The organism is Chryseobacterium sp. CH21 (genome assembly GCF_004119445.1).
Lineage (GTDB): Bacteria > Bacteroidota > Bacteroidia > Flavobacteriales > Weeksellaceae > Chryseobacterium.
This window is the reverse complement of the sequence record NZ_QICI01000039.1, coordinates 1-44,723: the sequence shown is the minus strand read 5'-3', so window position 1 is coordinate 44,723 and position 44,723 is coordinate 1. Positions and strand designations below refer to the sequence as shown.

At 36.5% G+C, this 44,723-nt stretch carries 40 protein-coding genes and 2 pseudogenes; 29 read left to right on the top strand and 13 right to left on the bottom strand.

Annotated features, from left to right (window positions below; translation table 11 throughout):
* Nucleotides 1-86 precede the first annotated feature (86 nt).
* Genes BOQ62_RS06985 through BOQ62_RS06970 form a run of 4 tightly spaced genes read left to right on the top strand, consistent with a single transcriptional unit; the run spans nt 87 to nt 4,643 of the window.
* A complete protein-coding gene (locus BOQ62_RS06985) occupies nt 87-806 on the top strand; it encodes a DUF5977 domain-containing protein (protein ID WP_129038226.1) in 720 nt (239 codons plus the stop codon).
* Between the two features lie 42 nt (nt 807-848).
* Nucleotides 849-2,531, top strand: coding sequence for a DUF6443 domain-containing protein (locus BOQ62_RS06980; protein WP_129038224.1), 1,683 nt, complete (start codon nt 849-851; stop codon nt 2,529-2,531).
* Nucleotides 2,528-4,225: an RHS repeat-associated core domain-containing protein gene (locus tag BOQ62_RS06975; RefSeq protein ID WP_129038222.1), complete on the top strand. Its 1,698-nt coding sequence runs from the start codon at nt 2,528-2,530 to the stop codon at nt 4,223-4,225. Before BOQ62_RS06980 ends, BOQ62_RS06975 begins: the two co-directional genes overlap by 4 nt.
* Nucleotides 4,226-4,229: 4 nt before the next feature.
* Nucleotides 4,230-4,643, top strand: coding sequence for a hypothetical protein (locus BOQ62_RS06970; RefSeq protein WP_129038220.1), 414 nt, complete (start codon nt 4,230-4,232; stop codon nt 4,641-4,643).
* 129 nt (nt 4,644-4,772) lie between these two features.
* Here BOQ62_RS06970 and katG read toward each other — a convergent pair whose 3' ends face one another.
* Entirely contained in the window at nt 4,773-7,052 is a 2,280-nt protein-coding gene (katG, locus tag BOQ62_RS06965; RefSeq protein WP_129038218.1) for a catalase/peroxidase HPI, read from the bottom strand.
* Between the two features lie 450 nt (nt 7,053-7,502).
* Between katG and BOQ62_RS06960 the strand changes: the two genes are divergently transcribed.
* Both BOQ62_RS06960 and BOQ62_RS06955 read left to right on the top strand, forming a co-directional pair.
* Nucleotides 7,503-7,970, top strand: coding sequence for a heme-binding domain-containing protein (locus BOQ62_RS06960; protein ID WP_129038216.1), 468 nt, complete (start codon nt 7,503-7,505; stop codon nt 7,968-7,970).
* A gap of 4 nt (nt 7,971-7,974) precedes the next feature.
* The gene (locus tag BOQ62_RS06955) at nt 7,975-8,385 is read left to right on the top strand and encodes a thiol-disulfide oxidoreductase DCC family protein (RefSeq protein ID WP_129038214.1); all 411 of its coding nucleotides are present in this window, start codon (nt 7,975-7,977) and stop codon (nt 8,383-8,385) included.
* A 231-nt stretch (nt 8,386-8,616) separates the two neighbouring features.
* Here BOQ62_RS06955 and BOQ62_RS06950 read toward each other — a convergent pair whose 3' ends face one another.
* Entirely contained in the window at nt 8,617-10,056 is a 1,440-nt protein-coding gene (locus BOQ62_RS06950; RefSeq protein WP_129038212.1) for an alpha-amylase, read from the bottom strand.
* 187 nt (nt 10,057-10,243) lie between these two features.
* Between BOQ62_RS06950 and BOQ62_RS06945 the strand changes: the two genes are divergently transcribed.
* Nucleotides 10,244-10,915 carry a DUF4290 domain-containing protein gene (locus BOQ62_RS06945; RefSeq protein WP_129038210.1) on the top strand — a complete coding sequence of 224 codons (672 nt, stop codon included), beginning with the start codon at nt 10,244-10,246 and terminating at the stop codon, nt 10,913-10,915.
* Nucleotides 10,915-12,221, top strand: a pseudogene (murA, locus tag BOQ62_RS06940) (UDP-N-acetylglucosamine 1-carboxyvinyltransferase). The gene BOQ62_RS06945 and the pseudogene murA overlap by 1 nt, the downstream one beginning before the upstream one ends.
* A 376-nt stretch (nt 12,222-12,597) precedes the next feature.
* Here the strand turns inward: murA and BOQ62_RS06935 are convergent.
* Together BOQ62_RS06935 and BOQ62_RS06930 are read right to left on the bottom strand one after the other, a co-directional pair.
* On the bottom strand, nt 12,598-12,909 hold the full coding sequence (locus tag BOQ62_RS06935; protein ID WP_105701870.1) for an NIL domain-containing protein: 312 nt from the start codon (nt 12,907-12,909) through the stop codon (nt 12,598-12,600).
* Nucleotides 12,910-13,069: 160 nt separating this feature from the next.
* Entirely contained in the window at nt 13,070-13,741 is a 672-nt protein-coding gene (locus tag BOQ62_RS06930; RefSeq protein ID WP_129038208.1) for a YiiX/YebB-like N1pC/P60 family cysteine hydrolase, read from the bottom strand.
* A 100-nt stretch (nt 13,742-13,841) separates the two neighbouring features.
* Here BOQ62_RS06930 and BOQ62_RS06925 point away from each other — a divergent pair, with 100 nt between their 5' ends.
* Complete coding sequence (locus tag BOQ62_RS06925; RefSeq protein WP_129038207.1) at nt 13,842-14,543, top strand: response regulator transcription factor; 702 nt, start codon at nt 13,842-13,844, stop codon at nt 14,541-14,543.
* A 31-nt stretch (nt 14,544-14,574) separates the two neighbouring features.
* A complete protein-coding gene (locus BOQ62_RS06920; protein ID WP_129038205.1) occupies nt 14,575-15,936 on the top strand; it encodes an ATP-binding protein in 1,362 nt (453 codons plus the stop codon).
* A 72-nt stretch (nt 15,937-16,008) separates the two neighbouring features.
* Here BOQ62_RS06920 and BOQ62_RS06915 read toward each other — a convergent pair whose 3' ends face one another.
* A complete protein-coding gene (locus tag BOQ62_RS06915; protein WP_129038203.1) occupies nt 16,009-16,860 on the bottom strand; it encodes an EamA family transporter in 852 nt (283 codons plus the stop codon).
* 362 nt (nt 16,861-17,222) lie between these two features.
* Here BOQ62_RS06915 and BOQ62_RS06910 point away from each other — a divergent pair, with 362 nt between their 5' ends.
* The 4 genes from BOQ62_RS06910 to BOQ62_RS06895 are packed head-to-tail and all read left to right on the top strand — an operon-like array spanning nt 17,223 to nt 23,176.
* The gene (locus BOQ62_RS06910; protein WP_129038201.1) at nt 17,223-17,705 is read left to right on the top strand and encodes an MgtC/SapB family protein; all 483 of its coding nucleotides are present in this window, start codon (nt 17,223-17,225) and stop codon (nt 17,703-17,705) included.
* A 4-nt stretch (nt 17,706-17,709) separates the two neighbouring features.
* A complete protein-coding gene (locus BOQ62_RS06905) occupies nt 17,710-18,810 on the top strand; it encodes an efflux RND transporter periplasmic adaptor subunit (protein ID WP_129038199.1) in 1,101 nt (366 codons plus the stop codon).
* A gap of 15 nt (nt 18,811-18,825) precedes the next feature.
* The gene (locus BOQ62_RS06900; RefSeq protein WP_129038197.1) at nt 18,826-21,921 is read left to right on the top strand and encodes an efflux RND transporter permease subunit; all 3,096 of its coding nucleotides are present in this window, start codon (nt 18,826-18,828) and stop codon (nt 21,919-21,921) included.
* Nucleotides 21,911-23,176 carry a TolC family protein gene (locus BOQ62_RS06895; protein WP_129038195.1) on the top strand — a complete coding sequence of 422 codons (1,266 nt, stop codon included), beginning with the start codon at nt 21,911-21,913 and terminating at the stop codon, nt 23,174-23,176. Before BOQ62_RS06900 ends, BOQ62_RS06895 begins: the two co-directional genes overlap by 11 nt.
* Before the next feature lie 304 nt (nt 23,177-23,480).
* Here the strand turns inward: BOQ62_RS06895 and BOQ62_RS06890 are convergent, their stop codons facing one another.
* The 5 genes from BOQ62_RS06890 to BOQ62_RS06870 all read right to left on the bottom strand — a co-directional run bounded on the left by BOQ62_RS06890 (nt 23,481) and on the right by BOQ62_RS06870 (nt 29,290).
* A complete protein-coding gene (locus BOQ62_RS06890; protein WP_129038193.1) occupies nt 23,481-23,936 on the bottom strand; it encodes a DUF1801 domain-containing protein in 456 nt (151 codons plus the stop codon).
* Nucleotides 23,937-23,960: 24 nt separating this feature from the next.
* A complete protein-coding gene (locus tag BOQ62_RS06885) occupies nt 23,961-25,382 on the bottom strand; it encodes a hypothetical protein (RefSeq protein WP_129038191.1) in 1,422 nt (473 codons plus the stop codon).
* Nucleotides 25,383-25,392: 10 nt separating this feature from the next.
* The gene (locus BOQ62_RS06880) at nt 25,393-26,358 is read right to left on the bottom strand and encodes a hypothetical protein (protein ID WP_129038188.1); all 966 of its coding nucleotides are present in this window, start codon (nt 26,356-26,358) and stop codon (nt 25,393-25,395) included.
* Nucleotides 26,301-26,576 (bottom strand): hypothetical protein, encoded by a 276-nt coding sequence (locus BOQ62_RS06875; RefSeq protein ID WP_129038187.1) that lies wholly within the window; start codon nt 26,574-26,576, stop codon nt 26,301-26,303. The genes BOQ62_RS06880 and BOQ62_RS06875 overlap by 58 nt, the downstream gene beginning before the upstream one ends.
* Nucleotides 26,577-26,719: 143 nt before the next feature.
* On the bottom strand, nt 26,720-29,290 hold the full coding sequence (locus BOQ62_RS06870; RefSeq protein ID WP_129038185.1) for a fibronectin type III domain-containing protein: 2,571 nt from the start codon (nt 29,288-29,290) through the stop codon (nt 26,720-26,722).
* A 225-nt stretch (nt 29,291-29,515) separates the two neighbouring features.
* On the opposite strand from BOQ62_RS06870, the gene BOQ62_RS06865 reads away from it, so the two are divergent.
* The 4 genes from BOQ62_RS06865 to proC all read left to right on the top strand — a co-directional run bounded on the left by BOQ62_RS06865 (nt 29,516) and on the right by proC (nt 33,480).
* The gene (locus BOQ62_RS06865) at nt 29,516-30,721 is read left to right on the top strand and encodes a pyridoxal phosphate-dependent aminotransferase (RefSeq protein WP_105701883.1); all 1,206 of its coding nucleotides are present in this window, start codon (nt 29,516-29,518) and stop codon (nt 30,719-30,721) included.
* A 222-nt stretch (nt 30,722-30,943) separates the two neighbouring features.
* Nucleotides 30,944-31,216: a hypothetical protein gene (locus BOQ62_RS06860; RefSeq protein ID WP_129038183.1), complete on the top strand. Its 273-nt coding sequence runs from the start codon at nt 30,944-30,946 to the stop codon at nt 31,214-31,216.
* A gap of 3 nt (nt 31,217-31,219) precedes the next feature.
* Nucleotides 31,220-32,233 (top strand): UDP-N-acetylmuramate dehydrogenase, encoded by a 1,014-nt coding sequence (gene murB, locus BOQ62_RS06855; protein WP_129038181.1) that lies wholly within the window; start codon nt 31,220-31,222, stop codon nt 32,231-32,233.
* Nucleotides 32,234-32,676: 443 nt separating this feature from the next.
* Nucleotides 32,677-33,480 (top strand): pyrroline-5-carboxylate reductase, encoded by an 804-nt coding sequence (gene proC / locus BOQ62_RS06850; RefSeq protein ID WP_129038179.1) that lies wholly within the window; start codon nt 32,677-32,679, stop codon nt 33,478-33,480.
* On the opposite strand, the gene BOQ62_RS06845 is transcribed toward proC, so the two are convergent.
* Complete coding sequence (locus BOQ62_RS06845) at nt 33,461-33,853, bottom strand: VanZ family protein (RefSeq protein ID WP_317127360.1); 393 nt, start codon at nt 33,851-33,853, stop codon at nt 33,461-33,463. The two genes, proC and BOQ62_RS06845, sit on opposite strands and share 20 nt — an antisense overlap.
* 86 nt (nt 33,854-33,939) lie before the next feature.
* On the opposite strand from BOQ62_RS06845, the gene lnt reads away from it, so the two are divergent.
* Both lnt and BOQ62_RS23030 read left to right on the top strand, forming a co-directional pair.
* Nucleotides 33,940-35,574, top strand: a complete 1,635-nt coding sequence (gene lnt, locus BOQ62_RS06840) for an apolipoprotein N-acyltransferase (protein WP_129038175.1) — start codon at nt 33,940-33,942, stop codon at nt 35,572-35,574.
* A 223-nt stretch (nt 35,575-35,797) separates the two neighbouring features.
* The gene (locus tag BOQ62_RS23030; RefSeq protein WP_228413791.1) at nt 35,798-36,085 is read left to right on the top strand and encodes a hypothetical protein; all 288 of its coding nucleotides are present in this window, start codon (nt 35,798-35,800) and stop codon (nt 36,083-36,085) included.
* Between the two features lie 83 nt (nt 36,086-36,168).
* On the opposite strand, the gene BOQ62_RS06830 is transcribed toward BOQ62_RS23030, so the two are convergent.
* Entirely contained in the window at nt 36,169-37,878 is a 1,710-nt protein-coding gene (locus BOQ62_RS06830) for a T9SS type A sorting domain-containing protein (protein ID WP_228413789.1), read from the bottom strand.
* 242 nt (nt 37,879-38,120) lie between these two features.
* Between BOQ62_RS06830 and rpmB the strand changes: the two genes are divergently transcribed.
* The 6 genes from rpmB (at nt 38,121) to BOQ62_RS06800 (ending at nt 40,580) form a co-directional block, all read left to right on the top strand.
* Nucleotides 38,121-38,363, top strand: a complete 243-nt coding sequence (gene rpmB, locus BOQ62_RS06825) for a 50S ribosomal protein L28 (RefSeq protein ID WP_002976757.1) — start codon at nt 38,121-38,123, stop codon at nt 38,361-38,363.
* Nucleotides 38,364-38,369: 6 nt separating this feature from the next.
* Nucleotides 38,370-38,552: a 50S ribosomal protein L33 gene (gene rpmG / locus BOQ62_RS06820; RefSeq protein ID WP_027373683.1), complete on the top strand. Its 183-nt coding sequence runs from the start codon at nt 38,370-38,372 to the stop codon at nt 38,550-38,552.
* 20 nt (nt 38,553-38,572) lie between these two features.
* A complete protein-coding gene (locus tag BOQ62_RS06815; RefSeq protein ID WP_065722020.1) occupies nt 38,573-38,722 on the top strand; it encodes a DUF4295 family protein in 150 nt (49 codons plus the stop codon).
* A gap of 88 nt (nt 38,723-38,810) precedes the next feature.
* Nucleotides 38,811-39,278, top strand: a complete 468-nt coding sequence (locus tag BOQ62_RS06810) for a RidA family protein (RefSeq protein WP_129038173.1) — start codon at nt 38,811-38,813, stop codon at nt 39,276-39,278.
* 15 nt (nt 39,279-39,293) lie between these two features.
* Nucleotides 39,294-40,247: a signal recognition particle-docking protein FtsY gene (ftsY, locus tag BOQ62_RS06805; protein WP_129038171.1), complete on the top strand. Its 954-nt coding sequence runs from the start codon at nt 39,294-39,296 to the stop codon at nt 40,245-40,247.
* A 72-nt stretch (nt 40,248-40,319) separates the two neighbouring features.
* Nucleotides 40,320-40,580, top strand: a complete 261-nt coding sequence (locus BOQ62_RS06800; protein ID WP_105701894.1) for a GlsB/YeaQ/YmgE family stress response membrane protein — start codon at nt 40,320-40,322, stop codon at nt 40,578-40,580.
* A gap of 74 nt (nt 40,581-40,654) precedes the next feature.
* Here the strand turns inward: BOQ62_RS06800 and sppA are convergent, their stop codons facing one another.
* The gene (gene sppA / locus BOQ62_RS06795) at nt 40,655-42,412 is read right to left on the bottom strand and encodes a signal peptide peptidase SppA (protein ID WP_129038169.1); all 1,758 of its coding nucleotides are present in this window, start codon (nt 42,410-42,412) and stop codon (nt 40,655-40,657) included.
* A 78-nt stretch (nt 42,413-42,490) separates the two neighbouring features.
* Here sppA and folK point away from each other — a divergent pair, with 78 nt between their 5' ends.
* The 3 genes and pseudogenes from folK to BOQ62_RS06780 form a co-directional block, all read left to right on the top strand.
* Entirely contained in the window at nt 42,491-42,847 is a 357-nt protein-coding gene (folK, locus tag BOQ62_RS06790) for a 2-amino-4-hydroxy-6-hydroxymethyldihydropteridine diphosphokinase (protein WP_317127361.1), read from the top strand.
* Between the two features lie 17 nt (nt 42,848-42,864).
* Nucleotides 42,865-43,980: an OmpA family protein gene (locus tag BOQ62_RS06785; RefSeq protein WP_129038167.1), complete on the top strand. Its 1,116-nt coding sequence runs from the start codon at nt 42,865-42,867 to the stop codon at nt 43,978-43,980.
* A 51-nt stretch (nt 43,981-44,031) separates the two neighbouring features.
* Nucleotides 44,032-44,723: pseudogene (locus tag BOQ62_RS06780) on the top strand (OmpA family protein); the annotation flags it as partial.

The following is a 44,723-nucleotide window of genomic DNA, read 5'->3' as shown; positions in this document are numbered from 1 at the left end:
AAGACAAATATATAACCAACAAAAATTAGTAAATTTATAAACCGAAAATCCTCCTTAAGGATTTAAACCAAAATGTCTAAGTTGGTTTGAAGACGTACAATTTCAGAAAAAACTCCAGTCTAGTCAATTATGAAATTACAACTTACACTCATGATCCACTAATTGGAATAACAAGTCTTACATCTCCATCAGGAATAAAAGAAACGTATAAGTATAATTCCTTTCACAGACTTAATAAAACATTAGATTCTGAGGGGAAGATTAAGAAAGAATATAACTACAATTATTCGCAGGCTCTATTGTTCTACAACACTCAGAAAAGCCAAGACTTCAATAAAACAGATTGTACAGTTGGTTATTCACCAGCTTCTTATACATACACAGTTCCACCAGGAATATATTCTTCTTCTATCAGCCAGCCTGATGCAGATCAGAAAGCAATAATGGATATCAATACAAACGGACAGCTTATAGCTAATCAAAACCTAACATGCGCCCCAACATGTCCTATAAACCTTTATAATGCAATATCTGCAAGCTATATGAATATTTATTCTGCTGGCAATAAAGTTAATTTCCAATTAAAATTTAATTCAGGAAATGTAGTACAGTGGAGTAATGGAGCAAGTATAGGAACTATACAAGGTGATTGCAAACCTGGACAATGGAGAACAATACATTACAATGAACCTAATTCAAATAGTGTCTGGGAAATAAAAATTGACCCAATAGGAAATGTACAGGCAAAACTATTATCTGGATTTGTTCCTAATACTATCAATTTTCAATTTGAATTTTATAAATAACTAATTATCGTGAGAAAAAAAATAATATATATAATATCTTTTTTGTTTATAGTTTTCTGCCATTCACAAGTTACGAATACTGAAAACTATGTTCAGGAGAAAACTTATCTGGAGCCGGTAGAGGTCTCAAGTTCTAATGCTAAACAAATAAATATTGTTAAATACCTTGATGGTTTAGGACGAGCCAAACAAACTGTCATGACAAAAGCTTCACCATTAGGAAATGATATTATAACCCATTTTGAATATGATACATATGGGAGACAGGCTAAAAATTATTTACCTATACCTCAAATAGAAACTAAGAATGGAGGTTATTATGAAGCACCTCTTAACAATGTTAATTCTGTCTATGGAGCCGAAAAGATTTACGAAGAAAAGATATTTGATATTTCTCCCTTAAACAGAGTAGCTGGTATTACACCAGTGGGCAATGATTGGATGTATAAACCTGCTGCCAAAATGTACAGTCTTAATAAAAATAATGAAGTAAAAAAATACACTGCTACTTTTAATTATACAACATTTCAAGCGAGCATCAGTTTATCTGGTTTTTACGAGGCTAAACAACTTTATAAAAACTCTACAACAGACGAAGATGGAAATGAAATAATTGAGTTTAAAAATCAAGAAGGGCAAATCATATTAGCACGAAAGACACTGAGTACTTCACAGAATGTAGATACCTATTACGTTTATAATGATTACAACCAACTTGCCTTTGTTATTACTCCATTAGCCTCAGTTTCTACTCAGATTAATAAAGACATACTGGATAACACATGCTACCAGTATAAATATGATAACCGAAACAGGCTTGTGGAAAAAAAGGTCCCAGGAAAGGGCTGGGAATACATGGTGTATGATAAACAAGATAGAATTGTATTAGCTCAGGATACCTTATTGGGAAGTACAACTAATAATTTTACAAAAAAAGGCTGGATATTCACCAAATATGATTTGCTAGGGAGAATCGTGTATACAGGTTTTTTTGCCAATACAGCAACAAGAGCTGCCATGCAAACAGCTGTAAATAATATGACAGCAAATCCTGAAAATAACGAAATCAGAAGTACTACTCCATTTTCTCAAAACGGGCTGGATATATATTATACAAAAAGTGCATTCCCTACAGGAAGTATGACTATCCTAAGTGTAAATTATTATGACACTTATCCAATAGGATCTCCTATGATACCTGCAAATATTTTAGGCCAAAATGTGATCGCCGGTATACAAAACGCTTCTGTAAATACTAAATCTATGGCAGTTGCCTCTTACACAAAAAACATAGATGATGACAACTGGACAAAAAGCTATACTTGGTATGATTCGAAAGGAAGAATTATAGGGTCTCATTCAATAAATCACTTAGGAGGAACTACCAGAGGGGAATCATTATTGGATTTTGCAGGTATTGTTAAAGAATCATACGTTTATCACAAAAGAACAGCAAATGACCCGGAGGTTAAAGTAAAAGAAACTTTTGAATATGACCACCAGAACAGATTGATTTCGCACAAGCATAAAGTCAATAACTATATTGAAGAGCCATTAGCAATACAGAATTATAATGAATTAGGACAATTGGTCAACAAAAAAACAGGACGACAAGATACAGACAACTATGAGCCTTTACAGTCTATTGATTATAAATATAATATCAGAGGCTGGTTGACCGACATTAATGATCCTGATAATTTGGGAGATGATTTTTTGCAATGAGATTAAAGTATCAGAATCCACAAGATACTCAGTATGGAATCGCAAAATACAATGGCAGCATATCAGAAATCGATTGGAAAACAGTAAGTGACAAAATACATAGAAGATATGCCTATAGCTATGATAACTTGAGCAGGCTTACAAAAGGGACCTATTTAACTCCTTACTTAGCTTCAAATGCACAAAACCATTTTTACGATGAAGAGGTAAGCTATGACCTTAATGGGAATATTAAAACTTTAAACAGATTTCAATCACCCCCTCCAGGATCTTCAACAGCCATGCATATTGACGAACTTGTTTACGACTACGAGATTCCCAATATGTCAAATAAGCTAACGAAAATTACAGATAACAGGAATAACCCTTCAGGATATCCAATTGGAAGTAATACTATCGATTATGACTTAAACGGCAATATGACAAGCCAAAAAGATAAAGGAATTTCATCTATAACATACAACTATTTGAATTTACCTAAACAGATTTTGGCTGCCCAAGGAAATACTTCTTATCTTTATCGAGCAGATGGTACAAAGCTAAAAAAGACTTTTGGAAATAAAACCACAGAATATCTGGACGGCTTTCAATACGAAAATGGTGTTTTGAAATTAATTCCAACAACAGAAGGAACTTATGACCTACAACAAACTCAATACATCTATGATCATAAAGATCATTTAGGAAATATAAGATTTTCCTACGGTGTTGCTGATGGAGGAGGTTGGTTCTATTTAAAAGAAAATAATTATTATCCATTCGGGTTAGCTCACCAGGGATATAATGATTATAATAATTTAAAAGAATTCAACATTCCTTATAATGATAAGTATAATGGAAAAGAATTAGAGGAAGAAACAGGAATGTATGATTATGGAGCAAGGTTTTACATGCCTGATGTTGGAAGATGGGGAACAATAGACCCTTTAAGTGAATTGCAATTTGCATATAATCCTTACTCGTATGTATATGGAAACCCTATTAACTTCAATGATCCGACAGGAATGATAGGTGAAGATCCACCAACAAGAGGATTATCTCCATTAAATCCAATTGAAATAGACAATATTGTACTCACCGGAACCCGAGGAAACCCAACCCTTTCCTATATGGGAATTCAGAATTTATATGCGTATCATGCATCACAAGATAGATTAGCAGCAGCTATCAGAGGAAGTAAAGCAGCACTTGCCACTGAAAAATTTGAGAGAAATCTAGCTTTTGCTATGGGAACTTTTGGAACTGGGGGAAGTAATCTTCTTGCCTCTGCTGGTTGGGTTACGCTAGATACATGGCTAAGTTATCAGGATGAAGATACTCAAGAAACTGTTGAAGTTGTACAGTTAGCGGCAATTGCTCTCCAATTAAAAAAAGGAAATATTTCTGCAGTTAATAAGCTAAAAAAAGTAGGGGATGATATTATAGATTATCATATGGCACGTAAGGAAGCTTTTCAATGGTTGGAAAATAGAGGATTTAAAGCAGAAAAAGTTGTATTAGGAAAATTTGGAACATCAAAAGGGAAACCTGTTGGGATGAGTACTGCTGATGGAAAAACCGGATTTAGAGTTGAAATTGACGATCGTCATGGAGCACATATAAATGTATGGTTTGGTAAAGAAAAAGGACCACACTTTACATTTGATGCTACAGAAAAAACAATAAATAATATAATTAAAAGATTTTCGAGATAAGAATATGGAAAATACAGAATTTGATTTAGAAATAATAACTATTTTCAATAAAGAATTTGAAAATAAAACGATTACTATAAAAGAAGATACCAGTAATTATATAGATGAAATGGAATGTTACTATCCTTTCGGATATAGTGGTATTAACTGGAAAAAAAAAGATAATGTACTCTCATTAGATCTTAAAAACATAATAGAAAATAAGGATAAACAAATTGATAATTTTTTTAACCTAATCTTAAAAAAACATCCAGTTTTAATAGATGAAGAAGTAATTATAATAGGTGACGGGGCATTAAACAATGGTTATTTAATTAAGTTTAATAATTTTATAAAATTATCTTATCATTTTTTGAACTTCCACAAGATACTTATGTTTGGTTTTTACATTCAAAAAAATAATCAATTATACATTTGAGGATGAACTCTTTTTTGATAATCTATTTTTTAATAAAATCAAAAAAGTGCATTCCAAAAAAAAGATATAAATCAAGAGGCTGTCTCAATTTTTTGAAACAGCCTCTTTTATTATTTTAAATACTTCTTATTAAACCAGATCAAACCTGTCCAGATTCATCACTTTCGTCCATGCTTTTGCAAAATCATTTACAAATTTACCTTGTGCATCAGCACTTCCGTATACCTCAGCGATTGCTCTCAATTCAGAATTGGATCCGAAAACAAGATCTGCTCGCGTTGCTGTCCATTTTGGTTGACCGCTTAAACGATCAGTTCCTATATACAATTGTTTGTCGTCTGACATTGCTTTCCATTGCGTTCCCATATCCAAAAGATTCACAAAGAAATCATTGGTAAGGGCTCCCGGACGGCTGGTGAACACTCCATGTTTTGAACCGTCAAAGTTGGTATCCAAAGCACGCATCCCTCCTATCAATACTGTTAATTCAGGGGCAGTAAGGGTTAACAACTGTGCTTTATCAATCAATAAAGATTCTGTAGATACCGTGTATTTTCTTTTCAGATAATTACGGAATCCATCAGCTGCAGGCTCAAGATATCCCATAGATTCCACATCAGTCTGTTCCTGAGAAGCATCCATTCTACCTGGTGCAAAAGGAACTTTCATATCCTGACCTGCATTTCTTGCAGCAGATTCTACAGCAGCGTTACCAGCCAACACAATTAAGTCTGCCAATGATATTTTCTTACCTCCGCTTTGAGAATCATTGAATTCTTTTTGAATTCCTTCTAAAACTCCCAATACTTTGTTGAGCTGTGAAGGATTATTTACTTCCCAGTTTCTTTGAGGCTCCAGTCTTATTCTGGCACCGTTAGCACCACCACGCTTATCACTTCCTCTGAAAGTAGAAGCAGACGCCCAAGCTGTAGAAATTAATTCAGCATTGTTTAGTCCTGAGTTTAAAACTTTTGATTTTAATGTTTCTACATCATTTCCGTCAACCAATTCATGGTTCACTTCTGGAATAGGGTCTTGCCAGATCAGTTCTTCCTGAGGCACATCTGGTCCCAAATAACGGGCACGTGGTCCCATATCTCTATGCGTCAGTTTAAACCATGCTCTTGAAAAAGCATCAGCAAACGCATCAGGGTTTTCATAAAAATGTCTTGAAATTTTTTCGTAAACAGGATCCAGTCTCAACGAAAGGTCTGTTGTAAGCATCGTCGGTTTATGCTTTTTAGAAGAATCAAATGCATCGGGAATAATATCAGCACCATCTTTTGCTACCCACTGGTGAGCTCCGGCAGGGCTTTTTGTTAGTTCCCATTCATTTTCGAAAAGGTTTTTAAAGAAATAATTACTCCACTGAGTCGGAGTTTCTGTCCAGGTTACTTCTAAACCACTGGAAATAGCGTCTCTTCCGCTTCCTGATTTATAGGTACTTGCCCATCCAAGTCCCTGCTGTTCAATTCCGGCTCCTTCAGGTTCTTTTCCTACATGATCAGCAGGACCAGCTCCATGCGTTTTACCGAAAGTGTGTCCTCCTGCGATCAAGGCAACAGTTTCTTCATCGTTCATCGCCATACGGCCGAAAGTATCGCGGATATCTTTAGCTGCAGCAATAGGATCTGGATTTCCGTCGGGACCTTCAGGATTTACATAGATAAGTCCCATTTGTACTGCTGCCAATGGATTTTCAAGATTTCTTGAATGAATATCTCCGTCTGCATTATCATCGGTAGGAAGAACTGCTGAGTGTCCCTCTGGTACTCCTTCCGAACCGTGAGCATAACGTAAATCACCTCCCAGCCATGTTTTTTCTGATCCCCAGTATATATCGGAATCCGGTTCCCAAACATCTGCACGTCCTCCTGCAAACCCGAATGTTTTAAAGCCCATAGATTCAAGAGCAATATTTCCTGTAAGAATCAAAAGGTCTGCCCATGAAATATTTCTGCCATATTTTTGTTTGATCGGCCACAATAATCTTCTTGCTTTGTCAAGACTTACGTTATCCGGCCAGCTGTTTAATGGTGCAAAACGCTGCTGCCCAGCTCCGGCTCCACCTCTTCCGTCACCTACACGGTACGTACCTGCACTGTGCCATGCCATACGGATAAACAAAGGACCATAGTGACCAAAATCTGCCGGCCACCAATCCTGTGAATCTGTCATTAATGCATGAAGATCTTTTTTTACTGCCTCAAGATCAAGGCTTTCAAATGCTTTGGCATAATCAAAATCTTTATCCATAGGATCTGAAAGGGAAGAATGCTGGCGCAGAAGATCTACTCTAAGCTGATCCGGCCACCAGTCAGAATTCTGGGTACCACCACCTGCTACGCTCTTCTTCATTGTTCCGTTATGAAACGGGCATTTACTGATGTCATTCAAATCGTTTTCCATTGTCGTTTATTTTATTTTTATATTGATTAATACAGTTTAAATTCTCTGTTGTAAGAACATGACAAACCTACAACGTTTGACTGATAAATACAATCTATTAATTTTTATTTCAACGATAGTTAAAAACTATAAATAAGTTTTTCCAACAGCTTTTTGAGCTAGGACATAATTGAGGTATTAAGTTAGTCATTTTTGAGATTAACTTCAATAAAAACAGCAGCATATGAGCCAATTTAGAATTACTCAACGTAAGAATTTGAGGAGGAAGGAGGCTGGATATTGAAGGAGGTAATTTTAGTGGTATAATGAAAAACAACTGATCATTTCTGAAAAAACATACTAATTCAAAAAACTTCTAAAAGCACTTCCTGCTTCCATCTCCCAGCTTCCATCTCCCCCACTAAAAATAAATTAACTACCTTTATATTATACAAATATGAAACACCGGCTATGAAAAAAATAATTGTTATCATTCTCGTTGCTTTTATCATTATTCAGTTTTTCCCTATTGATAAAACAAATCCGCCACCTACACCCGGTATGGATTTTTTGAAGATTAAAAACACTCCTGAGAAAATTGCCCGTACCCTTAGAACGTCATGTTATGACTGTCATTCCAATGAAACAAAGTATCCATGGTACAGTAATATTTCTCCAGCTTCATGGTGGGTAAAAAATCATATTAATGAAGGCAGAAAACATCTTAATTTTTCTACCTTTGCAGTATATGAACCTCAAAGACAGCTTCATAAACTGGAAGAATGTATAGAAATGATTGAGAAGAAAGAAATGCCGCTCGAGTCTTATTATTTAGGACACCAGGACGCCAAACTGTCGGATCAACAGCGTGCAGATCTTGTTCAATATTTCAAGAAAGTAAAAGAAGATACTGAAAGAGGAATCATGTTTAATAAGTAAAGTCATGGAAAGCTGGGAAAATAAACATATTGTTTTTTTTGACGGAGATTGCGGAGTCTGTAATTTCTGGGTGCAATGGATTTTGGAGCGGGATAAGAAAGACCAATTCATGTTTGCTTCTCTTCAGTCTGACTTTGGACAGCAATTTTTATCTCAAAGAGGTCTGGAAACAAATGTTTTCAATACCATGTATCTGTGGAAACCTGGACGATACTACCAGATCAAATCAAGAGCCGTATTGGAAATCGCTAATTTATTGGGAGGAGTTTATAAACTTTCTTCTGTTGGAAAAATTCTGCCTGCATTTCTCAGTGACAAGGTTTATGATATGATTTCCAGAAACAGGATGAAACTGGCCAATCAGAAATGTTATTTACCGGATCAGCATCAGAAGAAAAAGTTTATTCAGGTGTAATTATTCTTACACAATTTCATTCAACCTATATAAAATATCATTCCGTAGGAGTTTGCTACAAGATGTATTATAAATAATGTAGTGTAGAGATTCCTACGGAATGACAAATAAGACGTATAGTTGTTTTTGTTTAATGTTTAATGTTTAATGAAAATTAAACTGAAGAAAAGTCTCTTACCGCTTAATCATTTATCATTTATCATTTATCATTTATCAATTATTACTCATTACTTATAAATTAAGCGACCATACAGAATAAGAATTTGGCGGGCATTGGATTTTCACCCATTTATCTCCCTGGGTTGTCGGATACCAAGTCGAATTTCCTGTGAAATCTTTGATCTGCTGACTGCTCCAATTGGTTTCTATCCATCTTTCCTGCCAATTTGAGGACGTATTGATGTATACAACAAGTCCTGGATTTCCATTATAACCGTTACGTCTTGCGATATATTCATCGTTATCGGTATATAGAATAGAAGTTGTTCCGGTAGCTTTATTATTATGAATCCAGATCAGATTATTCAGTCTTTCTTTATTCAGCCATTCTTCATAATCTCTGTAGAAAATGGTTGGATATCCTTCATGGGTTAAGATATAGGCATATGCAGGCATTTTGTTGTAAATAACATCTGTGTCATGATTGGCCACAAAGGTTACTGCTTTGTACGGATTTCTTTTCCACATCATATCATCATTCAAAGCGTTTAAGTTTCCGTTATCAAAAGCTTCATCCATTTTATAATAAGCGGCAAAATCAAATACAGAGCTGTTGGCATTGTTTGCCCACCACTCCAGCGTATTGACATTGGAATCCCATAATTCTCCCACAGAAAATCCTCCCACATTGGAATTCCATGCATTAACAACCCATGGGCCGAAACCTTTAACGTAATCAAACCTCCAGCCATCAAATTTCATCACATTTTTATAATATTTTCCAACAGAATCGTCTCTTCCCCAAAGCCAGTCCTGTACATAAGGGTTGGCATGGCACAAATCCGGAAAACCGCCAAAGGCTCCTTCATCATTATTTCCGTAGGAATTTTTATAAAAATCATTATAACTTCTCGGAAATTTCCCTGATGCCACTCCTGAAAAATTAGTCCAGGTATTGGTTCCTGTAAATGGATTGGCTTCAGATTGGCCGCCACTATTATGATTAATTACAATATCAGCGTATACCTGTATATTCTCAGCATGCGCTTTGGTAATCAATGCTTCCAGTTCAGATCTGGATCCGAAACGGGTTTCTACACTTCCATTCTGGTTAAAATTACCGAAATCATAATAATCTGTAGGATCATAGCCCATAGAATAGGCTCCGTTTTGTGCTTTTGAAGCTGGTGGTAACCATACGGCGCCAATTCCGGCATTGGACCATGCTGTTAATTTATCCTTAACCGTATTCCACCAGTTGCCTCCTTCCGGAACATCCCAATAAAAACCCTGCATGAGAACTCCACCACCAGGACCTGCGACAAATTTACCCTGCAGAGATCCGGATCCGTTTCCGGTACTGAAAGGTCTCCCGTCATGATGGGTTACATTGACTGTTTTGTTATGAACCTCTTCCTGCTTGGAGGGTTCTGTGATTAATTCATCACTTGTACGACATGAGCTTACTAATGCTAAAGCCAGCAGTGAAAGGAAAAAGTTTGTTTTTTTCATCGTAATAATTAATTATCATTCTATCAAACAATATACAATTTTATTGAAAACAAATTCAAATGAATGGGAAATATTTTAATTTTTCACAATAAATATAAAAGAAAGGCATTAAGGTTTTTCATTAAAAAATCATAAATTTTTCAGATTCCCGAGACAATTTTTCTTTTAATCCATATATTTGCATACTATGGAATACAATACCCAAAAAATTCAGCTTCATATGCCGGAATATGGCAGAATTATACAACAGTTGGTTGAGCGCTGCAAAGAACTTCCTACCAAAGAGGAAAGGAACGAAATGGCTATGGCAATCATCGATTTTATGGGTCAGAGAAACCCACAACTTCGCGACGAGGAAAATTATAAACATAAACTTTGGGACCACCTTTATATTCTTGCTAATCATGATCTGGATGTAGACTCTCCTTATCCGTTTCCAACCATGGAACAGTTAGCAGAAAAACCTAAAAGAATGGAATATCCAAAACTTCAGGGTGACTTTAAGTTTTACGGAAAAAGTATTCTTCAATTGATAGAAAAAGCAATAGAACTGGAAATGGGTGACGAAAAAGAAGCCCTTATCGAAGTGATTGCCAACAATATGAAGAAATCTTACAATGTCTATAATAAAGAACATGTGACGGATGATGTAATTTTCCGCCACCTGAAAGAACTGTCTGAAAACAGGTTGGATCTTACGGGAATAGATTCTCTTGAGAAAAGCAAAATCTACTACACCAGCAATAATAACAACCGAAATAACAACAATAACAACAACAGGAACAACAACAATAATAAAAACAATAATAACCAGCCTAATAAGAGAAGGCACAACAACAATCATAAAAACAGAAAATAATGAGTGGAACATTTCAAATAAGAGGAGGAAAAAGACTGCATGGTGAAATCACTCCACAAGGAGCTAAAAATGAAGCTCTACAAATTTTATGTGCTGTTCTTCTGACGGACGAAGAAGTAAGAATAAAAATATTCCGGATATCCATGATGTGAACAGATTGATTGAAATTCTTGGGGATTTTGGTGTAAAAGTTACTAAAAACGGACAGGGAGATTATACTTTCAAGGCTGATCAGGTTAATTTTGATTATATTAAATCTAACGAGTTCAAAAAAGACGGAGCAAAATTACGTGGATCCATCATGTTAATGGGACCAATGCTTGCCCGTTATGGAGAAGCTTATATGCCAACTCCGGGAGGTGACAAAATCGGAAGAAGAAGATTAGACACCCATTTCCAAGGACTTGTTGAATTAGGTGCTGAATTCAATTATGATGAAGAGGAATATTTCTATTCTTTAAAAGCTAAAGAGCTTAGAGGAAAATTCATTTTATTGGAAGAAGCTTCTGTAACAGGTACTGCTAATATTGTAATGGCAGCAGCTTTAGCAAAAGGAAAAACAAGAATCTACAACGCAGCCTGCGAGCCTTATCTTCAGCAATTATGCAAAATGCTGAACAGAATGGGAGCTAATATCTCAGGTATCGGATCTAACCTACTTACGATTGAAGGAGTAGAATATCTTAGAGGAACGGAGCACACTATGCTTCCGGATATGGTGGAAATCGGATCATGGATTGGTCTTGCAGCCATGACAAAATCTGAAATCACGATCAAAAATGTAAACTGGAACCAACTTGGTGTGATCCCAAATACATTCAGAAAATTAGGAATTCAGCTTGAACAAAGCGGTGATGACATTTACATCCCGGCTCAGGAACATTATAAAATTCAGAAATTTATTGATGGTTCTATCCTTACGATTTCGGATGCGCCATGGCCAGGATTTACACCTGATTTATTATCTATTATTTTAGTAGTAGCCACTCAGGCGAAAGGAAGTATCCTTGTTCATCAGAAAATGTTTGAATCCAGATTATTCTTTGTGGATAAATTAATCGACATGGGAGCTCAGATCATTTTATGTGATCCGCACAGAGCTACGGTAATCGGATTGAATCAGGAAGCTCCGTTAAGAGGAACAACAATGGTTTCCCCGGATATCAGAGCCGGAAATGCTCTTCTTATTGCTGCACTATCCGCAGAAGGAAAATCTATTATCCACAATATCGAGCAGATCGACAGAGGATATGAAAATATTGATGGAAGGCTAAAAGCAATTGGTGCTGACATCGAAAGAATTTAAATTATTTTATTGAGCTAATCCTTTTAATAATAGCTTCGACAGGCTCAGCCTGACAACGCTTAAAATTTCGGCTGGTATTAGGGCTGTCACCCTGAGCCTGTCGAAGGGTTATCAATAAGAAAACCTTTATTACTTATTAATCTTAAGTATAATAAAAGGATAAATCAAGAATTTTATTTAAAAGCGTTCAGGATATCTGAGCGCTTTTTTGTTTTACCACCCCGTCAAAAATTCAAAGAATTTTTGCCACCCCTCCAGAGGAGGGGAATTTTGTCCCGGTTAAGGATTGGTCTTTTTACTCTACTTTAATGAAAAATAAAAAGTGCCCGGTAAAATAACCGGACACTTTGAGTAATTAAAACTATATGAATCTCACTTAAAAATAGGTTCTGCAGGTATATTCTACCGTCGTATTGATAAGTTTATTTTTATTCAGATAGATCTCAAGCTGGTGGAAATCTTCTGAATTAACATTAATATATAACTGTACTGAACCAAAACTGTAGCCGTTCACATACTCTACGTTAGCTGACAACACTCTATGACAGATGCCTAATTGATTATAAATGGTATTCATCAAATGTTCAAATTTCATTTTGCCATTCAACTCTATTTCCAGTAATAATTCTTTTTTAGGCAGGCTTATTTTATTTTGCAAAACCTGCAGGCCGGGATTAGGTGTAATCATTGCTAAACATTTTTGGGTTAAACATTGTCAGATCATAGTGCGCTCTGCATTTAAATCTGTGACAAAAATATAAAAAAATATTAGTCCACCAAATTAGTAGACTAATATTTTTAAAAATTTAACATTAAAAAAAGAAGCCTGTTCAGCTTCTTCCCATATTTTAAAAATTTTCTACTCTTTCAAGTTTATCAGAACCAGCAAGTCCGTTTGGGTTGCAACCCAGCTCTCCTTCAGGGACTTTGAGATTTTTTTTGTGGTAAAATTCTTCCCAAAATGCATTCGTTTTTCCTGTTTTTGGATCTATAAACGTCATCGGTTCCAGTTTGAAAATATTTTCCGCCCGAAAAGCTCTTTCCACAAAATCAGAACAGTAATAGGATTGTTCATCTAGAATATAATTGAAATTGTATGGTTTGCCTAACATGGAATTTGCTTTTTTAACAGCATCAGGAATTGCTTTCTGATATTCCGGTTTTAATCGGTAAATAACGACTTCCTGCCCTTCATCCTTCTGATCTTTTATAAAATCTTTCAAATCCTGTTTCTGAGAACCCCCTTTTGGAGCGGCGTGCAGAACAAACATCCGCTTCCCCTCTTTTTCCAGAATTCCTATATGATCAAAAGAAGCTGCTTTTTCTTTTTGAGTTACATTATTAATCGCTCCGGAAAGGCCGGATTCTTTGGCTGTAACAAAAAGAAGATCTCCATTTTTGAGCTGTACTTTACCAGAATTATGATGACACTGAATCAGCAAAACCACTAAACAGGATAACATCCCAAAAACAATAATTTCTTTGATTTTTTTGCTAAAAAATATTTTAAATTCAGACATTCCATTCTACTTTGGGTGCCAAAATTACAAAATAGAATTCATTACATTTGTGGGAATATTGATCTATTCTTCACGCCAACCCAATATTTTCAAGATTCTTATGCCACATATTTTATTAGTTGAAGACGATGACAGACTTTCAAAACTGATTGCAAAAGGATTTCAGGAAGCTGAATTTGAGGTAACTGTGGCTTATGACGGAATCACAGGACTGAAGCTGGCGTTACAAAACCATTTTGATCTGGTTGTGACGGATATAATATTACCCAAAAAAGATGGCCTGGAATTCTGCCATGAAATCAAAACTTTAAAACCTGATCTTCCTGTCATTATGCTTACCGCATTAGGAACCACTGATGATAAACTGGAAGGATTTGATGCCGGAGCGGATGATTATCTGACCAAACCTTTTGAAATGCGGGAACTGGTAGCCAGAATCAAAGTGCTTCTAAAACGTTTCTCACAACAGCCGCAGCAAAAAGTTTTTGCCCTCAAATATGAAGGCATTGAAATGAATCTGGAGCAGAAAACCGTAAGCCGTGATCAAATGCCCATCAAATTAACACCAAAAGAATTTAATCTCTTAAAATTCATGCTGGAAAATTCCGAAAGGGTTCTTTCCAGAAGTGAAATTGCGGAAAAAGTATGGGAAACCCATTTTGATACGGGTACTAACTTTATTGATGTTTATATCAATTATCTCCGAAAGAAAATAGATAAAGATTTTGAAAACAAACTGATCCATACCAAAGCCGGCATGGGATTTATTCTGAAAAAAGATTACGAATCAGGTACTGTATAGTAAATCACTGAGATAAACTAAAAATATCAGGATGAAAATAAGAACCAGACTTACCCTGCTTTTTACCTTAATCACTGCAATGCTTTTAAGTATTTACAGTATTTCGATCTACTATTCATCCAAAGAAGCCAGAGAAAAATCTTTTTACAGTGAACTTCAGAACGAAGCGATTGCCAAAGCTGATTTATTTTTCCGAAGCTCCCTTCCCGAACAGGAAATGCACAAGCTTTATAAAAACAACACCAGAACCCTTAATGAAGTTCAGGTTGCGATTTATGATGTAGATAAGAAGCTGGTGTACCACGATGATGCCAAGGTAGATTATGTAAAGGAAACTCCGGAAATGCTTTCTGAAATTTTTCAAAAGAAGAGAATTGATTTCTTTTTAAATGATCTTCAGGTAATCGGGATGGTATATCATTTCGAAGGAAAAACTTACGCAGTAACGGCTGCGGCATATGATCAATACGGATATGATTATCTCACGCATCTTCTTACCATCAGTATTATCTCGTTTTTTATTATCCTGATTTTAATTTATCTGGCAGGAATATTTCTTTCAAAAAAAGCATTGAGCCCACTGAGTGAAATGGTTACCCAGATTAAAAAAATTACTGCCGGGAAACTTCAACTGCGTTTGAAAACAACAAAGGAAAAAGATGAACTGAATGAACTTGCTCAGAGTTTTAATGGAATGCTGGAGCGGCTTGAAAATTCTTTTGATTCGCAAAAACATTTTGTATCTAATATTTCCCACGAGCTAAGAACTCCTCTATCGGCTATCATTACTGAACTGGAACTGGCTTCAGAAAAAGATAAAACTAAAGAAGAATACCAGGAAACCATCCAATATGCTCTGGAAGATGCCCGCAATATGGTAAAACTTTCCAACAGTTTAATGGATCTTGCCAAAGCGAGCTATGATCCCAATGAGATCAGTTTTTCGGAAGTGCGTCTGGATGAAATCCTTCTGGAATCTTATACTAAAATCATCAAAGAAAATTCAGGATATAAAGTTTCTCTGAATATAGAAGATTCTGTGGAAGAGCATCAGCTTATTATTCAGGGAAATGAGTATCTTCTTCAGGTGGCCTTTAATAATCTTATCGACAATGCTTGCAAATATTCACCGGAACACATCTGTTTGATAGATGTAAATGCCAATTCAAAAATTCTTATAATACATTTTACGAATACAGGAAATGTTATCAGTGAAGAAGATTTACAACACATTTTTGAACCATTTTACAGAAGCGAAACTTCAAAACAGGAAAAAGGTCACGGAATCGGATTATTTCTCACCGAAAAAATCATTCTGCTCCATCACGCAAAAATAAACGTTGTATCAGAAGATAATAAGACTGCTTTTACAGTAGAGTTTATGATCAGCTAACTTCATTCAAATTTATTTGCATCTTAACTTTCCTTACAACCTTAATTAGCTTAATGGTTAAAAAATTTTTCATCAATCATGAGAAAGAGATTTCTTGTTAAAAACGGTTGTTCCTATACTTGCAGTAATCACACAGGCAATAGAAATCCATTGTAAAAAAGATAATTTTTCAGCAAGAAAAACCAATCCTGAAAGTGCTGCAAATGCAGGTTCCAGACTCATCAGAATACTGAAGGTCTTTGCAGGAAGTTTTTTCAAGGCCATCATTTCCAATGAAAAAGGTAAAGCACTCGAAAGAATGGCCACACCAAGGCCTTTCATAAAAATCGTCGGAGTAATATTGAAAACAGCACCATCCCATATCGTAAAAGGAATAATCACAAGACTTGCAAAAATCATCCCTGTGGTAACCGCATCTTTTCCATCCATTATTTTGGAAACCTTGCCACCCATGATAATATAAACTGCCCAGAACATCCCTGCCAGAAAGGCAAGTCCAAGACCTATTAAATCAACATGATCATTCTTCCATGGAACAATCAGTAAAATCCCCACACATGCTAGTAAAGCCCAGATAACATCCAACAGTTTACGGGATAAAGCCAAAGCAAGAAATAAAGGTCCTGCAAATTCCACCGTAACAGCCAATCCCAAAGGAATTCTTTGAATGGCCATATAAAAAATAAGATTCATAGCAGCCAGCCCTATTCCGTAAATTGCACAATACTGCCACTTTTGTCTGTTAAATTGTAAAAACTTCGGACGGTTAATCAACGTAAGCAAAACAGCAGAAAGTACAATTCTTAAAGTAACCGTACCAATAGCTCCAATCGCAGGAAAAAGCTGCTTTGCAATAGAAGCACCTCCCTGCACACAGATCATCGCTAAAAGCGTAGCGGGTATTGCTATGTTTGATTTTTTCATTTCAAAAATATAGAATTCAAAAGGTTTTGGAAAGAAGTTTCCGGGATTAAACAATCTCTGATCTCAGATGACAAATCGTGAGATTCATTATTTAAAAATTATCCGTTTCAAATGTATTGAAATTTTATGTTTTATAATGGATACAGATTCCATATAAATTTTCGCACAGATTTTCTCTAATGATTTTCTAATAACATTCTAAAGCTTTTCTAACGGCAAAAAAAGGCGGTAACTTCTACTTTTGCACAGTAAAAAATAAAGCATATGGACTCAGATCCTTACCGTAATTATCAATCTTAAAAGCTTTAGTTGTACTCCCTTTTCCCGTACAGCTGAAAAGCTTTATAAAAACAGGAAAAGTTATGAATACATTTGAATTTACCCTACGCCTCCTTACAGCATTTGCTCTGGGTGCCAGCATTGGTTTTGAAAGACAGTGGCGCAAAAAAAATGCTGGTCTACGCACTAATACTCTGGTATGCATCGGCTCTGCAGCCTTCGTATTAATTGCCATCAGAATAGGTGGTGATGCAGCCGGAAGAATCACCTCTTATATTGTCAGCGGCATCGGTTTTCTGGGCGGTGGCGTTATCATGAAAGATGGCCTTACCGTGAGAGGGCTCAATACTGCAGCCACATTATGGTGCTCCGCAGCGATAGGTGCATTATGCGCTCTGGGATACCCCACAGAAGCACTCATTACTGTCTTCTTCATTGTCTCAACAAATATATTTTTGAGGCCCTCTCTATCCTCACAAAAAGAAGCCAGGAGCAAAAAGCTTTTCAGTACCAAGAAAAATAACAAAGAAAAAGTAAAAATCAGCAATAGCACTCAATTGTATTAAGATCATGAAAAAAGTAATCTTAAGTAGTATTATTCTCTTTACAGCTTCCTGTAAAGACAATACACCTCAGCAGAACAAAGAACAGGAAATAATAACCCGCGGTGATGTGGTCATTGTTCCGGAAAATAATCCTGTTTTCAAAAAAATTAAAACGCAGGCCGCTACCGAACAGGAACATAGTGATGGCGTGGTTTCAGCGGGAACTATTCAAGCCATTCCTAATCATTATGCAGAAATTGCCAGCCCTTTTTCCGGAAGAATTACAAAATCATTTATTCAGCTTGGACAAAATGTTTCTGCGGGAAGTCCTCTTTTTGAAATCATTTCTTCAGATTATTTTTCAGTTCAAAAAGATTACACAGATGCCTTAAATGATGTACAGCTTGCAGAAAAAAATTACAGACGCCAGCAGGATCTCGTAAAACACGGTGTCGGTATTCAGAAAGAACTGGATGAAGCAGAAACCGATTTTAAAAATAAAAAAACATCCCTTTCCAATGCTTCTTCTGCCTTGAAAGTTTACAACAGCAAAGGTGGAGGCATAGGACGTCCTCTTGTGGTAAGAGCACCCATTAACGGAGAAATTATTTCAAACAAAATTGTAAACGGCCAATATCTGAAAGGAGATGCAGATCCGGTAATGATTATCGCAGAATTATCAAAAGTCTGGATTTCCGGTGATGTAAAAGAAAAAGACATCCGTTTTGTGAATAAAGGAGATCAGGTTTCTGTAAAGGTAAGCGCCTATCCCGACAGAAATATTACAGGAAAAGTATACCATATCAATGAAATTGTAGACGAAGATACCCGAAGTATAAAAGTTCTCATAGAATGTGATAACCCGGACAGAAAATTAAAACCAGGCATGTATGCTACCGTTAATTTTTCAACAACCCCTGAAAAAACAGTAATGATTCCCGTAACCGCTTTGATGCAGCAAGACAACTCTCAATATGTATGGGTAAAAACCGGTAAAAGCCAATATGCGAAACGTTCTGTGAACACAGGAGAAACCGATCAGAAAACAGTAAGAATCACATCAGGCTTACAACCCGGAGAAACCATCATGACGGAAGGGGGAATTTATATGCTGGATGCCAAATAATGTAAATGAAAAACTATGAAGAAATTACTAACAATCTCTATACAAAAGAGATGGCTGATGCTCGCCCTCTTCCTTTTACTGGGATTTTTCGGGTATTATTCCTGGACCAGACTATCCATAGAAGCCTATCCTGATATTGCCGATGTAACTTCACAAGTGGTAACACAGGTTCCGGGGCTGGCTGCCGAAGAAGTAGAACAACAAATTACCATTCCTTTGGAAAGATCCCTTAACGGCCTTCCGGGAATGCATGTGATGCGAAGCAAAAGTACCTTCGGACTGTCTATTATTACCATGGTCTTTGATGATGGTATAGATGATTACTGGGCACGGCAGCGTATTCAGGAAAGACTAACGGAGGTGGAGCTCCCTTATGGTGCACAACCAGGATTGGATCCTCTCACCTCTCCTATCGGCGAAGTGTACCGTTATATTATTGAAAGTAACAACCACAGTCTGCGGGAGCTTACGGATTTACAAAAATTTGTGATTATTCCCCGTATCAAGCAGGTTTCAGGAATTGCTGATGTAACCAATTTTGGAGGAATTACCACTCAGTTTCAGATTGAGCTGGATCCGCATAAACTTGAACAGTATGGATTATCTCTGTCAGAAGTTACCGAAACTATTTCTAAAAATAACGTAAGTGCCGGAGGAAGTATGCTTCCCCGTGGAAATCTTGCGTATGTAATCCGTGGAATAGGCCTGGTAAAAGACTTAGATGATCTTGGCAAAATTGTAGTCAAAACCCAAAATGGCGTTCCTGTTTTCTTAAATGATGTAGGAACATTAAAATACGGAAACCTGGAAAGAAAAGGAATTCTTGGTTACACCGACAGAAAACGTAATTATTCTGAAAGTGTGGAAGGAATCGTGCTTTTATTAAGAGGGCAAAATCCTTCACAAGTGCTGGAAGGAGTACATGAAGCGATTGAAGAACTCAATAATGAAACGCTTCCCCCCGGTGTAAAAATTCATCCTTTTCTGGATAGAACAAATCTTGTAAAAACAACACTTACTACCGTTTCCCATACCCTTACCGAAGGAATTGTATTGGTTATTATTGTACTGATTGTATTTCTTGGAAGCTGGCGCGGAGCATTGCTGGTGGCTATTACCATCCCGCTTTCTTTATTATTTGCTTTTATATTGATGCATTTCACCGATATTCCGGCCAATCTGCTTTCACTGGGAGCTATTGATTTTGGAATTATTGTAGACGGAGCCATCGTCATGCTGGAAACCATTCTGAAGAAACGGGAAGAAAACTCGGAAGAGACACTGGAAGAAAAAACAATTAACCAAAGAGTAATTGAGGTGGCAAAACCTATTTTCTTTTCAACCATCATCATCATTACCGCTTATCTGCCCTTATTCGCTTTTGAAAGAGTAGAGAAAAAATTATTTACCCCCATGGCTTTCACTGTAGGATATGCACTATTGGGAGCACTTGCCGCAGCATTGCTTCTGATCCCCGGATTGGCTTATGTGATCTATCGAAAACCCCAAAAGATCTATCACAATAAATGGCTGGAAAAATTAAGTACAGCCTATGGAAAGAGTATTGAAAAAATAATGCAGACTCCTAAAAGAGTGATCATTCCTATTATGATTGTTTTAGTATCTGCCGGAGTTCTTTCTTATCATGTAGGAAAAGATTTCCTTCCCGAGCTGGATGAAGGGTCTATATGGCTTCAGGTACAGCTTCCTCCCGGAATTTCTTTAGCCAAATCAAAAGAAATGAGTGATACCTTACGTGCCCGCACTTTAAAACATCCTGAAATTACGTATATGATGGTTCAGGCAGGACGTAATGATGACGGTACCGACCCGTGGACAGCTTCCCATTTTGAAGTATCTGTAGGAATAAAACCTTACAGCGAATGGCCAGCCGGAAAAACAAAAGCAGACCTCATTAAAGAACTGGCAGCAGATTATAAAGACATGCCAGGATTCACCGTAGGCTTTTCACAGCCTATGATTGACGGGGTAATGGATAAAATTTCTGGTGCTCACAGTGAACTCGTGGTAAAAGTTTATGGAGAAGACTTCAAAGAAACCAGAAGAATTGCGGAAAATGTATTGTCAACTTTAAATAAAATCCCAGGTTCGGCAGACCTTGCTATCGATCAGGAACCGCCTTTACCTCAACTGCAGATTATTGCCAACAGAGACAAAATCGCTCAGTATGGTTTGAATGTAGCCGATGTAGCCGACCTTATTGAAGTCGCATTAGGAGGAAAAGCCATTTCTCAGATCTTCATCGGCAATAAAGTGTATGATATTTCATGCCGTTATACAGAAGACAGCCGGGATACTCCTGATAAAATCGGAAATCTGATGCTGACCTCAGCTTCAGGAGCAAAAATCCCTTTATCACAAGTCGCAGAAGTGAAACTGAGTACCGGAGAAAGTACTATTACCCGAGAAATGAATAAACGACATCTTACAGTAAAGCTGAATTTAAGAGGAACTGACCTTTCTTCTTTCCTGAAAAACGCACAGGATAAAATTGAAAAAGATATTAAGTACGATCACGAGAAATACCAGATTAAATGGGGTGGACAGTTTGAAAATCAAAACAGGGCCTATTCCAGACTGGCATTTATTGTTCCATTGGCATTAGCCATTATGTTCCTGTTATTGTATGGTGCATTTGGAGATTTCAGACAGGCTTTGGTTCTGATGTCTATTGTTCCACTCGCATTATTTGGCGGAATGTTGGCACTCAATGTAAGAGGAATGTCTTTGAATGTCTCTTCAGCAGTAGGATTCATCGCATTGTTTGGAGTTGCCATCCAGAACGGAGTGATCATGATTTCCCACATCAACGATCTGCGTAAAAAAGGATATGAACTCAAACAGGCAGCCATCAAAGGCGCAAAAGACCGTTTCAGACCAGTACTGATGACTGCAACGGTTGCTGTAATCGGGCTTTTCCCGGCATCATTAGCTACAGGAATCGGTTCTGATGTACAACGCCCACTGGCAACCGTCATTGTGTACGGGCTGATGTTCTCTACTATTTTAACACTATTTGTGCTTCCGGCTATTTATTTTATGGCTGAACGCCGAAGCGAAAAACAAAATTTGAAATCAGATGAAAATTAAAGTTCAAATTATCATATTATCTGTAGTATTGTTTAGTATTACAGGGATAAAGGCACAGGAAAAAGAGCTTGTATCATTTGAAGAATACCTGAGTCTTGTCGGAAATAAAAATCTGGGTTACGCTTCTCAGAAATACAATGTAAGTATGGCTGAAGCAGCTATTCAAACGGCTAATATGTTCCCTGATCCTCAACTGGAAATGGAAACCACCAATAACGGAGTGAAGCAGAATATGGGGTATGTGTATGGAGCCTCCATCGGCTGGACACTTGAATTGGGCGGTAAAAGAAAAGCTCGTGTTAATCTGGCCAGAAACCAATCTGAGCTGAGCAAAATACAGCTGCAGGATTTTTTCAGAAATCTCCGTGCAGATGCCAGTTTAGGATATATTGAGGCTTTAAAATCCAAAGCTTTGCTTGAAGTACAGCAGGATTCTTATAAAAATATGCAGCAATTGGCAAAATCCGACAGTATCCGCTACAAATTGGGAACTATAACATTAGTCACATCCAAACAAAGTAAACTGGAAGCAGCTTCTTTACTTAATGAAGTATATCAGGCTGAAAGTGCAGAGCAGCAAGCGCTCACCAGTTTATCCGTATTTCTTGGAGACAGCAAAATGACAGGAAGAGATGTTGCCGGAGATTTTAATACCTTCAACAGAGATTTCAGCATGGATGATCTGATTCTTCAGGCATTGAATGAAAGAGCAGATTTATTGGCAGCCAGACAAAATACAGAGGTTGCCAAAAGCCAGATCAATCTTGAAAAAGCCAATCGTATCATCGACTTAGGGATCAGCGCCGGAGCAGAACGCCACACCGAAGCTACGAACGAAATTGCGCCTTCTCCAACGGTAAATGCTGTAAAAATGGGCATTAGTATTCCCTTAAAGTTTTCCAACAGAAGAAATGCAGGATTGAAGATCGCTGAAATGGCTCATTCTCAGGCAGAAGTTGAATATAAACAGATTGAACAGGGCATAAAAGCTGAAGTAATGCAGGCGTATCAGCAATATGCAGCCACTCAGAAACAGCTCAAACAATTCCATAACGGAATGCTTTCAGAAGCACAAAGCATTCTGGAAGGAATTACTTACAGCTACAAAAGAGGCGAAAGTTCTATTCTTGAAGTTTTGAATGCTCAAAGAACCTATAACAATGTTCGAAAAGATTATTATCAGGCTCTTGCAGGTAATGCAACAGCTTTGATTGAGCTTGAACGTAAAGTGGGGATCTGGGATATTCATTTTTAGCGGGAAGATGAAAGCTGGAGGAGGGAGGTTTATGGAAGTCGATGGATAAATGAAAATCATTTTATTAATTTAGTGACTATATACAATTTTGCACCATTGTCATTCTGACGAAGGAAGAATCCCGCGTAAAGCTTAGATTCTTCATTTCACTATGTTACATTCAGAATGACAGAGGGTAGCAGGATTAATGTAAAATTGTATATAAATATCGATAATTCTAAAAACACAAATATGACTTCCAGCTTCATTCATCCAGCTTCCAGCATAAAAAAGCTCCGAAATCAGATAGATTTCGGAGCTTTTTTTATCTCTTATACTGTGATTCATAAATTTTGATCCAGTCGTCGGCAGTCATTTTTTTGCTGAGTTCGGCGAGCAATTCAAAAGGAATATCTTCTACTTTTTTGAAGCGGACACAGGATTTACCCATATCCAGTTTCTTTTTGGAGTGTTTAGGATATTCCGCCACAAACCAGTCGAGAAGTTCCGGTGTGGAGTACAGTCCCATATGATACAATGCTATAAAATTCTTCTGAGAAGCCACACTAATAAAGGGAAGCGGTGTTCCTGGTGCACAGTGATATCCGGCAGGATAGGTTTCCAATGGAACCACCCAGCCTAACATCCCGTAATTGGTAGCTTCTTCAAAACCTTTTGGAAGGTTATCATTCACCGTATCGTAAAGTTTTTTGAAAGCTTCCTGTCTTTCTTCAGGAATCTTTGAGATATAATCTTCTATGGAAACTGACTGAATCTGCATATTGTATTTTTTTCTAAAATACGATTATTTTATAAAATTGTATATATTGAACATCTGAACATCTTTGCTGCTCTTTTGAAGGAACATCATTTTGTTCACATTCGGAACGTACTGAATCATATTTCCATCTGCAAAACCGTAGTTCTGGAAGAAGTTTCTTCCTTTATAATCAAGGCTTACCTCCTGAGGTTTCAGATTGGCAAAATCAAAAACTTTCATAGAAAATCCTGTATTTCCAAATGCTCCTTTAGGGTAAAATGCAGAAATATAAAGTTTGTCTCCGGCCTCAACGATATTGATTCTTTTTCCTGTAGATGTTCCCGCTGCAACAAATTGCTTCACCTCTCCTTCTTTACCAAACTTGATCAGCATTCCCGCATCCAGAGAATAAACAGGATCCGGAAAACGGTTCATTGTTGTAGGCATTGGTCTTGTCACGGTTTCCTGCTGAACGGCCATTAAAACCTCATCACCTTTCACAATGGTTTTGATCACCTTCACATCGTTCATATCTTTGCTTCCGGCTAAGTTGGTATTGCTGATCACCGCTTTCCCGGACTTCATATCATAATACATTACTGTCCCGAAAGTACTTGATCCAACAGTAACTGTTGCATTTTTTCTTCCAAAAGTTACCAGATAATCATTGTCGTTTTTACTGAATGCATATAATTTTTCAGGAATATATTTGTCATCGAACGGAAGGTCTTTATCTTCGGTATTGGAAACCAGTTCCAGTTTATAAGACTCTTTCCATCCTGAAGCTTTACGCAATACAACGATTTTTGCTGAATTAGTTAATGTCAAAGACTTTTCAACATAATCACTGCTTAATGTAATTTCTTTGTTCCAAACCGGAGTAAGTGTTCTCAGGTCCAATACCAGAACATCATTTACATTCTCTGTCTTTTTGTTGGCAAATCTGTCATTGAAGATCGCTGCATATTTCCCGTTTTCTGAGAAAAGAACATACGTTGTTCCTGATCTGTTGGTAGATTCAATGCTGTATTTTGCAATACTTTTTGTAGTAAAAGTACCTTCCTTTCTGCTGAAAACATGTTGAAAAACCTCTTTTCTGTTTTCTTTCCCGAAATACTCTTCCGTAAATGCTATGAATTTATCATCATCTATCTGCTGAGATCCAAGGTAATTATGAAGTACACCGTTTGTTTTATTGGCATAATCTTTTACATAAGTATCTACAAGACTTCCGTTCTGATCCAGTTTTCTCATCAGTAATTTTTTGTGAGGGAAAACATTTCTCATCAGTCCGTCAATATTGATAGCGCTGAACATATAAGAATTGTAATCATCTGCCAGTACCAGTTTATCATCGGTTTCAAGATTGGCATCCACCGTGAATTTTGTTCCTTCAGTCACTTTCGTCTGTGCATAAGAATACACAGAAGCTGTAATTAATGCCGAAGCAATAATCTGTTTAATCATATTGTTTTCTTTAGTTATTATAAATTTTTTCTTCTAATCTTTTCAGTTCAAGATTAGCATCGTAGGATAATTTAATATCTACAAGATGTTCCTGTAATTCATTTAAATATTTCTCAGCTTCCTGGTAATTGCCTAAAGCAATATTTAATCTGATCAGGTTAAAATAAAGGTATTCCCCGATTTTTTGGTTGTAAAGCGCTTTTTTGTCGTTGTAATTTATTTTTGTCAAAGCACTTTTCCAAATGTCAATTCCTTTCTGCATATTTTCCATGGCTACTTTATTCGGTGCGTAGTCCGATTTGGCCTGAAGTTTTTTCAGATTGGTCGTAACGTAGATATAGGCTTTCTCCAGATCATCATATTCCCCTTTATTCTTTACAGTTGCTAATGACACTGTGGAATTGATGGTTTGATAGCCGAAGTTTTCATTAATGATATTCCTTGTACGGTCTATTGTTCTTTGCAGGTATCTTTTTTCCTGAGCATTCAGATTAATTTCATTGGTTGGAACGCTTGCTATTTCAGCAAAATCAGAAAAATAGGTCTTATCCATTTTTACGGCTCCGCCTTGCTTTGCGATAATTCTTGTTGGCTGATTTGCGAAAGTTCTCCCCTGATTGTCCTGAAAATTGGTTCTCTCCATTTCAATAATGATATCAAGATAATTTCCACCTTTTGAAAAGCCAATCACATCTATTTGCGAAGCCAGGATTTTATTATCCACAATCAAGGCATCTCTCAGATCAGGCTGCTGGTAAACCGGCATTGGAGGAATATTAAGAATAGGTCTTGAAGGAAGTCTCAACGTAGGAGCGCCATTAGTAGCCGCAATTTTTTCAACAGCCGATAATTTGCTGTACTCTGCAGATTCCAGTTTATATTTTTCCTGAAGTTTTTTCACCTCAGCATCATAATCTTTTAATCTTTCTCCGTGTTCGTATTTGGCATTTTCAACATTCGTATGATAGTTATCCACCTTTTTTGATAGTCTTCTTTTGACAGTCTCACTACATCATCTTTTGTGATATTATAAGGAGATTTTACAGTAATCATATAATTTCTGCTGGAAAGGTCTGTAGAAAAAACCGGTTCTTTTAAAAGCTGAAAACTGATCATTTCTTTATCAATTCTCTGTGCCTGTGAAAATTCGGAATAAAATAAGGGTATTAAAAAAAGGAGTTTAAGTTTATTCATAGCGTCATAGTTTTCGTGGCAAATGTATAATAATTTTATCAACATTTTTGAATAATAATTTGTCCAGTTATTATTTAATCTAATCATAAAAAAGGCAGCCACACGAATGCAACTGCCTACAGAAATTATTAACTCAAAAAATTTTATTTTTTAATGGCTTTTACTGTTGATTTTGAACCATCTTTAAAGTTCATTGTCACTAAATATAAACCAGAATTCAATTCACCTAGCTGAAGTTCCGTAGTCGGATTATCAATAGTTTTCACTACTCTTCCTGCTACATCGGTAACGGTTACAGATTTCACATCTTTGATATCTGCAATATACAGAACATCTTTGAAAGGGTTAGGATATACACTGATTTCTTTTTTCTTAACAGATGTTTCAGCAGTTGATAAATTAGATTGTGTAAGCGAAAAATCATCAAATCCCATATAATATGGATCTGTTGTTGTATTTAAAGTTTTAATTCCAAATGAATAATCACCGGTAGATGTTGGCGTATAGGAAACAGTAACCTTAGTGTAAGTAGTACTGTTACCTCCACCTGCAGCTGTTTGATCAGCTGTAATAAATGTTGTTAAGCTGGTTGCTCCGGTCGCTGTTTGCCCATTATTTACCAATACTTCATTTTGCCATCCCGTATAACCATCTCCTACCCAATAGAATATAAAATCATATGACATTCCGGCAGTTAAAGTAAATGTAGGTGTCCATAAATAAGCAGCATTGGTATATGGATAATAAATCGTCAGATAATTAGGTGCAGATTTAGGATCATTATATGTTTGCTGAGAAGCATTTGCTGATGTAAAATTATAGGTAGATGAACTTCCTCCCGGAGTCTGTTTCCAGCAATTCGGAATGATCGAAGAACCTATAGTAGACATCGCATCAAAATTTTCGCTCCAAGGAAGTGTAGTTATCGGAACACAAAGTGTTGTAAACTGTGTAGAGGTAGCGCTCCATATACTTTTATCAGAAGCACTGCAGCTAGATCTCACCCATGCATAATATGTAGTAGATGGCTGCAACCCGCCTAACGGCGCAGAAACAGTGGTAGAAGTTACAGAGTTAGCAGCATTTAAAACGGTAGTACCATCAGGGGCAGTATTCGTTGTGCTGTAATATACTTCGTATCCGTTTGCTGGAACTGAAGAAGGAGCCGTCCAGCCTATCGTTGCAGAATTTGCGGCCACGTTTGATGAGGTAACAGCTGTTGGCTCGAAACAGGAAGGAATGTTCTGAACGGTAATATTATCAATATAAATAGAACGTGAAGTACCTCCTAAACCATGTTTAAATGCTAACTGCAAATCAGAACCTGCAGGAATATTTACTGTATACTGTGTGTGGGTAGTTGTCAAAGCGATAGGAGAACCTATTTGTGTAAAAGACGCAGGATCTGCAGGATTCGATAAAGTACCCACTAATAATGTATAATTACTTCCTCCGCTTTTTGCATAAAATCTTACACGTTTGGTACCATCTGAAAGGTTTGTAGTAGGAGGTGCAACTAACATCTGACTACCCGTAGTAGCACTTGAATTAGTCATGTAATAAGCATTCGGTGCTGAATAATTATTTGATGTTGTTACATATCCATAGCCTGCAAATGAGGCACTCTCCAGATATGCCCAGCAGCTTGGAGCATTGGTATTTGTAGTAGAGCCTGTACTTGTTGTATCAAAATTCTCTGTATATGGTGCAGTGAAAGTAGAACAAGCTGTTTTAAATGTTCCTGCAAAAGACCATACACTCTGGCTGGTTGCAGTGTTACAGTTAGATCTTACCCAATAATAATAGGTTGTATTTGAATTAAGACCTCCTATCGTTGTACTTGTACCCACCACTCCCGGATAAGTAGGAGTTACTGAACCTGCAGGTGTTGTATTTGAAGTACTGTGATATACATCATAGCTGGCAGCATTACCCGTCCAGGAAACTAAAGCTGAGTTAGCTGTGATCCCTGAAACGGTCTGTAATGTAGGAGGAACACAGTCTGAGTATACATCTGCTGAAAACGCAAAAATATTAGGATACCCTGCGCCACTTGCTTTGGTTACCACTACACTCTGAATTGGCTTTGCCTGATTTGCAGCATCTATAGCTAATGGAGTCTGGTAAAGTCTTGGATCTGAAGTACTGGCCTCTAAAGCATCTGTACTTCTTTTAATTCTTCCTATACCCTGTATTGCAAAATTGGTTCCTCCATACCAGTCAGATAGACTTATATTGGAAAACATCTGGCTGCTGCCATCAGAAAAATTAACGGTTACATTCACTGCAGATGTTCCACTACCACTGGTAGAAAGCATATACAGGGTGAAAGCAGGTTTAGGAGTGGTAAAGGTAAGCGTTCCGCTATCATTGGCAGCCGCTAACCTAAGTGCATTATTTCCACTTAAATTTCCTAAGACATAGCTCAATCCCGGTGTTCCTGCAACAACAGAATTAATAATTCCATCTATGGGTAGACCATAAGTAAGAGGGGTACTTGTAGAAGTCAATTGAAAATCTCTCGCTACAAAAGCGTAAGAAACCCCATCTACATCATTGTTTGTAGAAACTAATGAGGAACCTATTCCGTTTGCAATTACATCTGCTGTATAGCCTGAAGCAACCGGCATCGTTTGAAAATTTTGAGCCATCATTACACTGGCTGAGAAGAGAGCGATGGCGGGCACCACTCTAGAAAATAAATTTATTACCATTTGATCACATTTGTGGCGAAATTTAGGGAAAATAATAACACAAAAAAGTTTTTTTTGAATAAAAAGTAAAATAATTTCAATCAAAGTCAAATATCAACATTCGTAAACATGAAAAATTATGAAAGATTAAAAAAAGATTAAAGAATATTGATCCGTTTCTTATTCATCCTTAATTTTATTATTGTGAAATTAAATCCTATTTTTGTCATACAAATTTTTTGAACAATGCCGAATATTTCAAACAGAGCACTGCATATGCCGCCATCGCCGGTAAGAAAACTGGTTCCCTTTGCATTACAAGCAAAACAGAAAGGAATAAAAGTATATCACCTTAATATCGGACAGCCCGATATTGAAACTCCGGAAACAGCTTTAAATGCTTTAAAAAACATCGATTTAAAAGTATTGGAATATGCGCTTTCTGAAGGGAATATAGAATATCGAAAAGCCCTTACAGAATATTATCATTCATTAGGTTTTTCAGATCTTACTCCTGACAACTTTATTGTTACCAATGGAGGTTCTGAAGCCCTTAATTTCGCCATCTCTACTTTATGTGATGAGGGTGACGAGGTGATTATTCCTGAGCCTTATTATGCCAACTACAATGGTTTCACCAGCACATTTGATGTGAATGTAGTAGCAGTACCATCTACTATTGACACAGGTTTTGCTTTGCCTCCTGTTGAAGAATTTGAGAAAAAAATCACAGAAAAAACAAGAGCAATCATCATCTGTAACCCAGGAAACCCTACAGGATACCTGTATACCCGTGAGGAGCTTCAAAAGCTTGCAGAAATTGCTTTAAAATATGACATCGTAATCATTTCTGATGAAGTATACAGAGAATATGTTTATGACGGAAAGCAGCAGATATCAATGCTTGATTTCCCTGAATTAGCAGAAAACTGTATCATCATTGATTCTGAATCCAAGCGTTATTCTATGTGTGGAGTAAGAATCGGATGTATGGTTACCCGTTCCAACAAAATCCGTAATGCTGCGATGCTTTTCGCACAGGCAAGATTAAGCCCGGTTCTTTTGGGACAAATTGCAGCAACAGCGGCACACCAGAACGATGGTCCTTATATCAGAGCGGTAAGAGAAGAATATACCCACAGAAGAAATGTATTGGTAGATCTTTTAAATGCCATTCCTGGAGTGATCTGCCCTAAGCCAAGAGGTGCTTTCTACTGTGTTGCTGAGCTTCCGGTAGATGACACTGAAAAATTTGCACAATGGCTGCTTGAGAAATATGCTCTTAACAATGAGACCATCATGGTAGCTCCTGCGGGAGGATTCTACAGTAACCCGGAATTAGGTAAAAAGCAGGTAAGAATTGCTTACGTTCTGAAAGAAGAAGATTTAAAAAGAAGTGCTGAAATCCTTAAGGAAGCTCTAAAGAAGTACAGAGAAGAATTCAGCCTGTAAAATATACACTATGCCGACAACAAAAATCATATATCTGAAAATCCTGTTTTCGATTCTTTTGCTGTCGGCATTTTGTTCTTGTGATTCAAAAAAACAGAACACACAGATTCTTCAAAAAATCCACACGAGATCAACTATATCAGTGTATCAGATGTTGGCGGAGCTCTGGGCAACTACAGAATCATTAAAGTCACAGAGGATTCTATTTTTGCAGAAAAAGGAATGACAGCCAATCAAACCCATACAATATGGAAGTCAGCCATAAGTAGAGACCACTGGAAAAAGCTCATATCATCAATTCATATTGTAGATCTTGATCATATTAAAAGCTCTCCCAGCCTGCAATCTGTAGACGGAATGGATGAAACATTCCAGATCCGGACTCCAAAAAAGTCACACATCTATGTGAATGCTTATGTAGACACTTTACATTACAAGCAGTTACAACAACTTAAAGAACAACTAGACAAGATTCTTCCCAAAGAATACCAATAAAACATGCAAGAAAATTTTTCACTAAAGCCTTATAACACATTCGGTGTTGAAGCCAAAGCCCGTTATTTTACTGAAGTCAGTAGCATTGATGAATTAAAAGAAGCGTTCATTTTCTCTAAGGCCAATGCTCTTCAGCTTTTGTTTTTGGGAGGTGGAAGCAACATCCTTTTGACCAAAGATTTTGAAGGTCTTGCCATCAGACTGAGTTTAAAAGGCATTTCTGAAGAATACATCAATGAAAACGAAGTCCTTGTAACCGCAAAAGCAGGTGAAAACTGGCATGAATTTGTAATGTACTGTCTGCAAAAAAATCTTGGCGGACTGGAAAACCTATCTTTAATTCCCGGGAATGTAGGAACATCTCCAATGCAGAATATTGGAGCTTACGGAACTGAGATCAAAGATATTTTCATCAACTGCAAAGTATTGGATCTGGAAAATCTTGAAATTGCAACATTCAATCTTGAACAGTGCAGGTTTGGATACAGAGATTCTATTTTCAAACAGGAAGGAAAAAACAGATATGTGATTCTGGAAGTTACTTTTAAGCTTACTCAAAAAGATCACCTTATTAAAACAGAATACGGAGCCATACAATCTGAACTTAAAAATTTGGGTATTGAAAACCCCACTATTCAGGATGTTTCCAAAGCAGTAATCAATATCCGCCAAAGCAAACTCCCGGATCCTAAAGAAATCGGAAATGCCGGAAGCTTTTTCAAAAACCCAACCATTCCTCTGGCTCAGTTTGAAGCATTGAAACAAAAATTTGAAAATATTCAGGGGTATCCAAATGGAGATAAGGTTAAAGTTCCTGCAGGATGGCTTATTGAGCAATGTGGGTGGAAAGGAAAGCAAATTGGAAACGCAGCTTCCCATAAACTACAATCGCTGGTGATCATTAATGCAACAGGCAATGCTACCGGAAAAGAAATTTTCGATTTTTCTACGGAAATCATTAATTCTGTAAAAGAAAAATTCGGGATAGAACTTGAAAGGGAAGTAAATATTATTTAATATAAAAATAGACAAAGGCTGATTCATATGACTTCAGTCTTTTTTTATTACTTATTTTCTGGAAGTGTTGGGTAAACGCGAAGACGCAAGGATCTTTAATTTTCTTTGTTATTACTTTAGGTCGCAAGGATTTTATCTCCGATAAAATTGAATAATGTATATTTTTTAATAATATTATTTCTCACAGATTTCACAAATCATACAGATGTTTAGAAAAAACTTTTATCCAACTTTTGCCGAAAATCTCAGATTTTCTCGCGCCTTAAAAACAAACCTATTATCTAAAATCTTTGCGCCTTCGCGTTAATCCAACAAATAATACAGTTTTTAAATATCATTTTGCGCCTTTGTGTTTACCCAACAATAATTTACCAGAAGTTATTTAGAATTGAATCATATTACATCCGGAAAATCATTATTTTAGCTGAAAATTACAATTCGAGATGAAAATAGCTATTCTTGGAGCCGGAAATATGGGGCTTTCTTTCTCAAAATCATTTTTAAAATACGAACTGATCAAACCTGAAAACCTGCATCTTATTATCAGAAGTCAGGAAAAAATCTCTAAAATAGCTGAAGAATTCCCCAAATCTAAAATTTCCACCTTTGAAGAAGTAAAGGATCTTGATGCGGATTTGATCATCATTGCGGTAAAACCTCAGGATTTTCAAGCAGTAGCCAAGAACATTCAATTTACATTAAAAGAAAACCAGATGGTATTATCCATCATGGCCGGGATTAATATTGAAAAAATTCAAAAATCATTAAATCATCCATTAGTTGTAAGAGCAATGCCTAACTCTCCCACTCTTTTGGGAATGGGAATCACAGGATATACTGCCGCCGATGGAATTTCATTCAGTCAGTTAATTAACATTGAAAGATTACTGAACAGTACCGGCAGATCAGTGTATTTAGAAGAAGAAAATCTGTTAGATGGTGTTACAGCACTTTCAGGAAGTGGTCCTGCTTATTTTTATTATATCATTGACGCCATGATCAAAGCAGGTATTGAGATGGGAATTGAAGAAAATCTTTCCAAACTTTTTGTAAAACAAACAATGCTGGGAGCCTATCACCTGATCAATAATTCAGAAAAAAATCTCGAAGAGCTGATTAAAGATGTTGCATCTAAAGGCGGAACTACTGAAGCCGCTCTAAAAACATTTGAAGAAAATAGTTTCAAAGACATTCTGAAACAGGGAATTTTGAATGCTGAAAAACGTGCTAAAGAACTAAATAACTAAATTTCTTTTCCATAAACCTGCAAAGCAGCCATCCTAAATACACTCCAAAAGTATTCAGGATGATATCATCTACCTCAAATATTCCCATTCTTGTAAAGTATTGGAGTGCTTCCACAATAGTAATTGCAGCAATAAAATTAAAGAACAATAGTTGTAAATCTCTCAGCTTTGGGAAAATCCAACCCAGAAAACCAAATGGAATAAACATCACAATATTTCCAACAACAATTGTGACAATCTCTTTCAATTGCCTGCCTCCTTGTATAAAATTAATTGTAGAAAATATAGGCTCTACCGTAATCAGATTATCTTCATACCGGAACCTGCCCATCCCTAAAAACATCAGATAGAGCAGAAACAGCGTATATGGCACGATAAAGATTTTATATATTTTTTTCAACATTGTACTGCTAAGATATTCATTTCAAAAACATTAAATTTGTGTATTAAAATAATTTAATGAAATACGTTCTGCTTACCCTTATTTCAGCAATGCTGCTGTCGGTTTCATGGCCTACTTACGGAGTTCCGTTTTTTATATTTTTTGCTCTTGTCCCTCTCCTGATGATGGAACATGGAGTTTCAAAATTTTCAGATTATAAGAGAAAAAGCTGGATAGTCTTCGGATTATCATACTTATGCTTTATCATCTGGAATGTAGTGACTACAGGATGGCTTTATGGTTCTAAGAATCCTGACGGAAGCCACTCGATGATGGCTGTTTTATTTCCGGTACTGGTAAATTCTCTCCTATTTTCTTTGGTATTTCAATGCTACCATTGGTATAAAAATGCTCAGGGAACCTACTGGGGATTAGGATTCCTGATTGCAATCTGGATGAGTTTTGAAAAATTTCATTTGGGATGGGAATTGACATGGCCCTGGCTGAATCTGGGAAATGTATTTTCAGATTATCCAAAACTGATCCAATGGTATGACACCTTAGGAGCCACAGGAGGCAGCTTCTGGATTCTTCTCATTAATGTTTTGATTTTCTACACTGTAAGAACCTGGGAAGCTGGCAGAAAAAGAAAAGATCTGATTAAAAACTCAGCTATTGTTGGAGCTTTAATTGTTCTCCCGATGATTATTTCGATAATCAAATACAATAATTTTGACGAAAAACCTACGGGACAGGTAAATGTCCTGATGCTGCAGCCGGATCTTGATCCTTATGCAGAAAAATATTCGAAAGACAGCTTAACTATTGAGCAGGATTTGTTGGCTCTTGCTGAAAAAAATTCAACAGGTAAAATTGATTATTATATTGCCCCTGAAACAGCGCTGCCTGGAAGAGGATCTATCCCTGAAACAGCTTTTGAAAAAAGTTTACTTCTTAACAATATCAAAGGATTTTTATCCAATCATCCGGGATCTGTTTTTGCAACAGGAATTTCTTCACACCGTTTCTTTTATAATCCTGCCGACTTACCTAAAGAAGCCTACCAAATCAACAGTGGTGTTTGGGTAAGCAGCTATAATACAGCTATCCAATTGGTTCCTAATCAAAAAGTTCAGGCTTATCACAAAGGAAAATTGGTACCGGGTGTTGAAATATTCCCTTATATGAATGTTTTAAAACCATTGCTAGGAGATGCCATGCTTAATCTGGGTGGTACTGTAGCTTCTTTGGGAACAGACAAAGAAAGAGTTGCTTTTTCAAATCCTTATAATAAAGGGAAACTGGCACCTATTATCTGTTATGAAAGTATTTATGGTGAGTTTGTAACAGATTATGTAAAAAAAGGAGCTAATTTCTTAGGTATTATGACGAATGACTCCTGGTGGGGCGTTACAGAAGGACACAAACAGCTTTTATCATATGCTAAACTAAGAGCTATTGAAACCAGAAGAGAAATTGCCCGTGCAGCCAATAGTGGAATTTCAGCACATATTAATGCGAAAGGAGAAGTGACTGCTGATACATTCTACGGAGACCAAACTGCTTTATTTGCAAAAGTGAATCTTTATGATACGATGACATTTTATACAAGAGCGGGAGACATTCTTTCAAGGTTTTCCATATTTTCACTAGGATTTTTATTGTTTTATTTTCTGATTGAAAAATTCCGAAACAGAACAAAAAAATCGTAATTTCCCAGTAAACTAAATGATTCAAAAAAAATAAATTTAATTTTTTAGATATGATCATTAAATATTTCACCTTTAGCATTTCAATAACATTTATTTCCTGGATTGTCGGAATGTTTATCAATGTCTTTCTAAAAAATACAGCTTTCTATAATGAAAATCTCTCCAACCTGAATTTTATAAAAAGTGAAAAATTTAATAAATCTATTGGATTAATTTTTTTTAAATGGATTGTGAAAAATACTTTTTTAAATTCTTTAATCAAAAATTGAAACTTAAAAGCAAAATTCAGAAAAGCAGTTTAATCATTTTAAGAAATGAAATGACAAAATCTGAAATAGATCATTTGATTGGATTTATATTCGTAAGTATTTTTGCCTTTATTAAAATTTTAGAAAATAACTTTGTTTTTGCAATGATCATGATGATTGTGAATATATTGATGAATTTATATCCATCCTTACTTCAACAAGAAAACAAAAGAAGAATTGACAAATTTATAAAAAGACTATAAACGTAAACTTTATTCCATAAAAAAAGAGAAAAGCCAGCTGGACGTCTGGCTTTTCTCATTGATAGAAGATAGAATTGATTCAATTACTTAATCGTAAGCTTCTTTGTGGTTATTTCGTTTTTTATCTTCAGTTTTAATAAATAGACTCCTTTTGGCAAATGAGAAACGTCAATTGACTGATCTCCATTTACACTGATATTCAGTTTTCTTCCATCCATAGAATACATTTCCGCTTCTGAAACTTTTTCTCCTTTGATATATACTTTATCTGATACCGGATTCGGATAGATCACAAGCTGTTTATCAGATTTAATTTCCGCAGTTCCCAGCGTACCTTGTGTGGAAGCATCAGAATATACTTTCGAGGCATCAATAGATTTCACGCTCCAGTATACATTCTGAATGGCCGGATCAAGTTCCAGAAACCATGACGGTGTTGTTACAACATATTTGGCAATATCATGAGCTCCTTGTGTAGATCCTACTGTAATTTCATAACGCAATGCATTCACCGGTGTTTTATCATCTGACGCACCACTCCATGCAAAATTGAACCTGTTACCGTTTTTCGTCATATTCAGTTGAGTTGGCGCTGTCGGTTTTGCATTGGTTGCTGTTGTGTTGTTTTTAAATACTTTCGTAAGTGAAGGCAGATCAGACGCAGCCCAATCAAATCCACTCAACAAGACATCCAGCTGATGATCATTGTTAAAATCAAAAAGATGAACCAACCCAGGACCTCCCAGGTTAGTAATTCCTGTGATGGTTCCTTCATTAAATTTATTATTGGCAACATCATAGATATAGGTTTTCACAACAGCATCATAATTTTCATTTCCTGAAATAATAAAATCATAATAACCATCATTATTAAGATCGCCAACATTTACTGAAACATCTGAAATATCAGTTCCGGTAATCATTTGAGGGGTCAGATTACCTGTTCCATCATTCATGAGAACGGCAAAATATCCGTCATCATTTCCATCCCTTCCAATGATGACAACATCCTGAAATCCATCTGCATTAAAATCTGCAAAATCAATTTTCCCTACCCCTACCGGAGCCAGATCCTGCGTATGAGTCAGAACTCCGGCCTGATTCATAAAAACTTTAGACACCGGAGCTCCATTGATATCTGATCCTATAATGACAAGATCCAAAAGGTTATCATTATTCAGGTCTACCATTTTAAAGCTTCCGCTCTGAGTACCATCTGCCCAATGCTCCGTTATATCAAACCCAGCACCAGTATTCTTATAATAATCTAATGTATTTCTGAAACCTCCTCCATGAGCATATTGTGTCCCGTTGATGGCATAATCAGATTTTCCATCATGGTTAAAATCAAAGACTTCTATAGATCCGTAGATTTTCCCAGGAAGGTCAGCCTCTTTTACAAAACCCGTTCCTGTATTTCTGAACCGGTAATGTTTATAATTAACAACATCCAAATAGCTGAGTCCTGTAGAAACAATATCCATCAGCCCGTCATTATTAAAATCAATAAATCTTATATCGCCAAGATGTGTTACGTCCGGACCCAATCCTGCATAAGACGATAAAGTTGTTCCGTTATTCTGATAGACTTCATTATAAGTGCTGTCTACATTTCCATCACCATCAGAATCAATGGCTCCGTTAAGCACGATATCCATTGTTCCATTGTTGTCTATATCAGCAATATCAGCTGCAGAATAATAAAAATTATTCATTCCGGTCTGTACTTCTGTAAAGTTCTGAGCCATGATGCTGACAGGTAACATAGACAATAAAATATAAATCCTCTTCATAGTTGTTTTTATTTAGATTAATTAAAAACAAAGATAGAATATAAAATTCTTTGCTTAAAAAAAGCCTGCATGAAATATATCAGCACCCTTTATCTGCTGTATCCCAAGGATTCTGCTATTTTAAAAATTCAATATTATTAATCAGTTACTTATTTACAAATATTTTCCAAAAGATTTGTCTATCTAAAAAATTCTTCGTTATTTTGCACTCTCAAATATTATACAAATAAGAACATCGAGATATGTCAAGAATTTGCCAAATAACAGGAAAGCGTGCAATGGTTGGTAACAACGTTTCTCACGCTAATAACAAAACGAAGCGTCGTTTTGAAATTAACTTATTAGAGAAGAAGTTTTACCTTCCGGAGCAAGATAAGCACGTTACACTGAAAGTATCAGCTCATGGATTGAGAGTGATTAACAAGATTGGAATCGAGGAAGCTATTGAAAGAGCTACTAGAAACGGATTGATTAAAAAGAATTAATAAATCATGGCAAAAAAAGGAAATAGAGTTCAAGTAATCCTTGAATGTACAGAGCACAAAGAAAGTGGTATGCCGGGAATGTCTAGATACATTTCTACAAAAAATAAAAAGAACACTACAGAGAGATTAGAGCTTAAAAAGTATAATCCAGTTCTTAAGAGATCTACCCTTCACAAAGAAATTAAGTAATTTATAAATAATAACTTACCATGGCAAAGAAAGTAGTAGCAACCCTACAAACTGGGTCTAAAAAAATGACTAAAGTGGTGAAAATGGTTAAGTCTTCTAAATCAGGAGCTTACGTTTTCGAAGAAAAAGTAATGAATGCTGATGAAGTAGATGGTTATTTAAAAAAATAATCAGTACTTTATTTACAATATAAAAAACTACTCATATTTTGGGTAGTTTTTTGTTATCTTTGTGCACCAGATTATTAATCAGTAAAGTATGAAAAAGATACTTGTTCTGGCCTGCACAGCAACTTTTCTATTTTCATTCAGTCAGAAAACAATGAACCCAGTAGAATATAAAAGTTCGCCAAAAGTTTTCAGCATAAAAGGATTATCCCAGTCAGTAAGTATTGACTGCGGAAGTTCCAGAATGATTTTATTATCCGGACAGGTACCCTTGGATCCGGAAGGTAATCTTGTGGGAAATACAATAGAAGAGCAGACACAGCAGGTTTTCAAAAATATTGAAAGCATCCTGAAAGAATATGGAGGAACGGGAAAAGATATTATCAAATTGGGAATCTTTACCACAGATATCAAAAAAACGCCTGATTTCAGAAAAGTGAGGGATTTGTATGTCAATCTTCAAAATCCTCCTGTAAGCACCCTTGTGGAAGTGAGCAGGCTTTTCAGAGATGATGTACTTATAGAAGTAGAAGCCACAGCGGTGATTAAAAATAAATAAGAATAAACTAAAACTATGAGTTGGTTTAAAAATATTTTCAAAAAGGAAGAAAAAGAAACCTTAGACAAAGGATTGGAAAAATCCAGTCAGGGTTTCTTTGAAAAAATGACGAAAGCCGTAGTCGGCAAAAGCAAAGTAGATGATGAAGTACTTGATGATCTTGAAGAAGTATTGATTGCCTCTGACGTAGGAGCCTCTACTACCATCAAAATCATCCAAAGAATTGAAGAACGTGTTGCCAGAGATAAATATGTAGGGGTAAACGAGCTTGATCAAATACTTCGTGATGAGATTTCTGGGCTGCTGCTTGAAAATCCTCATGCCGGTACAGGAAATATTGATACTTCCAAAAAGCCTTATGTCATTATGGTGGTAGGGGTAAACGGAGTGGGAAAAACAACCACGATCGGAAAACTGGCTCACAAATTCAAATCAGAAGGTAAAAAAGTAGTTCTTGGCGCAGCAGACACCTTTAGAGCAGCTGCAGTAGACCAGCTTGTTATCTGGAGCGAAAGAGTGGGTGTTCCTATTGTAAAACAGGAAATGGGATCAGATCCTGCTTCTGTAGCATTTGATACGGTACAAAGTGCTGTTGCCCAAAACGCAGATGTTGTCATCATTGATACTGCGGGAAGACTTCACAATAAAATCAACCTAATGAACGAACTATCTAAGATCAAAAGAGTAATGCAGAAAGTTATTCCTGATGCTCCTCATGAGATCCTTTTGGTTCTTGACGGTTCTACCGGACAAAATGCGTTCGAACAGGCAAAACAGTTTACAGCAGCTACGGAAGTAAATGCTTTAGCGGTAACAAAACTGGACGGAACAGCAAAAGGAGGTGTTGTCATCGGGATCTCTGATCAGTTCCAAATTCCCGTAAAATATATTGGTGTAGGTGAAAAAATGCAGGATTTGCAACTTTTTAATGGTACGGAATTTGTAGACTCATTCTTCAAGAAAAGATGATTTATATCATGTTTTCCCTTATATTAGCAAACAATCCATTTTTAAATATTAACAATAAAAAAATTTGCAACTATGGGAATTATAACATGGATCCTATTCGGTCTTATTGCAGGAGCAATCGCTAAAATGATCATGCCTGGAACCCAGGGAGGAGGATGGCTAATCACCATTATCCTTGGAATTTTAGGAGCCTTTGTAGGAGGAGCTATAGGAGTTTACATTCTACATTGGGGAGATGTAGGTTCATTCTGGAACCCAAGAAGCTGGATTCTTTCAATCGGAGGAGCTTTAATCATTCTCTGGATTTACGGAATGGCCACCAAGAAAAGCTAATTGTAATGCTTATAAAAAAATAAATCCCGGATCTGAAATTTTCAGACCCGGGATTTTTACAATATAAAATTTAGTTAGTTGTTAATTCTAATCTGATAAGGCATTTCCATTTTCACCTCAGATTGTAGTTTTTTATCTGTGATCTGCTGCAGAATCTCATAGTTGGATTTACCAATTTTGTTCTTGATAATTCTGGCAGAAACATCTTCTTCATTCAGATCTTTAAAGATTTGTTCAAATGGTGACATTCTCTTAGGGAAAGCATCTATCTGGTAAGATTTTAATCCGGCTTTCTGTGCGGCAAACTTCACGGCATCATTTAAAGTACCAACTTCATCTACCAAACCTATTTCTTTAGCACGAACACCACTCCATACTCTACCACCTCCTACATTGTCAATCTGCTCAAACGTTTTCTTTCTGTTTTGAGTCACAAAGTGTACAAATCTCTTGTAGGTACCTTCTACACTTCTTGTCATCATATTAACTCCGTAAGGCGTAACTCCGTTCAATCCGGAATAATACATTGAGTTGGCATTGGTAGCAACAATATCTGCACGGATTCCGTTTTTATTGGCAATATCTTTATAATATGGCATCACACCAAATACTCCGATAGAACCGGTAAGTGTATTAGGCTCAGAATAAATTTTATCCGCAGCCATTGCTACATAATATCCTCCTGAAGCCGCATAGTCACCAAAAGAAACAACCAACGGCTTTTTCTTTTTCAACTGCTGCAATTCAAACAGTATCTCATCAGAAGCATTCGCACTTCCTCCCGGAGAATTAATTCTGAAGACTACAGCTTTTACCTTATCATCTTCCTGAAGTTTTTTGATATACTTCACATATTTTTCAGAATGAATATCATTATACTCATCTCCGTTATTGATAGATCCTGAAGCGTACAGCACAGCAATTTTTTCACCGGATTTATCTTCATCAGCATAAGAGTTGATATAACTTGTCAGAGAAATCTTGTTCAGTTTTTCTTCATTCTTTATATTGAGCTTTGTTTTAAGAAGATCTTCATATTCTGATTTCTGGATAAGTTTATCTGCAAGTTTATATTTTAAACTTTGTTCAGGAATCATTCCGTATAAGCTGTCTGTAATGGTTCTGAACTGAGCAGTATCAATTTTTCTTGAAGCCGCCATTTTATGGGAAGTATTTTTCCAAAGATCATTCAGAAGCGTACTTAGCTGTTCTTTATTCTCTGGAGAAATATCATTTCGTAGAAAAGGTTCTACGGCAGATTTGAATTTCCCATGACGGATCACCTCAATCCCGATACCATATTTATCAGCAAAATCTTTAAAGAAGGTTACCTCCGTAGACAGACCTTTCAATTCAATTCCTCCTGCCGGATGCAGATAATATTTATCCGCTACAGATCCTAAATAGTAAGCCAACTGTGAAACTCCGTTTCCGTAAGCATACACAAATTTCCCACTTTTCTTAAAATCTTCTATAGCATTCCTGATATCATCAATCTGAGTAAGGCCAGCATATAAATCATCTGCTTCAATACTAATTCCTTTAATATTATCATCGGTCTTCGCTTTATTAATAGCCTCCAATGCATCATATAAAAGAACACTTTTATTTTGGGCTCCTATACCGAACAATCCCATCTGCTCTTCAGTAGGACTATCGATTATATTTGTTTTTAAATTAATCGTAAGAACCGAGTTCTTTTTCACTGCTACAGACTTATCACTTCCCATAGAACTGAACACAAGCATCACAATGAAAAAGATGAAAAATAAAGCGCAAAGTATGATAATTGCTACTATATTTGCCAAAACATTTTTAAAGAAACTTCTCATAAATCAATCAATTTTCTAATATGTCGCAGCATAAGGTCGTTTTGTTACTAGGAAGTAACTTGGGAGAGCAAAAAAAATATAGAGCTCGCATTAAAGAAGATAGAAGATGCCGGAAATAACATTTCACAAATCAGCGAATATTTGATGTCTGAGCCTGTAGAGTTTGTCAGTTCCAATATTTTTTGTAATATTGCAACAATAATATTCACACATCTTTCACCAATTCAACTGCTTGATTGTATTAAGAATATAGAAGTTGAGATGGGAAGAATTAATGATTCAATAATATCTGGAGGCTATACTGACAGGATAATTGATATTGATATCATTACATATAATGAATTAAATTTTATATCAGAAAGATTAGAAATCCCTCATAAAAAGCATCTTTTTGAAAGGGATTTTTCAAGAATATTGTTAGAAAAATTTATTTAAAACATAAAACATATTGTATGAAATTAGGTTTATTATTATTGGCTACTACATTGCCGATTGCAGCTTTCGCACAGAACAGCAGTACTACAGTAAACTCTTCCACAGAGTACCCTAATACATTCTCCTCAGGCTCCGCTAATGTACAAACCTTCGACAACAAAGCCAGACGCTTCAGAGACTGGTCTATTTCCGTTGGAGGAGGTCCTGCATTTATGGTTCACTCTGATTTAAAATCTATTCGTAAGGATAAGATCAATTGGGGATACAATGCCTACGTAAGTGTAGACAAGCAAATCACCCATGCATTCGGTCTAAGCCTTATGTATATGAGAGGAGAAACGAAACAGACAGCACAACTTCCCGGTGCTGCAGGTGTAAAATCTGGAATAGCTACTGCAACAACACAGTTTGACAACATCTCTTTATTAGGAGATATCAACTTCTCAAACTTATTCAGAAGAGTAGACAATCATTCTCCATACCGATGGGCATTCCACGGATATATGGGAATTGGAGTTCAGGGATTCAGAACGTCATTACATGATAATGATGAATTCAGATGGAGCACCACACCAAGAAGAACTCCGCTATTCATCAAGCAGGATATTGACATTAACTCTATCTTCTATCAGGGAGGTTTAGGGATAAAATACAATGTTTCAAAACTTATTGATGTTGAAGCTAGAACCATGTACATTATCAGTGGTGATGATGAATTCGATGGCGGCGGATGGGCAGATCCTAATGATTATGATCCTTCCACACCTGGTTCAAAATATAATATGCTAAACGCTAGAAGATCTGATAATGCCTGGACAGTAAGTTTAGGGCTATCTTTCAAATTAGGAAAACAATTATCTCACCTGGCATGGCATGATCCTCTTCAGGAAGCTTATTACAGAACCAGCGTTCTTGAAAATGCATCAACAGATCTTGTTGTTTGTGAAAAAGGAGATGCTGATAATGATGGAGTATGTGATGATTGGGACAGACAACTTGATACTCCTGCAGGTGCAAGAGTAGATGGTGCCGGAGTGGCTTTGGATATGGATCTTGACGGAGTTATCGATCTTTATGATAAATGTGTAACTGTACCAGGACCAGTTGAGAATAATGGATGCCCGGTAAAATAATTTTAAAAAATTAAAATTTCTTTTTCAAAAGAATTCAAATAATAATACACGATGAAATTAAGTTTAGCAATTGTTGCATTTGCTTTGGCAATTCCTTCTGCCTCTTATGCACAAGACTCAACGGCAGTTTCAAAAGGAGAATATCCTAATACGTTTTCTTCAGGATCTGCCAATGTTTCCCCATTCACCAACCAATCTAAAAGATTTAATGATTGGTCTATTTCTGCCGGGGTGGGTGTCCCACTTCTTCAATCTGCAGATTTGACCTCAATCAAAAATGGTAATGGTAAAAACCTTTTTGGATATTCAGCTTATGTAAGTATTGACAAAGCCATCACCCATGCTTTTGGAATCAATTTACAGTACGACAGAGGTGAAACCAGACAAGGATGGTTCAATACTAAAAATGCAGCACCAGATGCATCTGCAGTAGCGGCTAGAACTCAATATGATGCAATTTCAATCTTAGGAGATATCAACTTCTCCAATCTATTAAGAAGAGTGGATAACCACTCCCCTTACAGATGGGCACTTCACGGATATGCTGGTATTGGTACTATTGCTTACAGAGCATATCAGAAAGACATCAACGGACAGAGATTGATGACTGAAGTAAAACCGTTCCAATTAGGTTCACTCTTTATGCAGGCTGGTACAGGTCTGAAGTTTAAAGTGAACAGAAGAATTGATATTGAAGGCAGATTGATGTATGTTGTAACAGGTGATGATGAGTTTGATGGTGG

Bases quoted from the DNA above. Each gene is read 5' to 3' on its own strand.
- BOQ62_RS06975 (WP_129038222.1), top strand. From the start codon at position 2,528: ATGAGATTAAAGTATCAGAATCCACAAGATACTCAGTATGGAATCGCA.
- BOQ62_RS06970 (WP_129038220.1), top strand. From the start codon at position 4,230: ATGGAAAATACAGAATTTGATTTAGAAATAATAACTATTTTCAATAAA.
- katG (WP_129038218.1), bottom strand. From the start codon at position 7,052: ATGGAAAACGATTTGAATGACATCAGTAAATGCCCGTTTCATAACGGA.
- BOQ62_RS06960 (WP_129038216.1), top strand. From the start codon at position 7,503: ATGAAAAAAATAATTGTTATCATTCTCGTTGCTTTTATCATTATTCAG.
- BOQ62_RS06955 (WP_129038214.1), top strand. From the start codon at position 7,975: ATGGAAAGCTGGGAAAATAAACATATTGTTTTTTTTGACGGAGATTGC.
- BOQ62_RS06950 (WP_129038212.1), bottom strand. From the start codon at position 10,056: ATGAAAAAAACAAACTTTTTCCTTTCACTGCTGGCTTTAGCATTAGTA.
- BOQ62_RS06945 (WP_129038210.1), top strand. From the start codon at position 10,244: ATGGAATACAATACCCAAAAAATTCAGCTTCATATGCCGGAATATGGC.
- BOQ62_RS06935 (WP_105701870.1), bottom strand. From the start codon at position 12,909: ATGATTACACCTAATCCCGGCCTGCAGGTTTTGCAAAATAAAATAAGC.
- BOQ62_RS06930 (WP_129038208.1), bottom strand. From the start codon at position 13,741: ATGTCTGAATTTAAAATATTTTTTAGCAAAAAAATCAAAGAAATTATT.
- BOQ62_RS06925 (WP_129038207.1), top strand. From the start codon at position 13,842: ATGCCACATATTTTATTAGTTGAAGACGATGACAGACTTTCAAAACTG.
- BOQ62_RS06920 (WP_129038205.1), top strand. From the start codon at position 14,575: ATGAAAATAAGAACCAGACTTACCCTGCTTTTTACCTTAATCACTGCA.
- BOQ62_RS06915 (WP_129038203.1), bottom strand. From the start codon at position 16,860: ATGAAAAAATCAAACATAGCAATACCCGCTACGCTTTTAGCGATGATC.
- BOQ62_RS06910 (WP_129038201.1), top strand. From the start codon at position 17,223: ATGAATACATTTGAATTTACCCTACGCCTCCTTACAGCATTTGCTCTG.
- BOQ62_RS06905 (WP_129038199.1), top strand. From the start codon at position 17,710: ATGAAAAAAGTAATCTTAAGTAGTATTATTCTCTTTACAGCTTCCTGT.
- BOQ62_RS06900 (WP_129038197.1), top strand. From the start codon at position 18,826: ATGAAGAAATTACTAACAATCTCTATACAAAAGAGATGGCTGATGCTC.
- BOQ62_RS06895 (WP_129038195.1), top strand. From the start codon at position 21,911: ATGAAAATTAAAGTTCAAATTATCATATTATCTGTAGTATTGTTTAGT.
- BOQ62_RS06890 (WP_129038193.1), bottom strand. From the start codon at position 23,936: ATGCAGATTCAGTCAGTTTCCATAGAAGATTATATCTCAAAGATTCCT.
- BOQ62_RS06885 (WP_129038191.1), bottom strand. From the start codon at position 25,382: ATGATTAAACAGATTATTGCTTCGGCATTAATTACAGCTTCTGTGTAT.
- BOQ62_RS06875 (WP_129038187.1), bottom strand. From the start codon at position 26,576: ATGAATAAACTTAAACTCCTTTTTTTAATACCCTTATTTTATTCCGAA.
- BOQ62_RS06870 (WP_129038185.1), bottom strand. From the start codon at position 29,290: ATGGTAATAAATTTATTTTCTAGAGTGGTGCCCGCCATCGCTCTCTTC.
- BOQ62_RS06865 (WP_105701883.1), top strand. From the start codon at position 29,516: ATGCCGAATATTTCAAACAGAGCACTGCATATGCCGCCATCGCCGGTA.
- BOQ62_RS06860 (WP_129038183.1), top strand. From the start codon at position 30,944: ATGACAGCCAATCAAACCCATACAATATGGAAGTCAGCCATAAGTAGA.
- murB (WP_129038181.1), top strand. From the start codon at position 31,220: ATGCAAGAAAATTTTTCACTAAAGCCTTATAACACATTCGGTGTTGAA.
- proC (WP_129038179.1), top strand. From the start codon at position 32,677: ATGAAAATAGCTATTCTTGGAGCCGGAAATATGGGGCTTTCTTTCTCA.
- lnt (WP_129038175.1), top strand. From the start codon at position 33,940: ATGAAATACGTTCTGCTTACCCTTATTTCAGCAATGCTGCTGTCGGTT.
- BOQ62_RS23030 (WP_228413791.1), top strand. From the start codon at position 35,798: ATGGATTGTGAAAAATACTTTTTTAAATTCTTTAATCAAAAATTGAAA.
- BOQ62_RS06830 (WP_228413789.1), bottom strand. From the start codon at position 37,878: ATGAAGAGGATTTATATTTTATTGTCTATGTTACCTGTCAGCATCATG.
- rpmB (WP_002976757.1), top strand. From the start codon at position 38,121: ATGTCAAGAATTTGCCAAATAACAGGAAAGCGTGCAATGGTTGGTAAC.
- rpmG (WP_027373683.1), top strand. From the start codon at position 38,370: ATGGCAAAAAAAGGAAATAGAGTTCAAGTAATCCTTGAATGTACAGAG.
- BOQ62_RS06815 (WP_065722020.1), top strand. From the start codon at position 38,573: ATGGCAAAGAAAGTAGTAGCAACCCTACAAACTGGGTCTAAAAAAATG.
- BOQ62_RS06810 (WP_129038173.1), top strand. From the start codon at position 38,811: ATGAAAAAGATACTTGTTCTGGCCTGCACAGCAACTTTTCTATTTTCA.
- ftsY (WP_129038171.1), top strand. From the start codon at position 39,294: ATGAGTTGGTTTAAAAATATTTTCAAAAAGGAAGAAAAAGAAACCTTA.
- BOQ62_RS06800 (WP_105701894.1), top strand. From the start codon at position 40,320: ATGGGAATTATAACATGGATCCTATTCGGTCTTATTGCAGGAGCAATC.
- sppA (WP_129038169.1), bottom strand. From the start codon at position 42,412: ATGAGAAGTTTCTTTAAAAATGTTTTGGCAAATATAGTAGCAATTATC.
- BOQ62_RS06785 (WP_129038167.1), top strand. From the start codon at position 42,865: ATGAAATTAGGTTTATTATTATTGGCTACTACATTGCCGATTGCAGCT.